Genomic DNA, 57,671 nt, shown 5'->3' on the forward strand with positions numbered 1-57,671 from the left:
GTGAAGAGCATCGCGATCGCCGGCGGCCCGGCATCGGTCTCGGCAGGCATCCAGAAGGATGCCGCGAAGATCGCGACCACGGTGCGACTGGGTGGCGCCGACCGGTACGAGGCGTCTCGCAGCATCAACGATCACTTCTTCACCGAAGCCGATCACGTGCTGCTCGCAACGGGTCTGAAGTTCTCCGACGCCCTTGCGGGCTCGGCGTACGGACCTCGGATCGATGCGCCCCTGTTCACGGTGAAGGCCGACTGCATCCCGGCGGCGACCCTCGCGCAGATCGAGGAGCTCGGCGCCACGAAGGTCACCCTCCTGGGCGGCCCCGCGAGCCTGAGCGCCGCCGTCGAGGACCTGGAGGCCTGCACCCCCTAGTCCCCACCCCTCCTCCACCTTCTGCCGAACCGTCACTTTCCACGCATCCCCTCGGGGTATGGCGCGAGAAGTGACGGTTCGGCAGAGGCGGTGAGGGGATTAGGCTCGCCGGGTGGCGGAGTGGCAGGGGCACGAGCGGGGGAGCCGCGAGTACCGCCGCATCCTCGCGGGGCTCTTCTTCGCCGGGGTCGCCACGTTCGCCCAGCTCTACTCCACGCAGGCGCTGCTGCCCGAGATCGCCGCCGAGCTCCGGATCGCGCCCGCCACCGCCGCCCTCACGCTCTCGGTCGCGGCCATCGGCCTCGCCGTGGGAGTCATCCCGTGGTCGGTGCTCGCCGACCGGATCGGCCGGGTGCGCGCCATGACGATCGCCCTCGCCGGGGCCTCGCTTATCGCGCTGGTGGTGCCGTTCTCGCCGAGCATCCCGGTGCTGCTGGCCGGGCGGTTCGTCGAGGGCCTCCTCGTGGCCGGGGTGCCCGCCACGGCCATCGCGCTGCTCGGCGAGGAGATCGCGAAGCGCGACATCGTGCGGGCCGCGGGCATCTACGTGGCGGGCACCTCGATCGGCGGGCTGTCCGGCCGGCTCGTCGCGGGTCCCGTGGGCGAGCTCGTGTCGTGGCGCATCGGCGTGCTCGCGGTGGGGTTCGTCTGCGGGCTCGCGACGGTCGCCTTCATCTTCCTGGTGCCGAGGGCCCGGGGCTTCGTGTCGTCGCGCGCGGCGGGTCGCGGGCTCGGGCACCGGCTCGCGGTCAACCTCAAGTCGCCGCGGCTGCTCGTGCTCTACGCGCAGGGATTCCTCTTGATGGGCGCGTTCGTGGCGCTCTACAACTACCTCGGCTTCCGGCTGCTCGGCGAACCGTTCGGGCTCCCGCAGCTGTTCGTGAGCCTCATCTTCGTGGCCTACCTCTCGGGAACGGTCTCGGCGTCGTGGGCCGGGGGAGTGGCCTCGCGCTTCGGCCCGCAGCGGGTGCTCGTGGGGGCCGGCCTCGTGATGATCGCGGGTGTCGCGCTCACGGCGGTCGACCAGCTCGCCGTGGTGCTCGTCGGCCTCGTCGTGGCCACCGCCGGCTTCTTCGCCGCCCACGCCATCGCCTCGGGCTGGACCGGTCGCGAGGCCGTGGTGGGCCGCGCCCAGGCCTCGTCGCTCTACAACCTGGCCTACTACGCGGGCTCCAGCCTCTTCGGCTGGTTCGGCGGCGTCGTGCTCGCCTGGGCGGGGTGGGATGCGGTGGTCGGCCTCATCGTGGCGCTCGTGCTGCTCGCGAGCATTCTCGCCGCCGTCGTGCTGCGGCCGCGCCGGGCCTGACGGCCTGCGCCCATCCGCCCATCCCACCCCTGACGGGCCGCGCGGGTCGGCCCGCGGAATCGACGGAGATCGGCCGCCCGGGTGGTGAACGACGGATGCCACACGGCCGGGCGCCCGGAGACTCCGTCGTTCTCGCCGTCCACGGGCGCCCACTCCTGTGCTGGCCGATACGGTGGAGGGATGACCAGCACCGCCCACCTCGACCCCGTCCGCGAAGCTCTCCGGGCCGCCGTGCCTGCCGAGCGGGTGCTCACGGGCGACGCCGAGCGGGAGGCCTACAGCCACGACGACGCCGAATGGGCGGCCTTCGCCCCGCCGGTGGCCGTGGTGCTCGCCGAGAGCACCGAGGAGGTCGCCGCCGTGGTGCGGATAGCCGCCGCCCACGGCGCGAGCGTCGTGCCGCGAGGTGCCGGAACGGGTCTCTCCGGCGGCGCCAACGCCACGGCCGACTCCATCGTGCTCTCACTCGAGCGCATGAACCGGGTGCTCGAGATCGACGCGGCCGAGCGCGTCGCGGTGGCGCAGGCGGGCGTGCTGAACGACGCCCTGCGCGCGGCCGTCGCCGAGCACGGCCTCTGGTATCCGCCGGACCCGGCGAGCTCCGCCATCTCCACCATCGGCGGCAACGCCGCCACGAACGCCGGCGGCATCTGCTGCGTGAAGTACGGCGTGACGCGTGACTACGTGCTCGGCCTCACCGTGGTGCTCGCCGACTGCGAGATCGTGCGCCTCGGCCGCCGCACCGCGAAGGGCGTCGTGGGCTACGACCTCACCCACCTGATGGTGGGCTCGGAGGGCACCCTCGGCATCATCGTCGATGTCACCGTGCGCCTGCTGCCGCTCGCCGGTCGGCAGGAGCGTGCGGTCGTGGGCTCGTTCGCCTCGGTGCGCGACGCCGGCGTGGCGGTCGCCGCCATCAGCGCGGCCGGCGTCATCCCCTCGGCGCTCGAGATCGTCGACGGCACATGCCTGCGTGCGGTCGACGAGTGGCAGCACCTCGGGCTGCCCACCGGGGTCGACACGCTGCTGCTGGCCAAGGTCGACGAGCCGGGCGACGCGGGTGAAGGGGCTGCCGAGGCGGTCGCCGAGCGGATGCGCGAAGCGGGCGCCCTCGGCGTCGAGCGGGCGACCGACCCGGACGAGGTGGCCCGGCTCTTTCTCGCCCGCCGCCTCGCCTACCCGGCGCTCGAGCGGCTCGGCCCCGTGCTCACCGAGGACATCTGCGTGCCCCGTGGCGCCGTGCCCGAGATGCTCGAGCGCATCGAGGCCGCAGCATCCGCCCACGACGTCACGATCGCCAACATCGCCCATGCGGGCGACGGCAACCTGCATCCGCTGATCATCGCGCCCGAGGGCGACGAGGCCGCGAAGGCCAGGGCCAAGACCGCGTTCGACACCATCGTGGCCGACTGCCTCGCGCTCGGCGGCACCGTCACGGGCGAGCACGGCGTGGGCCTCCTGAAGCTCCCGGGTGCGGCCGAGGAGCTCTCGCCCCGGGTGCGCGCCCTGCATACCGCCGTCAAGCACGCGCTCGACCCGGCCGGCCTCCTCAACCCCGGCAAGGCCTTCACCCCCTGAGGGCTGGTCAGCCTCGGGAGGTGCGAAGGAAGCCGAGCAGCTGCTCATCGAAGGCCGCCGGCTGCTGGTGGCGTGCCCGGCCCTCTCGATCACCACCGAGGTGCCGCGCGGTGCGAGAGCCGCGGCCGCCGCCGCGTGCTCGCACACGAGCCGGCCGGGCCGACCGCTAGAGTGGCGGCTATCGGCACCTTCCGGGCGGCCGGTCACAGTGTGGGGGCACGATGGTGCGGGAGCGGACGACGCAGCGGGCGGGAGCCCAGGGGACGACGACGGCGCAGGGGGCGCAAGTCTCGCCGGGCTCTCGACGGCGCGGCCTCGGCATCCAGTCGAAGCTCCTCATCATGCTGCTCTCGGTGAGCATCGGATCGACGCTCGTGGTGGGGTGGGTCGGCTACACGAACGGCCGCGACAGCCTGCGCGACGCGGCGTTCGACCAGCTCACCAACGTGCGCGAGGCCAAGGCCGACGCCGTCCAGGCGCTGTTCTCGAACATCGAGGCGGGACTGCGCCTCGACTCGAGCGGCGCCACGGGCAACCAGGCCGCCGTGGAGTTCGCGAGCGCGTTCGCCGAGCTCAACGCCCAGCCGGTCGACCCGGCCCGGGAAGCCGTGGTCGACGCCTACTACGACACCGAGTTCATCCCGGCCCTCGAAGAGCGCACGGGCGACACCTCCGACCCGGCGGTCTTCCTGCCCACCTCGAGCGCGGAGATCACGCTGCAGGCCGAGTACACCGTGCCGCCGGCCAGTTTCGACGACGCTGCGCTCGTCGACGACGCCGGGGACGGCAGCGCGTGGTCGGCGGTCAACGCCCGCTACAACTCCTACTTCCGCGAGATGGTCACGAGCTACCAGTACGAGGATGCCCTCATCCTCGACACCGAAGGCAACGTCGTCTACTCCGTCTACAAGGGCGTCGACCTCGGCACCAATGTGCTGACCGGCCCCTACAAGGGCACGATCCTCGCCGAGGCCTACGACGACGCCCTGAACTCGAACGTGGTCGACTACACCGAGATCACCGACTTCGAGCGCTACCAGCCCTCGCTCGGGGTGCCCACCGCCTGGGGCGTCTCGCCCATCGGTGCGGACGGCGTGGTGAACGGCGTGCTCGCCGTGCAACTGCCGATCACGGCCATCAACGACGTCATGACCAGCGGGGAGGACTGGGCTGCCTACGGGCTCGGCGAGACGGGGGAGTCCTATCTCGTGGGCCCCGACCGCACGATGCGCTCGGTGTCGCGCCTGCTCATCGACGACCCGGAGCAGTTCCGGGAGCTCACGATCGAGGGCGGTTCGTCGCCGGCGACGGCGCAACGGATGGTCGACGTGGGTGGCACGGTCGAACTCCAGCGCGTCGACACCCTCCCCGTCGACCTCGCCCTCACGGGCAAGAAGGGCACGACGGTCGCCAGGGACTACCTCGGCCGGGAGACCCTCGCCGCCTACACCCCGGTCGACATCGCGGGCGTGCAGTGGGTGCTGGTCTCGAGCATCACCTCGGCCGAGGCGTTCGCGCCCGTCGACGAGTTCACCCGCAACATCGCCCTGGCCATGCTCGCCATCATCGTCGCCGTCTCGCTGCTGTCGCTCCTGCTCGCGCAGGTCTTCGCGCGCCCGGTCAGAACCCTCGTGGGCGCGGTGCGGCGGGTGGCGGGCGGCGATCTCGGGGTGGAGGTCACCTCCCGCACGCGCGACGAGTTCGGTGACCTGTCGGTGGCATTCAACGACATGAGCCGGAGCCTGCAGGTCAAGCAGCAGCTCATCGACGAGCAGCGCGCCGAGACCGACCGCCTGCTGCTCAGCGTGATGCCCGAGAAGGTGGCCCGCCGATACCGCGAGGGCGAGGAGACGATCGCCGAGAACCACCAGGACGTGACCGTGGTCTACGCCGACCTCGCCGGCTTCGACGATTTCGCCGCGGGCCTCGGCACCGACCGCGAGCTGTCGCTGCTCAACGACCTCATGCGGCAGTTCGACGACGCCGCGGCGGCGGCCGGGGTGGAGAAGGTGCGCACCCTCCGCGCCGGATACCTCGCGAGCTGCGGTCTCATCGTGCCGCGCGTCGACAGTGCGCGCCGCACCGTCGGCTTCGCCCTGCAGCTCGCCGAGATCGTGGCGCGCTTCAACGCCCAGCACGACGCCGGCATCGCCATCCGGGTGGGCATCGACAGCGGAACGGTGACGAGCGGTCTCGTGGGCCAGGCGAGCATCGCCTACGACATGTGGGGTGACGCGGTCAACGTGGCGAACCGGGTGCAGGCGCTCTCCGGCCGGCCCGGGATCTTCCTCACGCAACGGGTGCGCGACAAGCTGCCCGACACGGCGGGCCTCACCCAGGTCGGCGAGATCGAGATCGCGGGTGCGACCCAGTCGGTGTGGCAGGTCTCCTGATGACCGCGATCTGGACCGAACCGTGGTTCCCCTGGGCCGTCGGGCTCGCGATCGGCCTGCCGGTCCTGCTCGTGGTGCTCACCGAGATCCTCGGCCACCTCGTGCGGCGCGGCAGCCCCGCTGCGAAGCCGCTGCGGCTGCTGCGCAACCTCGTGGTGCCGGTGTTCGCGCTGTTCGTCCTGATGACCCTCGCCTCCGACCAGCAGTTCGACCTCACCTGGGTGCGGGTCGTCGGCACGGTGCTCGGCTTCCTGCTCATCCTGCTCGTGCTCTCGGCGTTCAACGTGGCGCTGTTCTCGAACGCCACGGAGGGCAGCTGGCAGAAGCGGCTGCCCTCGATCTTCATCGACCTGGCGCGGCTCGTGCTCATCCTGGTGGGGCTCGCCATCCTGTTCTCCTGGGTCTGGGGAGCCGACGTCGGGGGTCTGTTCGCCGCGCTCGGCGTGACCTCGATCGTGATCGGTCTCGCCCTGCAGAACGCGGTGGGCTCGGTCATCTCGGGGCTCCTGCTGCTGTTCGAGCAGCCGTTCAAGCTCGGTGACTTCCTCGACACCCCGGCGGGCCGGGGGCGGGTGGTGGAGGTCAACTGGCGCGCCGTGCACATCGACACCGGCAACGGCATCCAGATCGTGCCCAACTCCTCGCTCGCGGGCGCCTCGTTCACGAACCTCAGCCAGCCCGCGGGTGCGTACGTGGCCACGGCCACGGTGAAGTTCTCCACCGACGACGCGCCGCACGAGGTCTCGGCCATGCTCGTGCAGGTGGCACGGGCGCTGCCCATGCTCGACCCGGTCGACAAGCCGGCCGTCGCCTACCGCGGCAACGGAGCCTTCGACGTCAGCCTGCCCGTCACGTCTCCGGCGCGCGAGGAGGAGGCGGTCTCGCTGTTCCTCGGCTGGCTCTGGTACGCCGCCAGGCGGCACGACCTGGCCCTCGACGGCGACGCCACCGACCCCGTCAACACCCCCGAGTCGGTGCGAGCGGCTCTCACCTCGGTGGGGCCGCTGTTCGGCCTCGGCGGCGGCGATCTCGATGAGATCGCCGGACTCTGCCGGGTGGAGCAGTGGGGAGCGGGCGAGACCGTGCAGGAGCTCGGCCGGGTGCCCGACAGCCTGCGGATCGTGCTCGAGGGCGCCCTGCAGCTCACGGTGCCGTTCGAGAACGGGCGTCTCCAGTTCAGTGAACTGGGGAGCGGGGAGTCGGTGGGGCTCACGGCCCTCACCCGTCAGCCCACCACCTACTTCGCCACCGCCACCCGCCCCACCCTGGTGCTGCGGGTGCCGCGCGACGCGGTGGATGCCGCCGTGCGGCAGAACCCTGCTCTGGCCAGACGCGTGGGCGAGCAGCTCGACAACCGCCGCGTGCTCGCGCTCGCGGCGATCGCCCGCGCGCGGGACTCCTCCGGTGTCATCGCGATCGGCGACGAGGCGGTCGGCCTGAGCTAGAGTGGAGGGGTGTTCGTGAACCTCCCCTGTTGTCGTCGCTGAGCGACGACTCCCTTCACGCACGGAATCGTCACCGCCCCCAGCCGCCGCTCTCGCTGCGCGCCGTGCACGATCTGCACGAAGCGGTCGCGAGACCCACTCAAGGACACCCCATGAAGTACGCCAACAGCGTCATCGAACTCGTCGGCAACACCCCGCTCGTCAAGCTCAACAGCGTCACCGACGGCATCAAGGCCACCGTGCTCGCCAAGATCGAGTACCTCAACCCGGGTGGGTCGTCGAAGGACCGCATCGCGACCAACATCATCGACGCCGCCGAGCGCGAGGGCCTGCTGAAGCCGGGCGGCACGATCGTGGAGCCCACCTCGGGCAACACCGGCATCGGTCTCGCCCTCGTGGCGCAGCAGCGCGGCTACCGCTGCGTGTTCGTGCTGCCGGACAAGGTGGGCGAGGACAAGCGCAACGTGCTCACGGCCTACGGCGCCGAGATCGTGGTGACCCCCACGGCCGTCGCCCCCGAGGATCCGGACTCCTACTACTCGGTCTCCGACCGCCTCGTCACCGAGATCCCGGGTGCCTTCAAGCCCAACCAGTACTCCAACCAGAACGGCCCGCTCAGCCACTACCAGTCGACCGGTCCCGAGATCTGGCGCGACACCGAGGGCCTCGTGACCCACTTCGTGGCGGGCGTGGGCACCGGCGGCACCATCAGCGGCACCGGCCGCTACCTCAAGGAGGTCTCGGACGGCCGCGTGCAGATCATCGGCGCCGACCCCGAAGGATCGGTGTACTCCGGCGGCACCGGCCGCCCCTACCTCGTGGAGGGCGTGGGCGAGGACTTCTGGCCCACCGCCTACGACGGCACCGTCGTCGACGAGATCATCGCCTCGAGCGACGCCGAGTCGTTCGAGATGACCAGGCGGCTCGCCCGCGAGGAGGGCCTCCTGGTGGGCGGCTCGAGCGGTCTCGCCGTCTCGGTGGCGCTGAAGGCCGCGAAGGACCTGCCGGAGGACGCCGTGGTGGTCGTGCTCCTGCCCGACGGCGGCCGCGGCTACCTCGGCAAGATCTTCAACGAGAAGTGGATGCGCTCCTACGGCTTCGCGAACGTCTCCGAGGGCGCCACCGTGCGCGACATGCTGAAGCTCAAGAGCGAGGGCCTGCCCGCCCTCGTGCACGCCCACCCGAGCGACACCGTGCACGACGCCATCGGGATCATGACCACCTACGGCGTCTCGCAGCTGCCCGTGCTCTCGGCCGAGCCCCCCGTGGTGATGGGCGAGGTGATCGGCTCGCTCGACGAGAAGACCCTGCTCGAGCAGGTGTTCGGCGGCGAGGCCGCGATGACCGACAAGGTCGGCGACTTCGTCGGCGCCTCCCTCCCTCTCATCGGGGCCAACGAGCCCGTCGCGGCCGCCCGCCAGGCGCTCACCTCCTCCCCGGCCCTGCTGGTGTCGGATGACGGCAAACCCGTCTCCGTGATCACCCGCCAGGACCTCCTCACCTTCCTCAGCGAAGCCTGATCCGAAAGGCATCCGACATGGCCACCAAGAAGACCGAGCAGTTCGAGACCCTCGCCATCCACGCCGGCCAGGAGTTCGACCCCACCACCGGAGCGATCATCCCGCCCGTCTACTTCACGAGCACGTTCGTGCAGGACGGCATCGGCGGGTTCCGGAACGGGTACGAGTACACCCGCGGCGGCAACCCCACCCGCACCGCGCTCGAGACCCAGCTCGCCGCGCTCGAGGGCGCGAAGCACGGCCTGAGCTTCGCCTCCGGCCTCGCCGCGGAAGACGCGCTGCTGCGCGCCGTGCTGGAGCCCGGCGACCGCATCGTCATGGGCAACGACGTCTACGGCGGCACTCACCGCCTGATCGAGCGCATCCACGGCAAGTGGGGCGTGCAGAACGAGGTCGTCGAGATGAGCGACCTCTCCGCCGTGTCGAAGGCCGTCGCCGCCGGGGCGACGAAGCTGCTGTGGCTCGAGACCCCCTCGAACCCGCTCATGAAGATCAGCGACGTGGCCGAGCTCGCCGAGATCGGCCACGCCGCCGGTGCGCTCGTGGTGGTCGACAACACCTTCGCCTCGCCCTACCTGCAGCAGCCGCTCGCCCTCGGCGCCGACATCGTGGTGCACTCCACCACCAAGTACCTCGGCGGCCACTCGGACGTGCTCGGCGGTGCCGTGGTGCTGAACGACGACGCGCTGGAGGAGAAGATCCGCTTTCTGCAGTTCGCCTCAGGCGGGGTGTCGGGCCCGATGGATGCGTGGCTCACCACGCGCGGCATCAAGACCCTCGCGGTGCGCATGGACCGGCACTCCTCCAACGCCCAGGCGATCGCCGAGCACCTCGTGGGCCACCCCGCCCTCGAGGGCGTGTACTACCCCGGACTCCCCACCCACCCCGGTCACGAGCTCGCCAAGCGGCAGATGCGCTCCTTCGGTGGCATGATCTCGCTCGCGCTGAAGGGCGGCCCGAAGGCGGCGCGCCGGTTCGCGGAGTCGACGCAGCTGTTCCAGCTCGCGGAGTCGCTCGGCGGTGTCGAGTCGCTCATCGGCTACCCGACCGAGATGACGCACGCCTCGGTGAAGGGCACCGTGCTCGAGGTCCCCGAGAACGTCATCCGCCTCTCGGTGGGCATCGAGTCGGTCGACGACCTGATCGCCGACCTCGACCGCGCGCTGCCGCGCAAGTAGCGGCGGCCGCAGCATGACCGACGTCGGGGCGACCTGGGCCGGAACCCACGTGTTCGGGGCCGTGTCGCTCCGGCGACCCACGAGCGTCGACGAGCTGCAGCGCGTCATCCGGCAATCGGATCGCGTGCGCGCGCTCGGCACCCGGCATTCGTTCAACGACATCGCCGACACCGAGGGTGAGCTCGTGACCGTGGGCGACCCCGGCGACCCCGGTTGTCCAGGCGATGTCACGGCGCTCGGTGCGGGGCCGGTCGTGGCCCTCGACAGGCGCACCGTCGATGTGCCCGCGGGCATCCGCTACGGCGCGCTCGCCCTGGCACTCGAGGCCGAAGGGCTGGCCCTGCACAACCTGGGCTCACTGCCGCACATCTCGGTGGCCGGCGCCACCGCGACGGGCACCCACGGCTCGGGCGTCGGCAACGGCAGCCTGTCGACCGCGGTCGCCGCGCTCGAGTTCGTCGACGGGCGTGGTGAGCCCGTGCGGCTCGCGCGCGGCGACGAGGGCTTCGACGGTGCCGTCGTGCATCTCGGGGCGCTCGGCGTCGTGACCCGGCTCGTGCTCGACGTGCAGCCCACCTACCGGGTGCGGCAGGACGTGTTCGTCGACCTGCCCTGGGAGTCGGTGCTCGCCGATCCGGAGGCCGTGCTCTCGGCCGGCTACAGCGTGAGCCTCTTCGCCGACTGGAGGGGTGAGACCCTCAAGCAGGCCTGGGTGAAGACGCGGCTCGAGGAGGGCGAGGAGCTGCCCGCCACCCTCTTCGGCGGCGACTTCTTCGGCGCTCGCCCGAGCACGGCCAAGGTCATGACGCCCGCGGGCGACGACCTCGACAACACCACGGTGCAGGGCGGAGTGCCCGGATCGTGGGCCGAGCGGCTGCCGCACTTCCGGCTCGACGCCACGCCGAGCGCGGGGGACGAGATCCAGAGCGAGTACTTCGTGGCGCGCTCGGACGCCGCGGCGGCGCTCACGGCGGTCAGAGCCCTCGCCTCCCGGATCGCGCCGCACCTGCTCGTGACCGAGCTCCGCAGCGTGGCGGCCGACGAGCTGTGGCTGAGCCCTGCCTACGGGCGCGACAGCCTCGCCATCCACTTCACCTGGCGCAACGAGCCGCAGGCTGTGCGGGAGCTACTTCCCCTCATCGAGCAGGCGCTCGAACCCTTCGACGTGCGGCCGCACTGGGGCAAGTGGTTCTCGCTGGGGGCGTCGCAGGTCGTGCCCCGTTACGAGCGGATCGACGACTTCCGCGCGCTCGCCGAACGCCACGACCCTGAGCACAGGCTCCGGAACGCCTACCTCGAGCGCGTGCTGGGACTGCCGCGCTAGAGCGTCGGCTTCGTGGGGCTGTAGACCCACTCCTCGAAGAAGTCGGTCAGGTCCTGACCCGAGACGAACTCCGCGAACTCCACGAACTCGGTGGTCGAGACCGTGCCACCCGCCTTCGAAGTGGCCCAGTCGCGCACGATCGTGTCGAACGCCGCGTCTCCCACCTCGAGCTTGAGCGCCTGGAGCGTCATCGCCCCGCGGTAGTAGACGGCCGTGTCGAAGATGCCCGCGGCACCCGGATCGGCCACGACGGTCGACCAGAAGGCGTCGTCGTCGCCCGGCGGGTTCGCGTAGTACTCGTCGAAGTACTCCTGGGCGCCCGGGCCGCCGTGGCCCTCGCTCCAGAGCCACTCGGCGTAGGTGGCGAAGCCCTCGTTGAGCCAGATGTCGCTCCAGCGCTTCATCGCGAGCGAGTCGCCGTACCACTGGTGGGCGAGTTCGTGCACCACGACCGCGGGGTCGGCGTCTGCCGGGAAGGCCCAGGCCGGGTAGATCGGCCGGGTCTGGTTCTCGAGCGCGTAGGGCAGGTCTTCACCCGGAGCGATCTCGCCGATCGCGATGCCGCCCGCCTCGGTGAAGGGGTAAGGGCCGAAGTGCTCCTCGAGGAACGCGATCACCTCGGGCTCGGAGGCGAAGATCTCCTTCGCGACCTCACCCACGGAGGTGGTGCCGCCGTCGGTGACCCTGTCGTAGAGCTCGGGGTCGATGGCGTCGTAGTAGGAGATGCCCGTCTCCTCGTCGACGTCGGTGGTGACCTCGTAGTCGCCGATCGTGGCGGTGGCGAGGTAGGTGGCCATGGGCTGGGTGGTCTCCCAGGTCCAGATCGTCTGCTCGCCCGAGGCCTCCTCGCCCGTGAGGGCGCCGTTGCCGATGACCTCGAGACCCGTCGGTGCGGCCATCCGGAGCGTGAAGGTGGCCTTGTCGGAGGGGTGGTCGTTGGCGGGGAACCAGGTGGCGGCCACGCGGGGCTGGCCCACGACCACCGCGCCGTCCGGTGACTCGAAGACCCCGGCGGGGCCGAACGCGTCGTCGATCGTGATGGGCACGCCGCTGTAGGCGACCGTGGTGCTGAAGCTCGTGCCGGCGGGGAGACCGGAGACGGGGATGACGGTGAGCTCGGTGCGCGGCGGCGTGGCGTCGGCGTCGGTGCTCTCGGGCGTCTGCGGCTGGCCGGTGACCGCGCTGATCTGCGTGCTCGCGAGGCTCCAGTCGGAGGCCGTCGCGGCGGCACCGGGAGCGGGGGCGACCGTGATGCCCGAGATCGAGATGGAGTCGGCGCCGTCGACCGTGCGGGTGTCGAAGTCGAGGTTGAAGGCCGAGAGGTTCTGGGTGGCCGTCGCGGTGATGGTCGCGGTGCCCGCGAGCACGTTCGTCTCGGGGTCGTAGGCGAGGTCGAGGGCGTAGTGCTCCACGTCGTAGCCGCCGTTGCCGTCGAGCGGAAAATAGGGGTCGCCGATGCCGGCGTCTCCGGGGCGGTAGACGGTGGGGTCGGGCGAGGGCGTGGGGGCCGGGGTCGGCGCCGGAGTGGGGGTCGGAGTGGGGGTCGAGCAGCCCGAGCCGCCGTCGTGCGCGAACGTCGGGGCGGGGGCCCCGGCTCCGGAGACCACGAGGGCCAGCGCCACGAGGGGCACGGCGGCGAGCATCACGGCGGGGCGGCGGCCGCGGCGAAGCAGCACGGCAGCCGTGCCGAGGCCGATCACCACGAGACCCAGGGCGAGCAGCCACGGCCAGGAATCAGACGATCCGGTCGCCGCCAGCAGGCAGTCGTTCATAGGGAGCCCCCATCAGTGTCGGTGGGGGAACACTACCCGAACGGGGGCCGTCACGGCATCCCGCGGGCGCGTTGTACTCCGCTGGCCCACGACGACCCCGCCGAGCACCAGTGCGGTGCCGAGCGCCTGCGCCGGCCCGAAGGCTTCGTGGGCCACGAGCGTGCCGAGCAGCACGCCGGTGACCGGATTGAGCAGCCCGACGAGTCCCACGGATCCGGCGGGCAGATGGCGGAGCCCCGCGAACCACGCCACGAAGGCGAGCGCCGTGGCCACCATCGCGACGTAGGCGAAGCCGACGAGCGCCGGGCCGTCGAGCACCGGTGGCGCGCCCTCGACGAGCACGGCGAGCGGCAGCACCACGAGGCCGCCCGCGATCAGCTGCCAGGCGGTGAGCGGCAGAAGGCGCACGCCGCCTCCCCAGCGCTTGGCCAGCACGAAACCGAGCGACGACATCAGCATGGCCACGAGTGAGACGGCGACGCCGAGCGGATCGACGCCCGCGGAGGTGCCGGGGACGGCGTCTTCCGGATCTGCGCCGAGCAGCATGATCGCCACTCCCGCGAAGCCCACCACGGCCCCGATCCCCGACACGAGTGCCGGGCGTTCCCGCAGCAGCGGCCAGGCGAGCAGGAGCAGCACGGCGGCCGACGACGCCATGAGGGTCGACGCCACGCTCGTCGGCAGCAGCTGCGAGGCGAGGTAGATGAGCACGAAGAAGGCACCCACGTTGAGCGTGCCGAGCACGAGCGACCGCCACCACCACTCGCCCCGGGGTCGCTCGCGGGCGAGCGCGAGCAGCAGCAGACCAGCCGGGAGTGCTCGGATGACGGCACCCCAGAGCGGGGAGTCGTCTGGAAGGAACTGTCGGGTGACGAAGTAGTTCGACCCCCAGGCGATGGGCGCGATCGCGGTGAGGGCGATCCAGCGCCACCGTCTGGATGTAACTTCCATGGAAGGCACTCTAGCTTCCTGGGAAGCTAGAGTCGAGGGGTGGCGGAGAACGAGGATCGGGTCGGGCGCATTCAAGAGGAGTGGCGGCGGGAGCGACCCGACCTCGACGTCTCGCCCCAGGGGGTGATCGGCCGGCTGCACCGTCTGGCGGGCGCACTCACCGGCGAACTCGTCGCCGTCTACGAGCGGCACGGTCTCGGCGAGGGGGAGTTCGACGTGCTGGCCACCCTCCGCCGGAGCGGCCCGCCGTTCGAGCGCGCGCCCGGCGAGCTGGCCGAGCACACGATGGTGACCACGGGGGCGATGTCCAAGCGGATCGACCGGCTGGAGGCGGCGGGTCTGGTCAGCCGTCGGGCTGCGGGCCCTGAAGACGGCCGCCGCCGCGTGGTGTCGCTCACGTCGGCCGGCCGCGAGCTCATCGACGCCGCCTTCACCGAGCACATGGCCAATGAGGCCCGCCTGGTGGCCGAGCTCGACCCGGCCGACCGGGCCGAGCTCGAGCGCATCCTCACCCGGTGGCTCGCCCACCACGAGCACCCCTAGCCCCACCCCTGGTCGCGTCCCCGTGGCGACACGCCCGACGCGCCGGATGTCGGAGGTTGAACTTATCCTCAGGCCATGGATCCCTTTCTCTCCACAGGTCGGCCGACAAGGCCGGAATCACGCCGTTCCGGCTGTGGAGTAAGGGGTCGAAACTCTGTGCACAGGTGTGGATGGCCTGTGGATAATTACACGGGTGTAACACTTCATCTAGTGGTGCTCGATATCGCAGAGAACTAGATGTAGTATTGAACTCCCGGCGCTGAGAGCCCCCTGATAGGGCTCGAAGGGCCGGAAATCCCCAGATCCTCCCTCTTTCCTCGTCTCGAGAAAGGTGCTCTCCTCATGGCAATCACCGTCTACACGAAGCCTTCCTGCGTGCAGTGCACGGCAACCTACCGCGCCCTCGAGAACAAGGGTCTCGAGTTCGAGATCTTCGACCTGTCGGTCGACGAGAAGGCGCTCGAGACCGTCAAGGAGCTCGGCTACCTGCAGGCCCCCGTGGTCATGACGAGCGAGGGCGACCACTGGTCCGGCTTCCGCCCCGACAAGATCGCCGAGCTGGCCAGCCGCGTCACGGCCTGAGCCGGTGACCGACGACCTCGTCTACTTCTCGAGCGTCTCCGGCAACACCCACCGCTTCGTCGAGTCGCTCGGCCGGCCTGCCTCGCGCATCCCGATCTACGCCCGCGAAGAGAAGCTGAAGGCCACGGCCCCCTACGTGCTCGTGCTCCCCACCTACGGCGGGGGCAACGGAGCGGGGGCCGTGCCCAAGCAGGTGATCCACTTCCTCAACGACGAGGAGAACCGATCACTCATCCGGGGCGTCATCGCCGCCGGCAACACCAACTTCGGCGAGGCCTACTGCCTTGCGGGCGACATCGTCGCGCGCAAGACGGGGGTTCCGCTCCTCTATCGATTCGAAGTATTCGGAACCCCGGATGACCGCGAGGCCGTCCAGAACGGATTGGACAGACTGTGGAAGCAACTCTGATCGAGGCCCCCCAGGCCTCCCCCGCGCTCGACTACCACTCGCTCAACGCGATGCTCAACCTCTACGACGACAACGGTCTGATCCAGTTCGACAAGGACAAAGAGGCGGCGAAGCAGTACTTCCTGCAGCACGTCAACCAGAACACGGTCTTCTTCCACAACCTGCGCGAGCGCCTCGACTACCTGATCGAGAAGGAGTATTACGAGCGCGAGCTGATCGAGTCGTACTCGTTCGAGTTCATCCAGAAGCTCAACGACCTCGCCTACTCGAAGAAGTTCCGCTTCGAGACCTTCCTCGGCGCGTTCAAGTACTACACGAGCTACACGCTCAAGACGTTCGACGGCAAGCGCTACCTCGAGCGCTTCGAAGACAGAGTGGTCATGACGGCCCTCGGCCTCGCCCAGGGCGACGAGAAGCTCGCCGTCAACCTCGTGGAGGAGATCATCGGCGGCCGCTTCCAGCCCGCCACCCCCACCTTCCTCAACACGGGCAAGGCTCAGCGCGGCGAGCTCGTCTCCTGCTTCCTGCTGCGCATCGAAGACAACATGGAGTCGATCGCCCGCGGCATCAACTCCGCCCTGCAGCTCTCGAAGCGCGGCGGCGGCGTGGCCCTGCTGCTCTCGAACATCCGTGAGGCCGGCGCCCCGATCAAGCAGATCGAGAACCAGTCCTCGGGCATCATCCCCGTCATGAAGCTCCTCGAAGACTCCTTCTCCTACGCCAACCAGCTCGGTGCGCGTCAGGGTGCGGGCGCCGTCTACCTGAGCGCCCACCACCCCGACATCATGAAGTTCCTCGACACCAAGCGCGAGAACGCCGACGAGAAGATCCGCATCAAGACGCTGTCGCTCGGCGTCGTGGTGCCCGACATCACGTTCGAGCTCGCCAAGAACGACGAGGACATGTACCTCTTCTCGCCGTACGACGTCGAGAAGGTCTACGGCCTGCCCTTCGGCGACATCTCGGTGACCGAGAAGTACCGCGAGATGGTCGACGACCCGCGCATCCGCAAGACCAAGATCAAGGCCCGCGAGTTCTTCCAGACCCTCGCCGAGATCCAGTTCGAATCCGGCTACCCGTACATCATGTACGAAGACACCGTCAACAAGGCGAACCCCATCAAGGGCCGCATCAACATGTCGAACCTGTGCTCGGAGATCCTGCAGGTCAACACGCCCACGACCTACAACGAAGACCTGTCGTACGACCACATCGGCAAGGACATCTCGTGCAACCTCGGGTCGATGAACATCGCGCTGTCGATGGACTCGCCCGACTTCGGCCTCACCGTCGAGACGGCCATCCGCGGCCTCACCTCGGTGTCGAACCAGTCGCACATCACCTCGGTGCGCTCGATCGAGGACGGCAACGACAAGTCGCACGCCATCGGCCTCGGCCAGATGAACCTGCACGGCTACCTCGCCCGTGAGCGTGTGCACTACGGCTCGGAGGAGGGTGTCGACTTCACGAACATCTACTTCTACACCGTGCTGTTCCACGCCCTGCGCGCCTCGAACTCGATCGCGATCGAGCGCAACGAGAAGTTCGACGGCTTCGAGGACTCGACCTACGCCTCGGGCGAGTTCTTCGACAAGTACACGGATGCACCGTGGGTGCCGGCGACGGCGCGCGTCGCCGAGCTGTTCGCCTCGTCGGAGATCGCCATCCCCACGCAGAGCGACTGGCTCGAGCTGAAGGCCTCCATCCAGGCCCACGGCATCTACAACCAGAACCTGCAGGCCGTGCCGCCCACCGGATCGATCTCGTACATCAACAACTCGACCTCGTCGATCCACCCCGTGGCGTCGAAGATCGAGATCCGCAAGGAAGGCAAGATCGGCCGCGTCTACTACCCGGCGCCGTTCCTCACGAACGACAACCTGGAGTACTACGCCGACGCCTACGAGATCGGCGCCGAGAAGATCATCGACACCTACGCCGCGGCCACGCAGCACGTCGACCAGGGCCTCTCGCTCACGCTGTTCTTCAAGGACACCGCCACCACCCGCGACATCAACCGGGCGCAGATCTACGCCTGGCGCAAGGGCATCAAGACCATCTACTACATCCGTCTCCGCCAGCTCGCGCTGGAGGGCACGGAGGTCGACGGCTGCGTCAGCTGCATGCTCTGACGGCGTGCTCACTGTGACCGCCCCACCCGCTACCCGAAAGACGGAGTCATGACCCCTCCCCCCTCCGAGCCGCTCAAGCTGCTCAACAAGGTGCAGGCCATCAACTGGAACCGCATCCAGGACGAGAAGGACGTCGAGGTCTGGAACCGCCTCGTCAACAACTTCTGGCTGCCCGAGAAGGTGCCGCTGTCGAACGACGTGCAGTCGTGGAACACGCTCACGCCCGCCGAGCAGCAGCTCACGATGCGGGTGTTCACAGGCCTCACCCTGCTCGACACCATCCAGGGCACGGTCGGAGCGGTCTCGCTCATCCCGGATGCGCTGACGCCGCACGAGGAGGCCGTCTACACGAACATCGCGTTCATGGAGTCGGTGCACGCCAAGTCGTACTCGTCGATCTTCTCGACGCTGTCGAACACGAAGGACATCGACGAGGCGTTCCGCTGGTCGGTCGAGAACCCGAACCTTCAGAAGAAGGCCTCGATCGTGCTCGACTACTACCACGGCGACGACCCGCTGAAGCGGAAGGTCGCCTCGACGCTGCTCGAGAGCTTCCTCTTCTACTCCGGGTTCTACCTGCCGATGTACTGGTCGTCGCACGCCAAGCTCACGAACACGGCCGACCTCATCCGCCTCATCATCAAGGACGAGGCGGTGCACGGCTACTACATCGGCTACAAGTTCCAGCGCGGGCTCGAGCTCATCGACCAGGCCAAGCGCGACGAGCTGAAGGACTACACCTTCTCGCTGCTCTACGACCTCTACGAGAACGAGACCCAGTACACGCAGGATCTCTACGACGAGGTCGGCCTCACCGAAGACGTCAAGAAGTTCCTGCACTACAACGCCAACAAGGCGCTCATGAACCTCGGCTACGAGCCGATGTTCCCGAAGCAGGTCACCGACGTCAACCCGGCCATCCTCTCCGCCCTCTCCCCGAACGCCGACGAGAACCACGACTTCTTCTCCGGCTCCGGCTCCTCCTACGTCATCGGCAAGGCGGTCAACACGGAGGACGAGGACTGGGACTTCTAGTCCGGTGACGGCCGAAGCGCCCGCGTCGCCCGCGACCGCCGCGGGCGACGCGCACGCAGGTGCCCGCCCGGCCGGCGCGCGCGAGCGGGCGGCCTGGGCCGACTTCGCGCGCGGGGTGAGCGTCGTGCTCGTGGTGCTCATGCACCTGTACTTCCTGCACTACACCTGGTTCTTCCGGGGCGAAGACGGCGCCGCGGTCGTGAAGTCGGTGCTCGACTTCACGAGCCCCCTCCGCATGCCGTTGTTCTTCCTCGTCTCGGGGTTCCTGGCGTCCCGAGCGGTGGAGCGCTCCTGGGGATCGAGCCTGCACGGCCGCATCGTCCAGCCCGTCTACCTGTTCGTGCTGTGGCTCGGTGTCAACATCGCCATCGACGTCTGGCGGGCCGCCCTCGGCGTGCGCGGCGAGGTGAGCCCGTGGGAGTACTTCACCGACAACCTCCTCTGGCCGCAGACCACGCTCTGGTACCTCTACGCCCTCGTGCTCTTCTTCACGGTCACGAGACTCACCCGCGACGTGCCGGCGCCCGTGGTGGTGATCGTCGGCACGATGGTCTCCATCATCGGCACCACGTTCGTCGACGGCCTCGCCCAGAACCTGCTCCGCTCATTCGTCTTCTACGCGCTCGCCTCCCGCGCACCCCAGGTGATCGACTGGATCGTGGCGAGCGTCGCAGCTCTCCGGGCGTGGCCGGCGCTCCTCCTCGTGCTCGGCGCAGGCGCGGGCTACGCCGCGCTCACCGCCCTCTACCTCGAGCTCTGGGTCGACTTCGGCCTCTACCTGCTCGCCGGCGCCGCCGGGGTGCTCTTCGGGCTCGTGCTCTCGGCCCGCATCGGTGGGCACATCCTCGTGGCGCCCGTGCGCTACCTCGGCCGCCACACGCTGCCGATCTTCCTCGTGCACCCGTTCGTCTTCATCGCCGCCAACGACATCCTGGCGGAGAACCCGGACCTGGCCGATGCCATCCTCGACGACCAGACCCTCCTCATCGCCTACCCATGGCTCCTGCTCCTCATCACCCTCGGTCTCAGCGTGGGCCTCGAGGCTCTCGCCGAGCTCCTCGGACTTCGCGCGCTGTTCAGCCTGCCGCGCTGGAAGCAGCGGGCCTCCGGCCCCTAGGCTGGGGGTTCTGTCCGGCGAGCAAGGAGTGCTGTGGGAGTCGTCCGAACCTGGGTCTTCCCGATCCTCCGCATCGTCCTGATCCTCGTGATCGCCGTCGCCCTCGGCAAACTCGCCTTCTTCCCCGATCAGGCGGAGGAGGCGGATCCGGCGGTGCCGACGGGCGAGATCGTCGAGCCCCGCACCGTGGTGGGCATCGGCAGCATCACGAACGACGTGATCGTGCAGGCCACCGTCTCCGCCGACGCCGCCGTGCCCGTGAAGGCCACCGCCGCGGGCACCGTCGACGAGATCTTCGTGGCCCAGGGCGCCGGCGTGAGCGCGGGCGACGTGGTGTTCGACGTCAAGGTCGAGATCGAGCGCGATCCGGCGGCGAGCGTCGACGCCGAGGGCAAGCCGCTGCCCGCGATCTTCCGCTACGTGGAGGTGACCGCACCGGCATCCGGCACCCTCAGCTCGCTCGGCGTGATCGAAGGCCAGGCGGTGACGATCGGCGAGGTCACGGGCCAGGTGGCACCGCCCACGTTCTCGGTCAGCGGCACCCTCGAGCCCGCGCAGCAGTACCGGCTCGTGAACCAGCCCACCGAGGCGTCGGTCGCCATCAGCGGCGGCCCGGCCCCGTTCGTCTGCACGGGGCTCCGCATCATCACCCCGCTGCCGGGCAGCACGGGCACGGATTCCGGTGGCGGGTCGGGCGGAACCGGTTCGGGCGGGTCGGGCGGCGCGCCGGGCGGTGGCGCCGGCGGTGGTGCCGGCTCCACCACGGTCACCTGCCCGGTGCCGAACGGCCAGGTCGTCTTCTCCGGACTCACCGCCGAGATGACGCTCGCAGGCGGTCAGGTCGACAACGTGCTCGTGGTGCCGATGACGGCCGTGCGCGGTGCAGCCCAGACCGGCACGGTGTGGGTGTCGACGACCGACGGTGGCACCGAGGAGCGCGCCGTCGGGCTCGGGCTGAGCGACGGGACGTTCGTGGAGATCACGGGCGGGCTCACCGAGGGCGAGGAGATCCTCGAGTTCGCCCCCGGCGCGCTCGCCGTGCCTGGCGGAGGCATGGAGGGCATGGAGAACTGCATCAGCCTTCCCGACGGCAGCATGAGCTGCGCCGGCTGATGTCGCTGCTGCACCTCAGCGAGGTCACCCGCACGGTGATCCCGCCCGATCAGCCGGCGCTGACCATCCTGAACGGGGTCGACCTCACCGTCGAGCCCGGAGACCGGGTGTCGATCGTCGGCCGCTCCGGATCGGGCAAGTCGACGCTGCTCAACCTGATGGGCCTCCTCGACCAGCCCACGAGCGGCACCCTCACCTTCGACGACCGGCCCGTGAAGTCGTACTCGAGCGCCGAGCGCGACCGCGTGCGGGGGGCCCGGATCGGGTTCATCTTCCAGCAGTTCAACCTGCTGCCTGGCCGCACGGCGCTCGAGAACGTGACCATGCCGCTGCTCTACGCCAGCGGCACGCAGTTCTGGCGGCGCAAGGCGATCGCCGCCGAGATGCTCGAGCAGGTCGGGCTCGGACACCGGCTCACCAGCCTGCCGGATCGGCTCTCGGGCGGCGAGCAGCAGCGGGTCGCGATCGCGCGGTCGCTCGTGCGCGGGCCGAGCCTCATCCTCGCCGACGAGCCCACCGGCGCCCTCGACCTCGACACGGGGCAGACCGTGATGGAGCTCATCGACGACGTCGCCACGCGCACGGGGGCGGCCCTCGTGATCATCACGCACGATCCGGCCATCGCCACGCGCGCCCGCGACCACTACCGGCTCGACCGCGGCGTGCTGCGGCGGGCGGATGCGGGCGTGGGGGAGCGGACGGCGGCGCTCGCCGCCGACGGGGCCGGGGCCTCCGGGGCCGGCGCCTTCGGGGCATCCGCATGAAGCGCGCGCTCACCGGTTTCGTGGGGGCCGTTCTCGAGGCATGGCAGGAGCTGCGCATCCACCGCACCCGAGTGCTGCTCTCGCTCATCGGGGTGGCGGTCGCGGTGTGCTCGCTCACCACCGTGGTGGCGCTCGGCGCCATCGTGCAGCAGGCCAACGAGGAGCTCAGCGAGCGCTCGAGCGGGCGCCCCGCGACCCTCTACCTCTCGGCCTACAGCGACGGCACCGGCGCCGGCGGGTCTGCCGAGATCGACGGCGAGCTCATGGATGCCACGTGGGCCGAGACCCTCGAGCGCTACGACGTGACCTACGGCAGCCGGGTGCTCTCGGGCTCGCAGAACGTGGGGTTCGTCGACGGCATCGTGCCCGTGGGCGTGCAGGCCGTCGACCAGCCCTACGGCGAGATGCACCGCGTGCGCGTCTCCGAGGGTGCCTGGTTCACTCCGGGCGACGCGCTCCAGCTCGCACCGCGCCTGATCGTGAACCAGATCTTCTGGGAGCGGATCGGCTCGCCCGACCTCGCAACGCATCCCACCGTGAAGCTCGGCGGCCAAGGCGCGCAGCCCACCACGATCGCGGTGGTCACGGGGGTCACCCCGGTGGCGAGCTACGAGACCGAGCCGTCGATGTTCATGCTCGTCGACCAGTTCGCGGCCGTGCAGGCGGCCGACCCCACGGGTGGTGGCGGCGGCGCGGGGGGCTTCGCCGACCCGTTCGCGGGCGGCGCGCAGACCCAGTACGAGATGTGGGTGCCTCCCGCGCTCGCCGAACCGCTCATCCCGCTGCTGCAGCGCGACTTCACCGCAGCCCTCGGCGAGGGGGTGCAGGTCGACGTGTTTCGGCAGGACTTCGCGCAGTACGGCGACGACCCGTTCCTCGTGACGAAGCTCGTGGTGGGCGGGATCGCCGTGCTCGTGCTGCTGCTCGGGGCGCTCGGGCTCGTCAACATCGCGCTCGTGACGGTTAAGCAGCGGGTGCGGGAGATCGGCATCCGGCGGAGCTTCGGTGCGACGGCCGGGCGGGTGTTCTTCGCCGTGATGATGGAGAGCGTCGTGGCGACGGTCGCGGCCGGTATCGCGGGAGTCGTCGCGGCGGTGCTCATCGTGCAGAGCCCGTGGGTGCGAGATCTCGTGGGGCAGGGCATGATCACCGACTTCCCGCCGTTCCCCGTCGATGCCGCCCTGCTCGGGCTCGTGGCCGCGACCGCCGTGGGGGCCCTCGCGGGGCTGCTGCCGGCGCTCGTGGCGGTGCGCGTGAAGGTGATCGACGCGATCCGGTACTGAGCGGTGCGGGGGCGCATCGCCGCATCCCCGCATAGCCGCTTCGGTGCTGATGCGGGCGGGCTAGACCGGTGTGACCGGTGGAAGGCCACCGAGGACCGCGACGACGTTCTGCACCGCGAGGTCGCCCATGCGCTCGCGCGTGGCGGCGCCGGCGCTGCCGATGTGCGGCACCGCGACGACGTTCGGCAGGGCGAGGAGGCCCTGGCTGATGGCGGGCTCCCACTCGAAGACGTCGAGGCCGGCGGCGCCGATGACGCCGTCGCGGAGGGCGTCGATGAGGGCGAGCTCGTCGACGATGGGCCCGCGGGCGGTGTTGATGAGGATGGCGGAGCGCTTCATGGCCGCGAACTGCTCGGCGCCGATGAGGTGCCGGGTCTCGGAGGTGAGCGGGCAGTGCAGCGACACGACGTCGCTCTCGGCGAGCAGCTCGGCAAGCTCGACGGCGCGGATGCCCAGGGCCTCCGCCTCGGGGCCCGACGCGCGCGAGCCCGTGGCCACGATGCGCATCCCGAACGCGGCCGCCCGCCTCGCCACCGCGAAGCCGATGCGGCCGAGGCCGACGATGCCGAGGGTGGCGCCCGCGCTCACGTCGAGGCCCACGAAGAAGTCGGGCTCCCAGCGCCACTCGGCCCCGGTGCGCACGAAGCGGTCGGCCTCGACCACCCTGCGGGCGGTGGCGAGCAGGAGGGTGAAGGCGAGGTCGGCGGTGGCCTCGTCGAGCACGCCGGGGGTGTTGGTCACGGCGATGCCGCGGGCGGTGGCGGCGGGCACGTCGATGTTGTCGTAGCCCACGCCGAGGTTGGCGACGAGGCGGAGGGAGGGGCCCGCGGCGTCCATGACCTCGCCGTCGATGCGGTGGGTGACGAGGCTCACGATGGCGGAAGCGCCCGGCACGGCGGCGAGCAGGTCGTCGCGGTCGGCGGTGGAGGTGGTGACCTCCACGGGGGCGGCGGCGAGCCGGGCGGCCGCGTTCGGCGGCAGCGTGAACGTGAGGTGTGCGCGGGGGCGGCGCGCGAGGGCGGCGGCGGGGTCGGTGGCAGCGTCGGTGCCGGTGGCAGCGTCGGTGCCGGCGGGGTCGGTGGCCGCCGAGGTGGCCCCGTTGCGGGCGGCCGGGGGAACGGAGGGCGTCGTCGCATCGCTCATGACTCCACTCTGGCATCTCCGGTCGCCCGTGGGGGTCGCTGGGTGCTCGGCGACGTTCCGCGTGTTGACAAGGGGCGGGCGGCGTGAGGGGATGAGCGGGTGGCTTCTCGTGTCGTGATCGCGCCGGACTCGTTCAAGGGCACCGCCACCGCGGTCGAGGCGGCTGAGTGGCTGGCCGAGGGGTGGCTCTCGGTGTGCCCGGGCGACGACGTCGTCCGCATCCCGATGGCCGACGGCGGCGAGGGCGCTCTCGACGCTTTCGAGCTGGCGCGCCCGGATGCGCGGCGCATCCCGGTCACCGTCACCGGTCCCGACGACCGCGTGATCGAGGCGACCTGGCTGTGGCTGCCGCCGACCGCGGTGCTCAGGGGTGTGTCGGGCGCTGCCGATCGGCTCGGCGGCACCGCCGTGGTCGAGCTCGCGAGCACGAGCGGCATCACGCTGCTCGACCGGCTGCGGCCGCTCGAGGCGCACACGATCGGCTTCGGCCAGGCCATCCGCGCGGCCCTCGACGCGGGGGTCGACGAGGTGGTGCTCGCCATCGGCGGGAGCTCCTCGACCGACGGCGGGGCGGGCGCCCTCGAGGTGCTCGGGGCGAGTTTCACGGGAGACGATGGCCGTCCGGTGGCCCCGGGCAACGGAGGGCTCGCGTCGATCCGGCGCGCCGACCTCTCGACGCTCCGCGCTCTGCCGCCCGGGGGCGTCGCGGTGCTGAGCGACGTCGACAACCCCCTGCTCGGTCGCCGAGGAGCCGTGGCGGTCTTCGGGCTTCAGAAGGGGATCGAGGAGGGCCTCGCTCCCCAGGCCGAGGCCAATCTCGCGGTGTTCGCCCGGGTGCTGGCGGAGGCCACGGGCATCGACCCCGAGACCCCCGGCGCGGGCGCAGCCGGCGGCACGGGCTTCGGGCTGCTCGCGTGGGGCGCGCGACTCACCCCGGGCGCCACCGCGGTGGCCGAGCTGCTGAGGCTGCCGGAGCGACTCGCCGGCGTCGACGTCGTCATCACCGGGGAGGGCCGCTTCGACGACCAGTCCGAAGCGGGGAAGGTCCCCACCACGGTGCGCGACCTGGCGCGAGCGGCCGACGCCGGCACCTCCACGTCCGCCCCGGTGCGCGTGGCACTCGTCGCGGGGGCGATCGAGGGCCCGACCGCCTCGTTCGACGACGCCGTCGCGCTCACCGACCTGGCCGGATCCGCTGCCGCCGCCATGGCCGACCCCCGCCCCCACCTCGTGGCCGCCGGAGCAGCCCTCGCCTCGCGCGGACATCGCCACGTCTGAGCTGAAGCGGCACTGCATCCGGCTCGGAGAACAGCAGCCTCGGCGAACTCCGCGCCACACCGGACGTCGCGCACCCACGACACCGCGTGAGACGGCGTGCGGGCACGTGCGGCGCCGTGAGTGGTGGGGTTTATGCGCCCGCTGCTCCGCGGGTGGGGCGGTCCGCGCGCACGCGACGGCCGAGTGGTGACAGAGTGAGGGGATGACTGCATCGAGGCGCGCCTGGCAGGCGCTCATCGTCCTGCTGGCGGGTATGTGCATCGCCCTGCTGGACACCACCATCGTGAACGTGGCGCTGCCCTCGATCCGCACGAGCATCGACGCGAGCGAGGCGACCCTCAGCTGGATCATCTCCGGCTACGCCCTCGCCTTCGGTCTCGCACTCATCCCCGCGGGCCGGATCGGCGACCGGATCGGCCACAAGTGGGTGTTCTTCACCGGCATCGCGCTGTTCACCCTCGCGAGCCTCGCGTGCGGGCTGTCGCAGAACGACTTCCAGCTCATCGCCTCGCGCGTCGTGCAGGGGCTCGCCGGCGGCATCTTCGTGCCCGCGGTCACCGCGTACATCCAGTTGCTGTTCCCGATCAGGATGCGCGGCAAGGCCTTCGCGATCATGGGCGCCGTGATCGGCGTCTCGACCGCCCTCGGCCCCATCATCGGCGGTCTCATCATCCAGGCGTTCGGATCCGAGGAGGGCTGGCGGCTCGTCTTCGGCGTCAACCTCCCGATCGGCATCGCGACGCTCATCGCGGCGGCGATCCTCCTCCCCGGCCGGAGGGAGACGGACGAGGTGGCGGCCGAGGCCGCGCCTGCCGGTGCAGGCGCGCCTGCCGGTGCCCCCGCATCGGCTGCCCCTGCCGGCCCATCTTCCGCCCCCACCAGGGCCGGCATCGACTGGGTCGGGCTCGTCCTCGTGTCGGGTGGCCTCATCGGCCTCCTCGTCCCCCTCATCCAGGGTGAAGACGAGGGCTGGCCGCTCTGGACCTTCCTCGTCCTCGCCGCCGGCGTGCTCCTCCTCGTGGCGTTCGGCGCCTGGGAGGTCGCCTACACCAAGCGCGGCCGCCTGCCCCTCGTGCCCCCCAAGCTCTTCCGGCATCCGGCGTTCACGGGCGGAGTCGTGCTCGCCCTCGTCTACTTCGCAGCCTTCACGAGCATCTTCTTCACCATCTCGCTGCTCTGGCAGAGCGGGCTCGGCCACACGGCGCTCGAATCGGGGGCGGTCTCGATCCCCTTCGCCATCGGCTCCATCATCGGCTCCAGTCAGAGCAACCGCCTCTCCGAGCGTCTCGGCCGCACCGTGCTCATCATCGGCACGGCGGCCGTCGCGGTGGGGCTCGCCTGGGTGTGGATCGTGCTCCTCGTCACGAACCCGGCGGATCTCACCAACTGGCTCCTCCTCGCCCCGCTGTTCATCGCGGGCCTCGGCAACGGCCTCTTCATCGCCCCGAACGCCCAGTTCATCGTGGCGACTGTCGACCGGCCTGACGCGGGCGCGGCCTCCGGAGTCATCAGCGCCATGCAGCGCATCGGCAGCGCGGTGGGCATCGCGGTCATCGGCAGCGTGCTGTTCGGCACGCTCGTGGTGAACGGATCGTCGGCGGATGCCGTGGCGAGCGCGTTCGTGACCAGCTCGGCCGCGGCGATGGGCGTGAGCGTCGCGTTCGCGGTCGTCGCCTTCCTGCTCGTGTTCGCACTGCCGCGCCGCACGGCGGCCCCGGGCGGGCGCTGATCCACGGCTGCCCCGCACGGCGGACCGGGCTCCTCCTCCGGATCCGCTGTGGGCGGTTTCTCAGACAGGGGTTGCGCCCGGGCGTGTCGGGCCGCTAGTGTCGGAGACCGCGACAACACGGTCGCCCGGAGAAGGAGGAGGTGAGCACATGTTTGATTCAGATCACATCGCGCTTCCCCCGTTCTCCCACGTCGCAGGCTAGCCTCCCGCTCGCCGCGCTGCGGATGCCCTGACGGTCTTCGTCGGGCCCGCCTGGAAGCGCCTTCATCGCCCGCATCCCGCTTGAAGGAAATCAACCGTGTTCACCTCGTCCTCGCGCGCGCTCGACAGCGCGCTGCTTCGTTTCGTCCCCCCTGAATCCGTCTCGTCGGTCGACGCCCAGGCCTACGGCCGAGGGCTCGCGGCCGGCACCTATCGCCGCGAGTGGTCGTGGCTCGCCCTCCTCGATGGCGCCGTCGTGGCGCGCGGGGTGTGGTGGGGCCCCGTCGGCTCCGTGCACCCCGTGGAGCTGCGGTGCCTCGCGGTCGACGCGACCGTGCCGCATCCCGAGGTCTGGGGTGCTGCGCTCATCCGCTGCGCGCATCGGGAGTTCGCCGAGGCGGGAGCGATCCTCGCGCCCGACCTGGTCGTGGAGGTCGACTCTACCCGGCGCACCGAGCCCGACGTGGTGGCGGCGCTCGCCTGGCGGCAGGAGGCCGCTCGACAGGCGGGGCTGCCTGTCGTGACCGAGACCGTCGTCGAGTCGGCGGCTTCGCCGCTGGCGCGGGTGACGTTCTCGGCGCGTCCTCTCGTGGCCCCGGCCGCCGCCGCTCAGCCCGCCCTCCGCTAGCGTGGAGGCGTGAGCGATCCAGCGGCGACCGGGCCGGCCTTCGAGATCCCGATCGGCCCGGGCTCCACCTCCGCCCTGCGCGTGGAGCCCGGGACGATCCTCGCCGTCTGCTCTGCCTCCGCCTCCGATCTCGGGGCCCTGCTCGCCTCGGCCACCTCGCAGGTCGAACGCCAGCGCAACGCGCCCTCGCGGCAGCCGGTGCGACCTGGCCCCGCCTCGGTTGCTCGGCTCGCGGTGATCTCGGCGCGGTCGGGTGTGGCGAGCGGGTTCGACCTGATCGAGAACGTCTTCCTCGGGCGGGTGCCGCTTCGCCGTCTCGGCCCGATCCCGATCGGCATCGACACCAAGCGGATGCGCGCCGAAGCGGCCCTCGTGCTCGCCGACGTCGGCCTCGACCTGCCCCTCGAGACCCGCGGCGACCAGCTCGACGAGCTCGCCCGCCTGCGCCTCGAGCTCGCCAGAGCCCTCACCGCCGACGCCGACCTCATCGTGCTCGACGAGCCCACCGCCCTGCTCGGCGCCCCCGCTGTGCATCCGGACGCCACGGGGGACGCCGCCCGTCTCCTCGCGCTGCTCGGGCGGCTGCGCGATCGCGGGCTCGCCGTCGTCGTGCTCACCCAGCGCCCCCGCCAGGCCCTCGCCTACGCCGACTCGGTCGCCGTGCTCGCCGGGCGCCGGCAGGTGGCGCGCCACGTCGTGCCCGCCGGGGCTTCTGCCGCCGACGTCGAAGCCGTCCGTGCGGCGATCCTGCGCGACATGTTCGCCGGTGCAGACGTCGCCGGTGCAGACGTCTCCGGTGCGCCGGAGGCGTCTTTCACCGCCGCATCCGGTGCCACCTCGGCCACCTCCGACGCGCGCGGGGACCTGCTGCGGGTGCGCGGGTGGAGCGTGCACGACGTGCTGCGGCCCGAACGGCTCGTGGTCGACGACGTCTCGTTCGAGGTGGGCGCAGGCGAGATCGTGGGCGTCGCGGGCCTGCGTCGATCCGGTGCCGAGGATCTGCTGCTCAGCATCTACGGGCGCTCCGCCGGCACGGATGCCACGGGCGAGGTGAGAGTGAGCGGCACCACCGTGCAGACCGACACCGTCGAGCGCGCCATCGCCGCCGGACTCTTCTTCGCCGGCACGCCCCACCAGCGCTACCGCATGCAGCTGCTCGGCGGTTTCGCCGTGCCGGTCTCGCAGTCGAGGGTGCGCGGGCTCGCGTCGTTCGGACTGCTGAGCGACGCCTCCGAGGTGCCCTCGGACGCCGAACGCGGCACCGGCGCGAAGCTCCTCGGGGCCGTGCGCTCGCTCAGCCGGGAGGGCGATCAGGGTGCCAGGGTGCTCGGCCTGCTCGAGGCGTTCCCCGCCTCCGAGCGCCAGGTGCTCCTCCTGCTCGAGCCGTTCGATGGCGCGACCCCCGCCGAGCGCGACAGCCTGCTCGCCGCCCTCCGCACGGCGGTCGCCGGTGGCAAGGGCGCCGTGCTCGTCTCGACCGACACCGCGTTCCTCCTGGAGCACTGCGACCGCACCCTCGCGCTCGCCGAGGGCCGCCTCACCGGCACCCTCCCGCGCGGCACCTCCCTCGCCACGGCGGGCCCGCTCCTCGCCCCCCACTGACCGCTCGCGCCACCCCGGGCGCGGAGCGGACGTGCGGGGGTGGATCGGGCTGAGGCGCTAGCGTGGTGGGGTGAGCGTGCAGACGGGGCGGGTGCCGCGGTGGGGACTCGTCGACGTGGTCGCGGGGCTCCTGGGGTTCGTGCTGCTGTCGGCCCTCGTGCAGGCGCTCGTGCGGATGCCCGCCCTCGCCACCCAGCCGCAGCTCCGCTGGGCGCTCGAGCAGATCGTGGCCGGATGGCTGCCGCTCGTGGCCGTGGTGCTCATCGCGTGCTTCTGGCGGGGCCGCCGGAGCCTGGCCGCCGACTTCGGTCTGCGCTTCCAGCCCGTCGACCTCGCCATCGGACTGCTCGCCGGGCTCGTGCTGCGCGCCTCCGCCGTCGGCATCGCCGAGCTCACCCGCGCGGTCTCGGGCACCCCGAGCACGCCGTACGGCGGGGGAGTGGGCGCCGACCCGCTGTGGTTCGCGCTCACCGCGGTCGTCGCCGCCTCGATCGTGACGCCCGTCGTGGAGGAGCTCTACTTCCGAGGCCTCGTGCTCCGCTCCCTGCAGCAGGCGGTGCTCGGCACCGGCACAGGCACAGAAGAGCGTGCACCCGACCGCCACCGGCTCGCCGCCGTCGTCGCGGTCATCGGCTCGTCGCTGCTGTTCGTCGTGTTCCACCTCGACGGCGTGCCCGAGACCGCCGCCGCCGTCTCCCGGCTGATCACCCTCTTCATCGTCGGACTCGTGCTCGGCTGCCTCGCCGTGCTCACTCGACGCCTCGGCCCCTCGATCGTGACCCACATGGTGTTCAACCTCTCGGTCGCCGTGATCGACATCGTCACGAGCGCGACGTCGGCGCCGTCGGCGCCGATCCTCGGCTGACACCTGACGGCTGACACCTGACACCTGACACCTGACGGCTGACGGCTGACGGCTGACGGCTGACACCGACGGGACCAGAGCCACGGGCGTGATCCCGTACACCGGGATAGCATCACGAGATGTCCTCACCGCCGAGTCCCGCCGCCCCCGACGACCACGACCACGGCCGCCCGCCCGAAGCCCGGGTCCCCGAGGCGGCGGGCCCGGTCGAGGCCCCCGCCCCCTACAAGGTGGCGCGCCGCTGGCCGATCGTCTCCGGTGCCGTCGCGCTTCTCGTGGTGGGGCTGCTCGCCCTCGTGCTCGTGACCCGCGGACAGGGCTCGCTCCCGTTCGCCTTCGACGAGGAGTGGATGGAGGAGGTGCTCGAGAACCGCAACACCTTCTGGGAGGCACCCTCCCTCTTCATGAACTACCTCGGCGGCGGCTTCGTGGCCGTCTTCGTCATCCCGCTGCTCGTGATCGGCCTGCTCCTGCTGTTCCGCCGCCCCTGGGCCGCCCTCTACTTCCTGGCCTCGATCGTGGCGAGCGCGGCAGTGGTGCAGATCCTCAAGTCGGCGGTGGGCCGCGCCCGCCCCGAGGAGATGCTCGTGGTCTCGGACTTCGGCTCGTTCCCGTCCGGCCACGCCGCCAATGCGGCCACCCTCTCGGTGGCCCTCGGCATCGTCTTCGTGCGGGTGTGGATCTGGGTGGCCGGCTCCGTCTACACCGTGCTCATGATGGCGAGCCGCACCTACCTCGGCGCCCACTGGCTGAGCGACACCATCGGCGGTCTGCTGCTCGGCGCAGGTGTCGCCGTGCTGCTGTGGGCTCCGTTCGCCGCGCGACTCTACCGCGAACGCGGCCTACCGCATCCGCCCGTCTGGAAGCCCCGACCCGACCGCGCTCTCGAATCCGGGCCCCGCGCCCGGTAGCGTCGACCCATGAGCGCCCTCCCCGTCACCCTCGAAGCCGTCGAACTGCACCGGATCGGCATGCCGCTCGTGCGGCCCTTCGAGACGAGCTTCGGCCGCCAGACCGCCCGCGAGGTGCTGCTCGTGCGCGTGCGCACTGCCGAGGGCGAGGGCTGGGGCGAGTGCGTGGCGATGACGGATCCCTTCTACTCCCACGAGTACGTCGACGGCTGCGAGGCCGTGATCACCTCCTACCTCGCCCCGGCCCTGCTCGCGGCGCGCACCCTGAGGGCCGACGACGTGGCGGGACTCCTCCGCTTCGTGGTGGGGCACCGGATGGCGAAGGCCGCGCTCGAGACCGCCGTGCTGGATGCGCAGACACGGGCGGCCGGTCTGAGCTTCGGCGAGTTCTTCGGCGCCGTGCGGCCCGAGGTCGACTGCGGGGTCTCGGTGGGGATCTCGCCGTCGATCGACGAGCTGCTCGAGGAGGTCGCCGGCTATCGCGACGCGGGCTACCGGCGCATCAAGCTCAAGATCAAGCCCGGCTGGGACCTCGAGCCGGTGGCCGCGGTGCGCGAGCTCCTCGGCCCCGCCGCCCTGCTCCAGGTCGATGCGAACACCGCCTACACCGAGGCCGACATCGATCACCTGCGCGGCCTCGATCCGTTCGGCCTCCTGCTGATCGAGCAGCCGTTCGTGGAGGAGGACATCCGCACGCACGTGCGGCTCGCCCGCGCGATCGACACCCCCGTGTGCCTCGACGAGTCGATCACCGGGGTCGACGTCGCCATCGATGCGATCGAGCGGGATGCGACCTCCATCGTCAACATCAAGCCGGGCCGGGTGGGCGGCTACCTCGAGGCGATCCGCATCCACGACGCCTGCCTCGAACGCGACGTGCCCGTGTGGTGCGGTGGCATGCTCGAGACCGGGGTGGGCCGCGCCGCCAACGTGGCCCTCGCGGCCCTGCCGGGCTTCACCTTGCCGGGCGACACCTCCGCCTCCGACCGCTACTTCGCCGAAGACCTCACGGAGTCGTTCGTGCTCGTCGACGGCCGCCTCGCGGTTCCCGCGGGCCCGGGCTCCGGCGTGACGGTGCGCGAGGAGCTCCTCGGCGACTGGGCGCTCCGCACGCCCGTCGTGCTCTCGGTCTCGTGACGCCAGAACCTGCATCCTTCACCGTCCGCCCCTACCGGCCGGAAGACCGCGCGGCGGTCGAGCGGATCTGCCTCGAGACGGGTGACGCCGGCCGCGACGCCACACCTCTGCACCCCGACCCGCGCGAGCTGACCCACCGCTGGGCGACCCCGTACCTGCTGCTCGAGCCCGAGCATGCCTTCGTGGCGGAACGCCACGGGGTCGTGGTCGGCTACGTGCTCGGCACGGCCGACACCCGGGCCTATGTCGCCGATTTCGTCCGTGCCGACTGGGCCGATGCCGCCGGGGGATCCCCGCTCGACGACCCCGCCCGGCGCGAGCACGCCGCACATATGCTTCCCGTGGAATGCGACGACTACCCCGCCCACCTGCACATCGACCTCGGCGAAGGTGCGAGGGGTGGCGGCCTCGGCCGCCGTCTGATCGACCGCTTCGTCGAGGGCCTTCCGCCGGGCACCGGCGTGCACGTGGTGGTCGATCCCGAGAACGCCGGCGCCCTCGCGTTCTACCCCCGCATCGGCTTCGAGCGGTTGAGGCAGAGCGCCGAGGGCGTCGTGTTCGGCCTCAGCGCTCCGCAGCGGGAGTGAGCACGAGCGCCTCGGGTGACATCAGGGCGATCAGGATGAGCGCGAGCAACGCGATCACTCCCGCGATCGTGAGCCGGCCGGCCCACGGCCATCGCTCGAACCAGAAGAGGAGATCGGCGTGGTCGTGGCGCAGCTGGGTCGCGGTGATCGGATCGGGGGCCCGCCGCACGGGCACCTCGAACGCGGCGGCGACGGTCTCGATGGCCTCGTTGGTCCAGAACTCTCCGCGCATCCGCACGAGCAGCTCGCCCGTGGTGTCGACGAGGAAGAGCTGGCGGTCGGTCTCGGCGGTCACCCCGCGATAGACGTCGATCACGACCGCGGCGGCGATCCGCTTGGCCGGGATGCGGCTCTGACGGCGGAAGAAGCCGCGCTCGACGAGGCCGTCCGGGCCCAACCGGATGCTCACACCGCGCAAGAGAGCAGACCCGGCCAGGTAGAGGGCGAGCACGAACGCGAACGCGATGGCGACGCGGAGCCAGGTGCCGCGCGGAAGCGAGAACCACAGCATGGCCGCGAAGACCGGGAGGATGAGGGCCGCGGCGGCGAGGCGGGTCTGCCGGATGAGCTGCACGCGGGGACGGATCAGCATGGTCGAGCGATCGATCGGGACTCCCACGTGTCGAGGATACGGATCGCGCGGTGCTGATGCAGGCGGCCAGGTGGGGGACATCGGCGGGCCGATTACCAGCGAGCGCCCAGGCGAGCCCCCGGCCCTATGCACGGTCCGCATCCGTTCGTAGGCTGGCGGCATGACAGTCACCAGCCCTGTCCATCCCGCCGCCGCCGACCCTCGCTCGACCGTCTCCCTCGCCGCCGTCGACCTCTGGTGGCGAGCAGCCAACTACCTCTCCGTCGGCCAGATCTACCTGCTCGACGACCCCCTTCTCGAGCGCCCGCTCGCGCGCGACGACGTCAAGCCGCGCCTGCTCGGCCACTGGGGCACGACACCCGCGCTGAACTTCGTCTGGGCGCACCTGAACAAGCTCATCGTCGAACGCGAGACGAATGTGATCTACATCGCCGGCCCCGGCCACGGCGGCCCCGGCGTGGTGGCGAGCGCCTGGCTCGACGGCACCTACTCCGAGCTCTTCCCGCGCATCACGCGCGACGGCGCGGGCATGAAGAAGCTGTTCCGCCAGTTCTCGTTCCCGGGCGGCATCCCCTCCCACGCCGCTCCCGAGACCCCGGGCTCGATCAACGAGGGCGGGGAGCTCGGCTACTCGCTCGTGCACGCCTACGGAGCCGTGCTCGACAACCCCTCCCTCGTGGCCGCCTGTGTGGTGGGCGACGGCGAGGCCGAGACCGCCACGCTCGCAGCGAGCTGGCACCTCAACAAGTTCCTCGACCCGGCCAGCGATGGCGCTGTGCTGCCGATCCTGAATCTCAACGGCTACAAGATCGCCAATCCCACCCTGCTCGCGCGCATCCCCGAGGAGGAGCTGCTCGCTCTGTTCACCGGCTACGGCTACTCCGCGCGGATCGTCGCGGGTGGTTTCGACGGGGAGGATCCGGCGGCCGTGCACGAGCGGTTCGCGGCGGCGCTCGCCGAGGCGACCGACGAGATCGAGGCCATCCAGCACGCCGCTCGCGAGGGCGGAGAGACCGCCCGGCCGGCCTGGCCGATGCTCATCCTGAAGACCCCGAAGGGCTGGACGGGACCCAAGGTGGTCGACGGCCTCCCGGTCGAGAACACCTGGCGCTCGCACCAGGTGCCGCTCTCGGGCGTGCGCGACAACCCCGAGCACCTCGCCCAGCTCGAGGAGTGGCTGCGGAGCTACCGCCCCGAGGAGCTCTTCGACGCCGACGGTCGCCCCGTCGCCGGGCTCGACGCGGTGCGCCCGACCGGCACCCTCCGGATGAGCGACAACCCGCACGCCAACGGCGGACTGCTCCGCCGGGCCCTCGACCTGCCGCCGCTCGAGCCCCGCGCCGTGCCGATGGGGGAGCGGCGCGGTGCCGAGGAGGTGGAGCCCACCCGGGTGCTCGGCCGGTGGCTCCGCGACCTGATGGCCGCGAATCCCCACGACTTCCGGCTCTTCGGCCCCGACGAGGTCGAGTCGAACCGGCTGGGCGACGTCTACGAGGTCACGGGCAAGCAGTGGCAGGGTGAGGTGCTCCCCACCGACCTGCACCTCGACCGCGAGGGCCGGGTGATCGAGGTGCTGAGCGAGAACCTCGCGCAGGGCCTGCTCGAGGGCTACCTGCTCACCGGCCGGCATGGTCTGTTCACCTCGTACGAGGCCTTCATCCACGTGGTCGACTCGATGTTCAACCAGTACGCGAAGTGGCTCGAATCGGCTGCGAAAGTGGACTGGAGGCGCCCCGTCTCCTCCTTCACCTACCTTCTGTCGTCGCACGTCTGGCGGCAGGACCACAACGGCTTCTCGCACCAGGATCCCGGCTTCCTCGACCACGTCGTCAACAAGCAGGCGAGCATCGTGCGCATCTACCTGCCGCCGGACGCGAACTCCCTGCTCGTCACCGCCGAGCACTGCTTCGCCACCCGCGACCTCGTGAACGTGATCGTGGCGGGCAAGCACCCCACCGGTGCGCTGCTGAGCCTCGAGGAGGCGCGCACGCACGGGGCTCGCGGCGCGAGCGTGTGGGAGTGGGCGGGCACCGAGCGGGTGGGGGAGGAGCCCGAGGTCGTGGTCGCCTGCGCGGGCGACGTGCCGACCGTCGAGGCGGTCGCCGCCGTGCAGATCCTGCGCGAGCAGATCCCGGATCTCGGTGTGCGGTTCGTGAACGTCGTCGACCTGATGCGCCTGCAGGACGCCTCAGAGCATCCGCACGGCCTCGACGAGGCGTCGTTCGACGCCCTCTTCACACGCGACAAGCCTGTGGTGTTCGCCTTCCACGGCTACCCGTCGCTCATCCACCGGCTCACCTACCGGCGGGCGAACCACGCCAACATCCACGTGCGCGGGTTCAAGGAGATGGGCACGACCACCACGCCGTTCGACATGCTCATGCTCAACGACCTCGACCGGTTCCGGCTCGTCATGGACGTGATCCGCCGGGTGCCGCGGCTCTCGACGGCCTACGCGGGGCTGTCGCAGCGGATGGACGACGAGCGGGCGGCCCACCGCGCCTACACGCGGGAACACGGAGAGGACATGCCGGATGTCACCGGGTTCCCGGTGCTGGGTACGATGGCGGGATGAGCAACCAGAACCTCCTCGGCCCTCCCGCCACCCTCCTGCCCGATGAGCCGGAGGTGCGCGAGGCGCTCACCCGCGCCGTCGGCTTCGACGTCGACGAGGTGCTGGAGCAGACGGTGAAAGAGCACCCCACGTCGTCGCTGGCCTGGGCGACGCTGTCGGATCGGGCCTGGTCGCGGCGCGAGCCCGTGCAGGCCTACGCCTACGCTCGGGTGGGCTACCACCGTGGGCTCGACGCCCTCCGCCGGGCCGGCTGGAAGGGCCACGGCCCCGTGCCGTTCTCGCACGAGGGCAACCGCGGAGTGCTGCTCGCGCTCTACACGCTGCGCCGTGCGGCCGAGGGCATCGGCGAGACCGACGAGGTCGTGCGGCTGAGCGAGTTCCTCGAGGGCGCCGACCCCGAGGCCGTCGCCGCCATCGAGGCCGGCGAGCGCTGAGCGAGCAGCCCATTCCGGTCGTGTAGGATCTTCCTCGGAAGTGTGTCCGAGCGGCCTAAGGAGCACGCTTGGAAAGCGTGTAGCGTGCAAGCGCTCGCAGGTTCGAATCCTGTCACTTCCGCTCATGAAGGCCCCCGATCCGAGGATCAGGGGCCTTCATCCGTTCGGGCTACAGGTCGCGGAGCGCCTCGGCGATGGGGGTCGATCCCGAGATCGCCTCGAACTGGCGGCGCACCGCGTCGCCGGAGGTCAGCAGCTGGGTGATGATCCAGGCGACGTCGGCGCGCGGGATCTCGCCGCGGCCGGTCGACTGCGCGAGGGTGACGGTGCCGGTGGCCGGTTCGTCGGTGAGTCCGCCCGGCCGCACGACCGTCCAGTCGAGCGAGGTCTCGCGGAGCGCCGCATCCGCTTCGCTCTTGGCGCGCAGGTAGACCTGGAAGACGTCGTCGCTGTCGGGGTCGAAGTCGTCGGCCGCCATGGCCGAGATCATGATGTAGCGGGAGACACCCGCGCGGGCGGCGGCGTCGGCGAGCAGCACCGCGCCGTCGCGGTCGACCGTGAGCTTCCGCTCCGCGGTGGAGCCCGGGCCCGCGCCCGCCGCGAAGACCACGGCGTCGATCTCGCGCTCGGAGAGCTCGGCGGCGAGCTTCTCCGCGTCGGCCTGCTCGAGGTCGAGCACGAGCGCATGCCCGCCGGCCACGGCGATGTCGGCCCCGTGCGAGGAGTTGCGGACGATGCCCCAGACCTCGTGCCCGGAGGCGCTCAGGAGCTTCGTGGTGAGGAGTGCGATTTTTCCGTGCCCGCCGGCGATGGCTACCTTCATGCCCCCAGTCAACGCCGCCAGGCGGCGGCCCGCCACCGGCCCGGGACTTGCTACACTGGTTCCCGGCTCCCCGTGTGGCGCCATCCAGGCCAACTCCCCCAGGGCGGAAACGCAGCAAGGGTAACCGGGCTCTGGCGGGTGCGCGGGGAGTCCTCATACGTTAACCGGGGGTCGGTCGACGGTGATGCTCACGGGGGGGACTCGATGAAGGCACTCGCTCGCACCGCTCTGATCGCCGTCGCGATGGCGACGGTGCTGGCCGCCTCCGGCTGCGCGGGAGGCGATCCCGCCCCCACCACGACGGTCACCGTGACGGCCCCCGCCCCGGCGCCCTCGCCCGCCGAGACGCCCGAGCCCGCGCCCGAACCGGCACCGGATCCCTCCGCCTACTCGGTCGACGACCCCGGCACCTGGGTCATCGACTACGCCGGGATCGGTCCGTTCGTGGTGGGCTCGACGCTCGAGGGCATCGAGGCCGACCTGCCCCACCCGCCCGAGACCTGCCGCCCGGGCGTCGACACCTACGACGTCGACGGCCTCGGTCTCACCGCCGTGAGCGGCATCGACGAGTCCGATCCGGCCGCACCCGTCGTGGTCGTGCGGATGCTCGCCCTCGACACGATCGACACAGCCGACCCCGCCGCCCGGCCGCGCACCGAGGCGGGCATCGGGCTCGGCTCGACCGTGGCGGAGCTCCAGGCGGCCTACCAGGAGCTCGAGACCGTGCAGGGCATGGGCGGTTCCACCGTCTACCAGCTGGCGGCCGACTCCCGGTACATCTCGTTCGAGGACCTGGGCTCCGGCGAGATCCAGATCATCTCGGTGTCGGATTCGGTGGGAGTCGGGAGCGAGTACTGCGGGGCCTGATCACCCGCCCGTAGGATTGGACGCGGTCGACCGAAGAGGAATCCGTGTCATCTGCTGAGAACATCTCCCCGTCCCGTCCGAACTCCCACCCTGGCTCCGGGCCCGGTGTGAAGAGCATCTACATCACCTCCGCCGAGGGGCACTCGGGCAAGTCCACGATCGCTCTCGGAGTGCTCGACATCCTCCGCCGTTCCGTGCAGCGGGTGGGCGTGTTCCGGCCCGTCGCCCGCTCGGTCAGCGCGCGCGACTACGTGCTCGAGATGCTGCTGCAGAACGTGGGGCTCGACCTCGAGTACGAGCAGGCCATCGGCGTGACCTACGACGCCGTGCACGACGATCCGGATGCCGCGCTCTCGCGCATCCTGGAGCGCTACAAGGCCGTCGAGCAGCGCTGCGACGCCGTGGTCATCCTCGGTTCCGACTACACCGACGTGGGCAGCCCCACCGAGCTGAGCTTCAACGCGCGCATCGCCGCGAACCTCGGAGCGCCCGTGCTGCTCGTGCTGGGCGGCCGCCGCGGCCAGGGCAACGACGAGCTGCTCGGCCACTCCGAGGCGCGCACGCCGAGCGACATGCGGCAGATCACCGAGATCGCCCTCGTGGAGCTGCGGAACGCGCACGCGTCGCTCGTGGGGATCGTGGCGAACCGGTCGGATCCGGAGAACCTCGAGAAGATCCGCGACGCCATCGGCAGTGCGGCCCGCGAAGCCGTGGACGCGCTCGCCGAGTCGACCTCGGGCGCGCAGCCCACGAGGATCCCCGTCTGGGCACTCCCCGAGGACCGCGTGCTCGTGGCGCCGAGCGTCTCGGGCATCCTCGAGTCGATCGACGGCACGCTCGAGTTCGGCGACCGCCGGCTGCTCGCCCGCGAGGCTCTCGGGGTGGTCGTCGCCGCGATGTCGATGCGCAACGTGCTGCCCCGGCTCACCGAGGGCGCCGTGGTGGTGGTGCCCGCCGATCGGGCCGAGGTGCTGCTCGCGGTGCTCATGGCCAACGCCTCCGGCACCTTCCCGTCGCTCGCCGCCATCGTGCTGAACGGCGGGTTCGAGCTGCCGGAGGCCGTCCTGCGGCTGATCAAGGGGCTCGATCCGGCGATCCCCATCATCTCGACCGGGCTCGGCACCTACGAGACCGCGGTGCGGATCACCTCCACGCGCGGCCGGCTCGCGGCCGACTCGCGGGTGAAGTACGACAACGCGCTCAGCCTGTTCGAGCAGTACGTCGACGGCGGGCAGCTGCTCGCCCTGCTCGACGTGAGCACGAGCGACGCGGTCACCCCGCTCATGTTCGAGTACGGGCTGCTCGACCGGGCTCGCGCCGCCGACCGGCACATCGTGCTGCCCGAAGGCGACGACGACCGCATCCTGCGCGCCGCCGCGACCGTGCTGAAGCGCGGGGTGGCTCGTCTCACGATCCTCGGCGAGGAGGAGAGCGTGCGCAGCCGCGCTCGCGACCTGGGGGTCGACATCGACGCCGCCGCCGTAGTGTCGCCGTTCGACCCGGAGCTCCGCCAGCGCTTCGCCGAGGAGTACCAGCGCCTGCGCGCCCACAAGGGCACGACCTACGAGATGGCGTTCGACACGGTCTCGGACGTCTCGTACTTCGGCACCATGATGGTGCAGCTCGGCCTCGCCGACGGCATGGTCTCGGGGGCGGCCCACACCACGGCGCACACCATCCGCCCGGCCTTCGAGATCATCAAGACCCGGCCCGGCGTGTCGGTGGTCTCGAGCGTGTTCCTGATGGCGCTCGCCGACCGCGTGCTCGTCTACGGCGACTGCGCCGTCGTGCCCGACCCCACGAGTCCGCAGCTCGCCGACATCGCGGTCTCGGCGGCGGCCACGGCCACCCAGTTCGGCATCGAGCCGCGCGTGGCGATGCTCTCCTACTCCACGGGGGCCTCGGGATCCGGGGCCGACGTCGAGAAGGTGCGCGAGGCCACGGCGCTCGTGCGGGCTGCCGCTCCCGAGCTGCCGGTCGAGGGCCCGATCCAGTACGACGCGGCTGCGGATGCGGCGGTCGCGGCCGCGAAGATGCCGGGGTCGGCCGTGGCCGGGCGGGCGACGGTGTTCATCTTCCCCGACCTCAACACCGGCAACAACACCTACAAGGCGGTGCAGCGCTCGGCGGGCGCGGTGGCCATCGGACCCGTGCTGCAGGGGCTGCGCAAGCCGATCAACGACCTCTCGAGGGGGGCGCTCGTGCCGGACATCGTGAACACGATCGCGATCACCGCGATCCAGGCGGCGGCGCTGGCGGCGTCGGCCTCGGAGGTGTCCTCGTGAGCGCGATCCTGGTGGTCAACAGCGGCTCCTCCTCCTTCAAGTACCAGCTCATCGAGGTGGAGTCCGAGGAGGTGCTGGCTTCGGGGCTCGTCGAACGCATCGGCGAGGAGTCGGGAGCCGCGCGGCACACGACGCCCGAGGGGTCGTGGACGACGGAGACCCCGATCCCGGATCACACCGCCGGCTTCCGCGCCATGCTCGACGCCTTCGAGGAGCACGGTCCCTCGCTCTCGGCGCATCCGCTCTCGGCCGTGGGGCACCGGGTGGTGCACGGCGGCAAGCGGTTCCACGAGGCCACCGTCGTGACCGACCTCGTGAAGATCAACATCGAGGACCTCAGCGAGCTCGCACCCCTGCACAACCCCGCCAACCTCTCGGGCATCTCGGCTGCGCAGGAGGCGTTCCCGGGGGTGCCGCAGGTGGCGGTGTTCGACACCGCGTTCCACCAGACGCTGCCGCCCGCGGCCTACACCTACGCGGTCGACACGGCGCTCGCCGAGAAGCAGCGGGTGCGGCGGTACGGGTTCCACGGCACGTCGTTCGAGTACGTGGCGGGAGCGACGGCAGAGTTCCTCGGCGCCCCGGTCTCGTCACTCAAGCTCATCGTGCTGCACCTCGGCAACGGGGCATCGGCGTGCGCGATCGACGGCGGTCGCTCGGTCGAGACCTCGATGGGCATGACGCCGCTCGAGGGGCTCGTGATGGGCACTCGGTCGGGTGACATCGATGCGGGGGTGCTGTTCCACCTGCACCGGAAGACGGGGGCGACCTTCGCCGAGCTCGACGAGCTGCTCAACCGGCGGAGCGGGCTGCTCGGGCTCTCGGGCACGGGCGACATGCGCGACGTCGTGTCGGCGGCCTCCTCGGGAGACGAGGCGGCGTCGGCGGCGCTCGACGTGTATCTGCACCGCATCCGCTCGTATGTCGGCGCGTACTACGCGCAGCTCGGGCACGTCGACGCGATCGTGTTCACGGCGGGCGTGGGGGAGAACAACGCGCTCGTGCGGGCCGGTGCGCTCGCGGGGCTCTCGGAGGTCGGCATCACGGTCGATCAGTCGCTCAACGAGGCGGCGGGGTCGGGGGCGCGGGTGATCTCGGCGGAGTCGTCGCGCGTGAAGGTGCTCGTGGTGCCCACCAACGAGGAGCTGGAGATCGCGCGGCAGTCGTTCGCGGCTGTCTCGATCGAACAACAGCAGATCTGAGCGACACCGAGCCGATATACGGGGCCGGTGTCGCTCAGATCCACCGTTACTCGGTTCAATCTGCGATGAGGCGCTTGCCGAAGCTCACCGCGGCGTCCCGTTCGTACCCGAGCGCCCGGTAGAACTCCATCACGGGCTCGTTGCCCTCGCGGATCTGCAGGTTCACCTTCGGGCATCCGCGCTCGAGCAGCAGCCGCTCGGCCTCGGCCATGAGACGTCGGCCGAGCCCATGCCCCTGCAGAGCGGGCGCGACCGCGAGGTAGTTCACCCAGGCACGGTGGCCGTCGTAGCCCGCCATCGCGGTCCCGACCACGCGCCCGTCGGCCTCCGCCACGAGGAACAGGTCGCGCTGCACACCGAGCTTCCGCGCCACGTCCTTCCGGGGGTCGTTCCACGCCCGGGTGAGGCCGCACTCCATCCACAGCGCGACCACCGCCTCGGTGTCGGGCTCGCGGAAGGCGCGCAGCCTGATGCCGTCGGTGCCCGCGGCCGTGGCCGCGGCCGTGCCCGTGTCCGCGCTCGTCGGCATCCCGCGGAGCAGCTCTCCCGGCGCATCCGCGGGTCCACTCGCTCCCACTCCGCGCCGCACGGCCTCCGCCATCGCGTGCCGCTGCACCGCCACCGTGTACGTCTCGGGGTCGGCGGAGGCGAGTGACCCCAGACCCTCCGAGAGCGAGACGAGCCCGAGCGCCTCCGCCCGCGCCCGGTCCTCGTCCCACTCCGGCCGGCAGCCGCGCACGAGCCGCGCGATCCGCTCGACGAACCGGCGGTTCTGCGCCCGATGCCGCTCGGCGAGGGTCTGGTCCACGAGGGCGGCCGCGAGAAAGCTCACCCAGACCCGGGCCGCGTCCTCGCCCACCCGGTCGAGGGCGAGCGAGTTCCAGAGCACGGCGAGCAGTGCGCCCTCGGCACCGCCGGCCTCCCGGCCTTCCGCCTCGGCGGCATCCGCGGTGGCCGCGGTGCGTGCATGCAGGAGGTCGCGGGCGTGCAGCAGCAGTGCCTGCTTCGTGGGGAACGCGTGCATCACGAGCCCGGTCGTGCAGCCCGCGCGATCGGCGACGGCGCGGATCGTGAGCCCCGGCAGCCCACGTTCGGTGAGCACCGACCAGGTGGCCTCGGAGAGCCGCTCCTGCTGATCGTCGAGGTTGCGCGAGCGGGCCATCGTTCTCCGTCCGGTCGGATGGTGCTGACTTGCAGGGCAAGCGTAACAGGCGTTACGGTAATGTTCGTTACGAGAAGAGGATGCATGCCCGCCGACGAGACCGCGACCGCGATCACCATCTCCCGGGAGCCGTTCGACTCCGCCGACGCCGCCGCGCTCCGGCAGGCCCAGCGCGACGAGCTCGACGCCCGGTACGGTCGGGACGACCACGAGCCCGGTGAGAAGCCGACGGCCGACAGTGTGCCGGTGTTCCTCGTGGCGCGCACGCCTTCGGGGCGGCCGATCGGCTGCGGAGGGCTTCGTCCCCTCCCTGGTGGCGGTGCCGAGATCAAGCGGATGTTCGTGACGGCTCCGGCGCGCGGGACCGGTGTCGCCGTCACCCTGCTCCGTGCGATAGAGGAGGAGGCGAGGGGGATGGGGCTCGATCGGCTCGTGCTCGAGACGGGCACGGAGCAGCCCGATGCGATGCGCTTCTACGAGCGCGAGGGCTACTCGCGCATCCCGCTCTTCGGGGCCTACGTGGGGTCGGATCTCTCCGTGTGCTATGCCCGGGACCTCTGATGTGGACAATGTCCACATCATCTCGCTAGGATGACGACACGATCTCGGTGAGTGCGAAGCTGCGCAAGGAGTTCGCCAAGGAGATCGGCGACACCGTGACGGTGCGGCTCTCCGAGCGCCTCAGCTGAGCGAAGGCCCGGGCGCCGCCGCGCCGCCTCAGCTGAGCGGGCGCGGGCGCCGCCGCGAAGCGACGGCCCCCGCGCCCACCCCGCGCCGGGCGGGGACCGGCGCGGAGCCGGGACCATCGCGAAGCGACGGCCCAGGCCAATCAACACTGTCGGTGGCCGCAGGTAGTCTGGTGGCGTGGTTACCGCCCTGTATCGCCGCTACCGGCCAGAGACCTTCGCCGAGATGATCGGGCAGTCGCAGGTGACCGATCCGCTCATGACCGCGCTCCGCACCAACCGCGTCAACCACGCGTACCTCTTCAGTGGCCCGCGCGGGTGCGGCAAGACCACGTCGGCCCGCATCCTGGCCCGGTGCCTCAACTGCACCGAGGGCCCCACCGACACCCCGTGCGGCGTGTGCGCGAGCTGCGTCGAGCTGGGGCGCGACGGCCCCGGTTCGCTCGACGTGGTGGAGATCGACGCCGCGAGCCACAACGGTGTCGACGACGCGCGCGACCTGCGCGAGCGAGCGGTGTTCGCGCCGGCGCGCGACCGGTTCAAGATCTTCATCCTCGACGAGGCGCACATGGTCACGCCGCAGGGCTTCAACGCGCTGCTGAAGATCGTGGAGGAGCCGCCGGAGCACATCAAGTTCATCTTCGCCACCACGGAGCCCGACAAGGTCATCGGCACCATCCGGTCGCGCACCCACCACTACCCGTTCCGGCTCATCCCGCCGGCCCAGCTGCTGGAGTACGTGCAGTCTCTGTGCGACGCCGAGGGCGTCGAGGTGGCGCCGGGCGTGCTGCCGCTCGTGGTGCGGGCGGGCGGCGGGTCGGCGCGCGACACCCTCTCGCTGCTCGACCAGCTCATCGCGGGCTCCGAGGGCAACCGCGTGGAGTACGAGCGCGCCGTGGCGCTGCTCGGCTACACGCACGGCGCTCTGCTCTCCGAGGCGATCGACGCGCTCGGCACGCACGACGGTGCGGCGGCGTTCGATGCGGTGGATCGGGTGATCCAGACGGGGCAGGATCCGCGGCGCTTCGTGGAGGACCTGCTCGAGCGGCTGCGCGACATCATCGTGGTCGCGGCCACGCGCGAGCAGGCGGCGTCGGTGCTCCGCGGTGTGCCGGCCGACGAGATCGAGGTCATGCGGCGGCAGGCGACCCTCTTCGGGCACGCGGAGCTCTCGCGCGTGGCCGACATCGTGAACGCCTCGCTCACCGAGATGGCGGGCGCGACCTCGCCGCGGCTGCACCTCGAGCTCATGGTGGCGCGGGCACTCGTGCCGGCCTCCGACGACACGCAGCGCGGCGCCCTCGCGCGCGTCGAGCGCCTCGAGCGCCGCATCGGGGTCGACGACGGGCGGCCCGCGCCGGCCGTGGCGCCTGCTCCTGCTTCGGCAGCGGGTCCTGCGGTGGCTGCCCCGGCAGGGAGACCTGCGGCGGCTGCCCCGGCAGCGACCGTCCCGGTGGTGCCTGCCCCGGCACCCGCGCCCGCAACCGAGGCGCCGACGACCGCGCCTGCCTCCTCGGCGCCTACCGCTTCGTCGCCCGCTGATTCCGCGGTTCCGGATGCCGAGGGCGGCAGCGACGCGCCGGAGCCGGCCGCGTCGTCGACACCGTCCGCCGGGGTGGCCACCCCCGACGTGGTGGCGGTCCCGCCCTCGGCTGCGCCGGTCGCACCCGCCGGTGCGCCGGCCGCTGCGGCGGCCGCCGGCGAGGTGACGTTGCAGCAGCTGAAGGATGCCTGGCCCGAGATCCTCGAGGTCGTGCAGAAGGTCAAGATGACCGCGTGGCTCGTGGTCTTCACGGCGCAGGTGCGGGCGCTCGACGGCGACGTCCTCACTCTCGCCTTCCCCAGCGAGAACGACGTCGCGAGCTTCAAGGAGCGCTCCGCTCCCGGCCAGGGCGTGAGCGAGTACCTGCGTCAGGCCATCGTCGACGTGCTCGGCCTCCGCGTGAAGTACATCGCCCGGGTCGACACCACGCTCCGCCCGGCTGAGCCGGACGCCGCGCCCCCCGCCTCCGAGGCGTCCGCCCCGCCGGCCGCTCCTGCACCCGGAGCTCCCGCTGAGGCGAGCCCGGAGGGCGCAGCGTCAGTCGCCACATCGCCCGCTGAGCCGGAAGGCCCGGTCGGCTGGGCCACCCCGGGTGTGTCGGGCCGACCCGCCCCGGAGCCTGTCGCGCCGGCGACCGCACCTGCGTCCCCGAACGCTGCTCCCGGTGCAGCGAGCCGCGCCACGGTCGCACCTCCTGCCGCGCGCCCTCAGGCCGAGCGCCCGACGCCGGCCGGTCGCGCGCCGGCCGGTCAGGCGCCGGCAGGTCAGGCGGCGTCACGTCCGGCCGGGCCGTCCGTCCCCACCACCTCGTGGGACGTCGTGTCCATTCCCACGGGCTCCGACGAGGAGCCCCCGCCCTTCGACGAGCCCATGCCGAGCGACGAGCCCGACCTGCCGCCCGACCGCGGCGACGCCTTCCGCCCCGCCGCCGCAGCGCCCGCCGCCCCGCAGTCCCGCACGTCGCCGAGCGCCGCCTCACCCACCGCTGCCCCGTCCACGGGCAACCCGTCCCCGTCCACGGGCAACCCGTCCGCCGGGTCCGCGCCCACGGGCGGCCGGCAAGCCGGCGCTGTGCCCGCCACCTCGTCCGGTGGCCCGACGGCCCAGGTCTCCGCGGCGCGCCCCGGGGGCGACCCCGCGGCTCGCCCGGGTGCGCTGCGCTTCGAGGGGGCGGGGGAGGAGCCCTCCGCGCCGGGTGCTGCCCCTGCTCCCGCCCCCACCGTCGGCGGTCGCGCCCGCTACGGCGAGGCGGTGGTGCGCGAGATCCTCGGCGCCAACTTCATCGAGGAGCAGCCCCTGCCCGGCCGCGAGGGCTGACCCGCCCGCGCCGTCGCGGCGCGTCGCCTTACCACGCGATCGCCTCCACCCGGCGCCGAGACGCACCCTGCCGCACGCACCGCATCCACCCCACCGCATCCACCCCACTGCATCCACCCCGCCGCATCCGCTGAGAGGCTCCGCACATGTACGAAGGAATCGTCCAAGAGCTCATCGACGAACTCGGCCGTCTGCCCGGCATCGGGCCGAAGTCGGCGCAGCGCATCGCGTTCCACATCGTGCAGACCGAGTCGTTCGACGTGAGCCGGCTCGCCGAGATCCTCACCGACGTGCGCGACAAGGTGCACTTCTGCCAGATCTGCGGCAACGTCTCCGAGCAGGAGACCTGCGGCATCTGCCGCGACCCGCGCCGCGCCCAGAACCTCATCTGCGTGGTCGAGGAGGCCAAGGACGTCGTGGCGATCGAGCGCACCCGCGAGTTCCGCGGGCTCTACCACGTGCTCGGCGGCGCCATCAGCCCGATCGACGGCATCGGCCCCGACAACCTCCGCATCCGCGAGCTCATGCAGCGCCTCGCCGATGGCACGGTGACCGAGGTCATCATCGCCACCGACCCCAACCTCGAGGGCGAGGCCACCGCCACCTACCTCTCACGCCTTCTCACGACGCTCGAGATCCGCGTCACCCGCCTCGCCTCCGGCCTCCCGGTGGGCGGTGACCTCGAGTACGCCGACGAGGTCACCCTGGGTCGCGCCTTCGAGGGCCGCCGCCTCGTCGAGAACTGACGTGCCCGCGGCTCCATCGATCCCGGCGGGTGACGAGTCCCGATGCGCAGGACCCCGGTGACCTCCGACTACATCGTGGTCGCCGGCACCGACGACGGCGCGATCGAGCTGCTCCGGGCGGCGGACGACGCCGCGAGCGTCGGCGAAGCCCGCTCGACGCGGCTGGACGCGAGCGAATGGGCGGCGGCCGTGGCGGAGCTCGAGCGGGAGAAGCCGCGCTGGGTCTGGCTCGACACCGCCGCGTGGTACCCGCGGCTCCTCGCCGCCGGGGTGCGCGTGGAGCGGTGCGTCGACCTTCGGCTCTCGCACGCCATCCTCCGCACCTCCACCCTCACCGCGGGCACGGCGTTCGCCGCCGCACCGCCCTCGTGGTGGGACTCGTTGCGACCCGCGATCGCCGAGCCGAGCGCGGGACCGGGAGGTGCGGGACAGGGAGGCGCCGGGCCAGGAGGCGCCGGGCCAGGAGGCATCGGGCCAGGAGGCGCCGGGCCAGGAGGCGTCGGGCCAGGAGGCGCTGGATCAGGAGTTGCGGGTGGGGGGCTCCCACGAGCGCCGTTCGCAGGAGCCGGTCAGCCCGGGCTCGGGTACGACCCGCTGGCAGCGGCGCGAGCGAGAGAGCAGGCGGGCCAGACCACCCTCTTCGACGACGTGCTGCCGACCGCGCCGCGCCGCGGTGAGGGCAACCGCGCCGAGCATGCCCGTGCCGACCTGGCCCATGCCCTGCAAGGACGAGCCGTCGCGGACCGTGCGGCCCAGGACCGTGCGGCCCCGGACCGCGCTGCCCAGGACCTCCCCGCGCCCGAGGGCAGCCCCGGGCCAGGCGAAGCCGCAGCGCCCGACGGCGCCGCCGAACTCCTGCGCGAGCTGCGCGCCCAGCGCGCCGCCGTGGCCGACGCCGCGACCGCCGACCCCGCCGCGGGCCGCATCGCCCTGCTCCTCGCCGCGGAGTCGGCGGGTGCCCTCGCCGCCGCCGAGATGCGCCATGTCGGTCTCCCCTGGAGCCCGACGCGCCACGACGCCGTGCTCACCGACCTCCTCGGCCCCCGCCCGGCCCGCCCCGATGAACGGCCGGCCCGCCTCGCCGAGCTGCTCCAGCGCATCCGCGTCGCCCTCGACGACCCCACCGCCAACCCCGACTCGCCCGCCGAGCTGCTCAAGTCGCTCCGCCGCGCCGGTCTCACGGTGTCGAGCACCCGCTCCTGGGAGCTCGAGAAGATCCGGCACCCCGTCATCGAACCCCTGCTCGACTACAAGAAGCGCGCACGACTGCTCACGGCCAACGGCTGGAACTGGCTCGACACCTGGGTGCGCGACGGCCGCTTCCACCCCACCTACCTCCCGGGCGGGGTCGTCACCGGCCGCTGGGCGTCGGAAGGCGGCGGCGCGCTGCAGCTGCCCAAGCTCGTGCGGAGCGCCGTGGTCGCCGATCCCGGCCGCGTGCTCGTGGTGGCCGATGCCGCCCAGCTCGAGCCCCGCATCCTCGCCGCCCTCGCCGGCGACCGCGCCATGGCCGCCGCCGGCCGAGGCCGCGACCTCTACGACGGCATCGTCGCCACGGGCGCCGTCGACACCCGCCCTCAGGCCAAGCTCGGAATGCTCGGAGCCATGTACGGCGGCACCACGGGCGAGAGCGGCCGCATGCTGCCGCGGCTGGCCCGCGCGTTCCCCGCCGCGATCGACTTCGTGGAGAACGCCGCCCGCGCGGGCGAGGCGGGCGCGACCGTCTCGACCCGCCTCGGCCGCACGAGCCCGAGGCCCGGCGACGACTGGCTCGACCTCCGCGACGAGGCCTCCGCCGACGGCGCCACCGAGCAGCTGCGCGCGCGGGCGCGCTCGAGCGCTCGCAGCTGGGGGCGCTTCACGCGCAACTTCGTGGTGCAGGGCACGGCCGCCGAGTGGGCGCTGTGCTGGATCGCGTCGGTGCGGCGGCGCCTCTGGGCCATCGGCGGAGGCGAGGGTGCGTCGCCCCTGCACGACCGCCCGCACCTCTCCTTCTTCCTGCACGACGAGCTCATGGTGCACACCCCCCTCGAGCACGCCGACCGCGTCGCCCAGGAGCTGCGCGAGGCCGCCGCCGAGGCCGGCCGACTCATCTTCGGCGACGCGCCCGTGGAGTTCCCGGTCACGGTCGCCACCGTCGACAGCTACGACCAGGCCAAGTGAGCGGAGGCGGCCCCCGCCGCATAGCCGCCCCCGCATACCTCCGGCGATATAGTGGGAAGTCGGGTTCCGACACCCGATCCCGCGCCCGTACCCCCAGGAGTCCCCGTGAGCTTGATCGTTCAGAAGTTCGGCGGATCATCCGTCGCCGACGCCGAGAGCATCAAGCGCGTCGCCAAGCGCATCGTCGAGACCCGCAAGGCCGGCAACGAGGTCGTGGTCGCGGTGAGCGCCATGGGCGACACTACCGACGAGCTGCTCGACCTCGCCCACGAGGTCGCCCCCATCCCCGCCCCGCGCGAGATGGATATGCTGCTGAGCGCCGGAGAGCGCATCTCCATGGCCCTGCTCGCCATGGCCATCGAGTCGCTCGGCCACGACGCCCGCAGCTTCACGGGCTCCCAGGCCGGCATGATCACGGATGCGCGTCACGGCGCCGCCCGCATCGTCGACGTCACGCCGGTGCGGCTCCGCGAGGCCCTCGACGAGGGTGCGATCGTGATCGTGGCGGGCTTCCAGGGCTTCAACCGCGACACGAAGGACATCACGACCCTCGGCCGCGGCGGCTCCGACACCACGGCCGTGGCGCTCGCCGCCGCCCTCGACGCCGATGTCTGCGAGATCTACACCGACGTCGACGGCATCTTCTCGGCCGATCCGCGCCTCGTGCCCAACGCGCAGAAGATCGACCGCATCACGAGCGAGGAGATGCTCGAACTCGCGGCCAACGGTGCGAAGGTGCTCTACATCCGCGCCGTCGAGTACGCCCGGCGCCACGGCGTCACCCTGCACGTGCGCTCGAGCTTCAACAACAACGAGGGCACGATCGTCTACAACCCCACCGAAAGCGAGACCGCTGTGGAAGAGCCCCTGATCGCCGGAGTCGCCACCGACCTGAGCGAAGCCAAGATCACCGTGGTCGGCGTGCCCGACATCCCGGGCAAGGCCGCGCAGATCTTCACGATCGTGGCGAAGACGGGCGCGAACATCGACATGATCGTGCAGAACGTCTCGGCCGCGTCGACCGGTCTCACCGACATCTCGTTCACCCTGCCCAAGAGCGAGGGCCAGCTCGTGCTCACGGCCCTCCGCGCCGAGCAGGAGGACTCGGGCTTCAAGGCGCTGCAGTACGACGACCAGATCGGCAAGCTCGCCCTCGTGGGCGCCGGCATGCGCACGAACGCGGGTGTCTCGGCGAAGCTCTTCACAGCGCTCTACGAGGCCGGCATCAACATCGAGATGATCTCGACCTCCGAGATCCGCATCTCGGTCGTCACCCGCGCCGACACCATCAACGACGCCCTCCGCGTGGTGCACACCGCCTTCGGCCTCGACGCCGACACCGAAGCCGTGGTCCACGCGGGCACGGGCCGCTGAAACCCCACCCCTACCCCGCCGAGACGTCAGTTCTCACGCGAAGACGTCGCAGGATGTGCAGAAAGTGACGTCTCGGCAGATCAGAACAGAGGACACACTGTGAGCAAGGCACTTCACGTCGGCGTCGTCGGCGCCACCGGCCAGGTCGGCAAGGTCATGCGGAGGCTCCTCGAGGAGCGCGACTTCCCTGTGGCCAGCATCCGCTTCTTCGCCTCGGCGCGCTCCGCCGGCACCACCCTGCCGTTCCGAGGCGTCGACATCGAGGTGGAGGACACCGAGACCGCCGACCCCACGGGCCTCGACATCGCCCTGTTCTCGGCCGGAGCCACCGCCTCGCGCGCCCAGGCCCCGCGCTTCGCCGCGGCCGGCGTGACGGTCATCGACAACTCCAGCGCCTGGCGCATGGACCCGGACGTGCCCCTCGTCGTCTCCGAGGTCAACCCGCACGCCATCGCCCAGGCCACGAAGGGGATCATCGCGAACCCCAACTGCACCACCATGGCCGCGATGCCCGTGCTCAAGGTGCTCGACGCCGACGCGGGCCTCGAGCGGCTCATCGTGAGCACCTACCAGGCGGTCTCGGGCTCCGGCCTCGCCGGTGCCGAGGAGCTCGCCGACCAGGCGATCGCCGCGACCGCCGACCGCGACGCGCTGCTCGGCCTCGTGCACGACGGCGGGGCCGTCACCATGCCCGCACCGAACAAGTACGTCGCCAACATCGCCTTCGACGTCATCCCGCTCGCGGGCTCGATCGTCGACGACGGCGAGCTCGAGACCGACGAGGAGAAGAAGCTCCGCAACGAGAGCCGCAAGATCCTCGAGCTCCCCGGCCTCCGCGTGGCCGGCACCTGCGTGCGCGTGCCCGTCTTCACGGGCCACTCGCTCTCGATCAACGCCGAGTTCGCCAACGACATCACTCCTGAGCGCGCCTACGAGCTGCTGAAGGATGCGCCGGGCGTGGCGATCTCGGATGTCCCGACCCCGCTCCAGGCGGCCGGCAACGACCCCAGCTACGTGGGCCGCATCCGCCAGGACCAGTCGGCCGAGGGCCGCCGCGGTCTCGTGCTCTTCATCAGCAACGACAACCTGAGGAAGGGTGCGGCGCTGAACGCGGTGCAGATCGCGGAAGTGATTGCTGGCTGAGTTTGTGCTGCGCCGCCCCCTGTGCGGCGCAGGCGACATGCGGTGCGTCCGTCGCTTCGCGGCGAACGTACCGCTCTGGGTCGGCGAGTAGGGCCTGTTGGGTTCGGGTCGTCGACTGCTGTGGGGATGCGTTCGGAGTGGACGGGTTCGGCCGCGGTTGAGGATCGGGCTGGCTGACCAAACCACCTGGGGGTGGGGCTCCGAAATGCTTCGGTGAACCCTCGGCTGCGGAATCTCGTGATCGTCGTGGTGGCCTTCGTGGCCGCCGTGACCTTCTTCCTCCTCATGGTGTCCGCCATCTCAGGGCGGAGCGGGCAGGCCGGCGAGGCCGAGCCTGAAGCCCGGCCCTCGGCCGTCGATCCCGATGCGCCCGTCGTGGCGTTCTACGGCGACTCGTACACGCTCGGCACGGGCGCGTCCGATCCGTCGCACCGCTGGTCGACCGCCATCAGCCTCGACCGCGGCTGGAACGAGTTCAACCCGAGTGTCAACGGTCTCGGCTTCGTGAACAACCGGTCGAGCACACCGCCCGACTACGCCCCCGACGACGAGATCCCGAAGATCATCGAGGTGCAGCCCGACATCGTCTTCGTGACCATGGGGCTCAACGACAACTTCTCCATGCCCGGTCGCGCCGACGACATCCAGGACGCCATCACGACCGACCTCCGGACCCTCCGCGACGAGCTCCCGGATGCCCGTCTCATCGTGGTCGAGCCCTTCTGGTACACGGATGCCCGCCCCGACTCGGTCGAGCAGATCATCGGCTGGGTGCGTGAGGGCGCCCAGGCCGTCGGCGCCGACTACATCGCCGGCGCCTCGCGCTGGATCGAGGGGCATCCGGAGTGGATGGCCGCCGACCGCCAGCACCCGAACGACGACGGCTACGCCGAGATGACCCGCCGGATGGAGAAGGCTCTCGAGGAACTCGGCCTGTGACCCCGTTGCCGGCGGGCGAGGGCCGCGGGGCGCCGAGGCCGGGGACTAAACTCACGGCATGGGTGTGAGGCTCCAATCGCGCACGGGCCGGGGCGGCACGAGTCAGCTCGTCATGTCGATCCTGCTCATGGCCATCGCCGTGGCCACTGTCGCGGTCGGTGTGGTCTCCGGCCTCCAGAACCCCCCGCCGAGCTGGCTGGGCTGCGTCGTCTTCCTCATCAGCGTGGGCGTGACCGCCGTCTACCAGCTGCCGATCAGCCGTGTCGTCGGGCTCCCGCCGCTCGGGGTGGCGAGCGCCTTCCTCGTGATCGGCACGGCCGGAGACGACCCGGCGCTCGACATCGCCCTCTGGGTGATGGCCTACTTCGCCTCGAAGTGGATCACGTCGCGGAGCCTCTGGATGGCGGTGCAGTGGGCGGGGATCGCCGCGGTCGGCGCGGTCGCGTTCGTGCTGCTCTCGAGGAGCCTCGTCGAGGCGGGAGTCTGGCCGCTGGTGGCCGTGGTGGTCGGCGTGGTGGCCTACATGTGCGTGGTGCTGTTCGTCGACTTCGTGCGGGAGCGCGGCCGGTGGAGCATCGACAACGCGTTCGGCATCAGCGGTCTCAGCCCTCTGCGGCTCGTGGGGGTGATGGCCCTGTGCTCTCTCGTGGCGGTGGCCGTCTACGTCACCACCACCGGAACGCTCCGTCTCGTCGACGGGGCTGAAGCCGAACTCCGGCTGGCGCGCGAGACGGTGCCGCTGCTCGTGGTGGCGCTGTTCTTCTACGGCGCCGCCAAGCGCCGCCAGACGCGCTTGAGCGAGCAGCGGCTGAGCGGCGTGGTCGATGCCGCTCGCGCGCTCCCCTGGGATGCGGAGAGCGACACCAAGGCCCTCATGGTCGACTTCGCCCGGCGGGCCATCGACGCGGGGGAGTTCGAGGTGCGGCGCACCCCGCCCGGCCGCAACGAGATCGGCGCGCGCTTCTCGTCGCTCGACTCCACCGACCCGCAGCTGGCGGCCGAGGCCGTCTCGGGCGAGGGCGACGGCGTGACCCGGGAGCACCAGCAGGACGCCGTGGAGCCCACGGAGTACCTCGTGGCGAGCCGCAAGAACGGCGGCACCCCCTTCACCCCCGACGACGAACTCGCCCTCGACGCGATCGGCCACATCGCCTCCGAGACGGCCCGCGTGCGCGGCGCCTACGACACCCTGCTCGACCGGGTCGACCGTGACTCGCTCACGGGGCTGCCGAACTACAACGCGTTCCAGCGCTCGCTCGCCCGCCTCAACGAGGACCGCACCTACGCCTCAGGCATCGCCGTGCTGTTCATCGACCTCGACCAGTTCAAGCGCCTCAACGACACCGAGGGCCACCACATCGGGGACGAGGTCCTCGCCACGGTGGCCACGCGGCTGCGGGCGAGCGTGCGCCCGCACGACTTCGTGGCACGGGTCGGCGGCGACGAGTTCGTCATCATCCTCACCAAGCTGCAGTCGCTCGCCGAGGCCAAGAGCGTGGCCGACAACATCGTGGCCAACGTCGGCGCTCCTGCCACCCTCGGCGGCCGGGAGTACCGCCCGCTCGTGAGCGTGGGCCTCGCCTACTCCGGCCACCAGGAGACCGATCCGCAGTCGATCGTGGTCGACGCCGACCACTCGATGCTCGCCATCAAGAAGTCGAGGCGCCAGGGCGGCCCCTCGTTCGAGTCGTCGATCGGGATCTCGCCGCACCGCTCGAGCCGCATCAACGAGATCGTGGCGAAGGCCATCGACGACGGCGTCCTCAACGTCGTCTACCAGCCCATCGTCAACACGGTGGAGGACAAGATCTGGGCCTTCGAGTCGCTCGTGCGCTACACGCATCCGGAACTCGGCCGGATCTCGACCTCGTCGCTGATCGAGAAGGCCAAGGGCCTCGGGCGGATGGACCTGCTGACGACCCAGGTGATCGCGGCGTCGCTGAAGTCGGCGCGTGAGTTCCGGAAGATCGTGCCCTCGATCAGCGTCGTGACGATCAACCTCGAGGTCGAGCAGATCCGGGACGAGCACGTGGGCGGGTTCCTGAAGGACATCGTGCCGCGCTACCCCGACATCACGCTGTGCCTCGAGCTCAACGAGCGCTCGACGAAGGACATCGACGACGACCTGCGCGCGCAGGCGGAGCACTTCCGCTCGCTCGGCGTGCTCATCGCGCTCGACGACTACGGCTCGGAGGCGTCGAGCGTGGGTGCCCTCGTGCGCATCCCGATGGACATCCTGAAGATCGACCGCTCGCTCGTCGACAACCTCGACGAGATGCGCCAGCGCGAGGTCGTGCGCGCGCTGCAGGGCTTCGGAGACGCGTTCGACTACTCCACCGTGGTCGAGGGCGTCGAGACCCGGGATGCCGTCGACATCCTGATCGGCATCGGCGTGCGCCACGCGCAGGGGTTCTTCTACGGCCGGCCGGTGCCGTTCGCGCAGACCATGACGCGGCTGAAGGCCAACGGCGCCGCGGGAACGGTGGGTAGGAACGCGGCCAACTCCGCTCCGGCCTCCGCCCCCGCAGTCCGGTAGTCGCGTCTGCCGGGGCGGGGCTCCGGTGCCGCTAGGCTGAAAGCACCTGCGAACGAAGGGCCAGTCGTGACACGAGTTCTGCCGCGCATCGGGCTGGCCGTGGCCATCGTCGCCATCGTGGGCGTGCTGGGCGCCTTGGTCGTGGGTGTCGGTTCGATCCTCGCCCAGGGCGGCGTCGCCTCCGACAACCCCTTCGCGTCGCGCTCGCTCTACGCCGACCCCGGTTCGAAGGCGGCCACCGCCGCAGACTCCCTGCTCGAGGCGGGCGACGAGGCCGACGCCGAGGTCGTCGACCGGATCGCGGGAGTGCCGACGGCCATCTGGGTCACGCCGGAGAAGTACCCGGCGGGCGAGGTGGGGTCCTACGTCTCCGACATCGCGGATGCCGCGGAGAAGCTCGGCCAGTCACCGGTCTTCACGGTCTACGGGGTGCCGAACCGCGACTGCGGCAACTTCTCCGGCGGTGGGCTCTCGGCCGAGGAGTACCCGGTGTGGGTGCAGGAGATCGCCGACGCCCTCACCGGCGGCACGGCCGTCGTCATCCTCGAACCGGATGCGCTGGCACTCGCCGACGAGTGCGACAACGTCGACGAGCGTCTCGCCGAGGTCGGCTCCGCCGTCGACATCCTCGCCGAGGCCGGTCTCGTGGTCTACATCGATGCGGGCCACTCCAACTGGGGGCCGGCGGCCGACATGGCCGACCTGCTCGACCGCGCGGGCGTCGAGCGGGCGCGGGGCTTCTCGACCAACGTCTCGAACTACAACACGACCGACCTCGAGCGCGCCTACGCCGCCGAGATCTCCGGCCTCACGAACGGCGCCCACTACGTGATCGACACCGGCCGCAACGGCAACGGGTCGAACGGCGAGTGGTGCAACCCTCCCGGCCGCGCCCTCGGCGCTGCTCCGGCCGCCTCGCGGGCGGGCTCGGCAGAAGACGCGACGCTCTGGGTCAAGCCCCCCGGTGAGAGCGACGGGCCGTGCAACGGGGGCCCGACCGCCGGGGAGTGGTGGAACGAGAACGCCCTCGAACTGGCCGCGAACGCCGGCTGGTAGACCCTTCCGGGTGCTCCCGGAGCAGTTCCCCATCCGATCCCCCGACGATTGGTACGATCATGGCAATGGACACTCAACCGGAACGACGCGTCGCGGTCATCATCGAAGACGATGCCGACATCCGCCACCTGCTCGAGACCGTGCTCACGCAGGCCGGCTTCGAGGTCATCGCCACCGGTAACGGCCTCGACGGCGTGCAGGCCGTGCGCGCGTACGATCCCATGGTCACCACCCTCGATGTGAGCATGCCCGGCATCGACGGCTTCGAGGCGGCCAAGCGCATCCGGGCCTTCAGCAACACCTACCTCGTGATGCTCACGGCGCGCGACGAGGAGATCGACACACTGCAGGGCCTCGAGGCCGGCGCCGACGACTACCTCACGAAGCCCTTCCGGCCGCGCGAGCTGCGCGCCCGCGTCGAGGCCATGCTGCGCCGCCCGCGCCAGGTGCTCGCGGTCGACGGATCCGGCCCGGTCGCCCCCGTGGCCGAGGCCCCGGCGCCCGTCGCGGCTCCGGCCGGAGGCTCCCCCCTGGCGCCTGCCGCCGCCCCGATGGCATCCGCTCCGGCCGCCCAGGCCCAGCCGGCACCGTCTCCCGTGGCGGGCTCGCCCGCCCAGCCGTCACCGGTGGCCGCGTCGGCCCCGGCCGAACCCGCCGCCGCGAAGTCGTACAGCCGAGAAGACGGCTGGCTCGAGCACAACGGGCTCTTCGTGAACTCCGAGATGCGCCTCGCCGAGAAGGAGGGCAAGTCGATCGACCTCACGCGCAGCGAGTTCGACCTGCTCAACGCCCTGATGGAGAGCCAGCGCCGCGTGCGGAGCAAGGCCGACCTGGCGCTGCTCCTGCGTGGTGAGAGCTACGTCACGGCCCACTTCGTGAGCGAGGCCGACAAGCGCGCCATCGAGGTGCACATGGCCAACCTCCGCCGCAAGCTCGCCGACTCCATCACGACCCCGCGCTGGATCGAGACCGTGCGCGGCGTCGGCTACCGCCTCGCCGCCTCCGACGACTGAGCTAACGGGGCGCTTCAGCCCGCATCGACTCCAGCACGCCGGTGAGTTCCCGGCACGTCGCCGAGCCCACCTCGTGCAGCCTCGCCAGGTGCACCATGGCGCCCGGGATGTCGAAGTTCTTGATCTGCGTGTGCATCATGCCGCCGATGGCCTCCAGCGGCCACGCGCCGAGCATCGTGCTCGAGGAGCGGATGCTGAGGAGCACGACATCGGCGTCTTCGTAGTCGTGCTGGCCCATGGCCTTCATCAGCCTCTGGGATCGGGTCTCCCAGAGGCTGATGAAATCGTGCACGAACCGGCCGCGCCGGTCGTCGTCC

The 57,671-nt window shown here is 71.2% G+C and carries 47 protein-coding genes, 1 tRNA gene and 1 other RNA gene (1 of these 49 running past the window's edge); 42 read left to right on the forward strand and 7 right to left on the reverse strand.

The annotated features are described in order from the left end of the window. From N1028_RS12885 to N1028_RS12920, 8 genes are all read left to right on the forward strand, one after another. On the forward strand, positions 1-372 hold a 372-nt coding region (locus tag N1028_RS12885), incomplete at its 5' end, for a cell wall-binding repeat-containing protein (RefSeq protein WP_259529632.1). Between the two features lie 112 nt (positions 373-484). After that, on the forward strand, positions 485-1,678 hold the full coding sequence (locus tag N1028_RS12890) for an MFS transporter (protein WP_259529633.1): 1,194 nt from the start codon (positions 485-487) through the stop codon (positions 1,676-1,678). A gap of 180 nt (positions 1,679-1,858) precedes the next feature. Beyond that, the gene (locus tag N1028_RS12895; RefSeq protein WP_259529634.1) at positions 1,859-3,256 is read left to right on the forward strand and encodes an FAD-binding oxidoreductase; all 1,398 of its coding nucleotides are present in this window, start codon (positions 1,859-1,861) and stop codon (positions 3,254-3,256) included. Positions 3,257-3,477: 221 nt separating this feature from the next. After that, the gene (locus tag N1028_RS12900) at positions 3,478-5,649 is read left to right on the forward strand and encodes an adenylate/guanylate cyclase domain-containing protein (protein ID WP_259529635.1); all 2,172 of its coding nucleotides are present in this window, start codon (positions 3,478-3,480) and stop codon (positions 5,647-5,649) included. Continuing rightward, on the forward strand, positions 5,649-7,094 hold the full coding sequence (locus N1028_RS12905) for a mechanosensitive ion channel family protein (RefSeq protein ID WP_259529640.1): 1,446 nt from the start codon (positions 5,649-5,651) through the stop codon (positions 7,092-7,094). The genes N1028_RS12900 and N1028_RS12905 overlap by 1 nt, the downstream gene beginning before the upstream one ends. Positions 7,095-7,246: 152 nt before the next feature. Further along, on the forward strand, positions 7,247-8,614 hold the full coding sequence (locus tag N1028_RS12910; protein ID WP_259529641.1) for a cystathionine beta-synthase: 1,368 nt from the start codon (positions 7,247-7,249) through the stop codon (positions 8,612-8,614). 17 nt (positions 8,615-8,631) lie between these two features. After that, positions 8,632-9,792, forward strand: coding sequence for a cystathionine gamma-synthase (locus N1028_RS12915; protein ID WP_259529643.1), 1,161 nt, complete (start codon positions 8,632-8,634; stop codon positions 9,790-9,792). Positions 9,793-9,805: 13 nt separating this feature from the next. Next, positions 9,806-11,116 carry a D-arabinono-1,4-lactone oxidase gene (locus N1028_RS12920; protein WP_259529644.1) on the forward strand — a complete coding sequence of 437 codons (1,311 nt, stop codon included), beginning with the start codon at positions 9,806-9,808 and terminating at the stop codon, positions 11,114-11,116. On the opposite strand, the gene N1028_RS12925 is transcribed toward N1028_RS12920, so the two are convergent. After that, positions 11,113-12,888 carry a M1 family metallopeptidase gene (locus N1028_RS12925; RefSeq protein ID WP_259529646.1) on the reverse strand — a complete coding sequence of 592 codons (1,776 nt, stop codon included), beginning with the start codon at positions 12,886-12,888 and terminating at the stop codon, positions 11,113-11,115. The genes N1028_RS12920 and N1028_RS12925 overlap by 4 nt on opposite strands. Positions 12,889-12,900: 12 nt before the next feature. Beyond that, the gene (locus N1028_RS12930; protein ID WP_259529648.1) at positions 12,901-13,839 is read right to left on the reverse strand and encodes a DMT family transporter; all 939 of its coding nucleotides are present in this window, start codon (positions 13,837-13,839) and stop codon (positions 12,901-12,903) included. A gap of 39 nt (positions 13,840-13,878) precedes the next feature. Here N1028_RS12930 and N1028_RS12935 point away from each other — a divergent pair, with 39 nt between their 5' ends. The 9 genes from N1028_RS12935 (at position 13,879) to N1028_RS12975 (ending at position 22,817) form a co-directional block, all read left to right on the forward strand. Next, positions 13,879-14,382, forward strand: coding sequence for a MarR family winged helix-turn-helix transcriptional regulator (locus tag N1028_RS12935; protein WP_259529650.1), 504 nt, complete (start codon positions 13,879-13,881; stop codon positions 14,380-14,382). A gap of 342 nt (positions 14,383-14,724) precedes the next feature. After that, positions 14,725-14,964, forward strand: a complete 240-nt coding sequence (gene nrdH, locus N1028_RS12940) for a glutaredoxin-like protein NrdH (protein WP_259529652.1) — start codon at positions 14,725-14,727, stop codon at positions 14,962-14,964. A 4-nt stretch (positions 14,965-14,968) separates the two neighbouring features. Then, the gene (nrdI, locus tag N1028_RS12945) at positions 14,969-15,373 is read left to right on the forward strand and encodes a class Ib ribonucleoside-diphosphate reductase assembly flavoprotein NrdI (RefSeq protein ID WP_259529654.1); all 405 of its coding nucleotides are present in this window, start codon (positions 14,969-14,971) and stop codon (positions 15,371-15,373) included. Continuing rightward, positions 15,358-17,505 (forward strand): class 1b ribonucleoside-diphosphate reductase subunit alpha, encoded by a 2,148-nt coding sequence (gene nrdE, locus N1028_RS12950; protein ID WP_259529655.1) that lies wholly within the window; start codon positions 15,358-15,360, stop codon positions 17,503-17,505. The genes nrdI and nrdE overlap by 16 nt, the downstream gene beginning before the upstream one ends. Positions 17,506-17,553: 48 nt before the next feature. Then, complete coding sequence (gene nrdF, locus N1028_RS12955) at positions 17,554-18,540, forward strand: class 1b ribonucleoside-diphosphate reductase subunit beta (protein ID WP_259529657.1); 987 nt, start codon at positions 17,554-17,556, stop codon at positions 18,538-18,540. A 4-nt stretch (positions 18,541-18,544) separates the two neighbouring features. Beyond that, positions 18,545-19,657 carry an acyltransferase family protein gene (locus N1028_RS12960; protein WP_259529659.1) on the forward strand — a complete coding sequence of 371 codons (1,113 nt, stop codon included), beginning with the start codon at positions 18,545-18,547 and terminating at the stop codon, positions 19,655-19,657. A 33-nt stretch (positions 19,658-19,690) separates the two neighbouring features. Continuing rightward, complete coding sequence (locus N1028_RS12965) at positions 19,691-20,770, forward strand: permuted SH3 domain-containing protein (protein ID WP_259529661.1); 1,080 nt, start codon at positions 19,691-19,693, stop codon at positions 20,768-20,770. Next, the gene (locus N1028_RS12970; RefSeq protein ID WP_259529662.1) at positions 20,770-21,534 is read left to right on the forward strand and encodes an ABC transporter ATP-binding protein; all 765 of its coding nucleotides are present in this window, start codon (positions 20,770-20,772) and stop codon (positions 21,532-21,534) included. Before N1028_RS12965 ends, N1028_RS12970 begins: the two co-directional genes overlap by 1 nt. Then, positions 21,531-22,817 carry an ABC transporter permease gene (locus tag N1028_RS12975; protein WP_259529664.1) on the forward strand — a complete coding sequence of 429 codons (1,287 nt, stop codon included), beginning with the start codon at positions 21,531-21,533 and terminating at the stop codon, positions 22,815-22,817. The genes N1028_RS12970 and N1028_RS12975 overlap by 4 nt, the downstream gene beginning before the upstream one ends. 60 nt (positions 22,818-22,877) lie before the next feature. Here the strand turns inward: N1028_RS12975 and N1028_RS12980 are convergent, their stop codons facing one another. Further along, positions 22,878-23,960 (reverse strand): 2-hydroxyacid dehydrogenase, encoded by a 1,083-nt coding sequence (locus N1028_RS12980; protein WP_259529666.1) that lies wholly within the window; start codon positions 23,958-23,960, stop codon positions 22,878-22,880. Between the two features lie 99 nt (positions 23,961-24,059). Here N1028_RS12980 and N1028_RS12985 point away from each other — a divergent pair, with 99 nt between their 5' ends. The 8 genes from N1028_RS12985 to N1028_RS13020 all read left to right on the forward strand — a co-directional run bounded on the left by N1028_RS12985 (position 24,060) and on the right by N1028_RS13020 (position 32,898). Then, positions 24,060-25,238 carry a glycerate kinase gene (locus N1028_RS12985; RefSeq protein ID WP_259529668.1) on the forward strand — a complete coding sequence of 393 codons (1,179 nt, stop codon included), beginning with the start codon at positions 24,060-24,062 and terminating at the stop codon, positions 25,236-25,238. 202 nt (positions 25,239-25,440) lie between these two features. Then, entirely contained in the window at positions 25,441-26,967 is a 1,527-nt protein-coding gene (locus tag N1028_RS12990; RefSeq protein WP_259529670.1) for an MFS transporter, read from the forward strand. A 298-nt stretch (positions 26,968-27,265) separates the two neighbouring features. Next, complete coding sequence (locus N1028_RS12995; RefSeq protein ID WP_259529672.1) at positions 27,266-27,796, forward strand: hypothetical protein; 531 nt, start codon at positions 27,266-27,268, stop codon at positions 27,794-27,796. 9 nt (positions 27,797-27,805) lie between these two features. After that, on the forward strand, positions 27,806-29,398 hold the full coding sequence (locus tag N1028_RS13000; protein ID WP_259529674.1) for a sugar ABC transporter ATP-binding protein: 1,593 nt from the start codon (positions 27,806-27,808) through the stop codon (positions 29,396-29,398). Between the two features lie 70 nt (positions 29,399-29,468). Then, positions 29,469-30,263 (forward strand): CPBP family intramembrane glutamic endopeptidase, encoded by a 795-nt coding sequence (locus N1028_RS13005; protein ID WP_259529675.1) that lies wholly within the window; start codon positions 29,469-29,471, stop codon positions 30,261-30,263. Positions 30,264-30,382: 119 nt separating this feature from the next. Beyond that, positions 30,383-31,174, forward strand: coding sequence for a phosphatase PAP2 family protein (locus tag N1028_RS13010; protein ID WP_259529676.1), 792 nt, complete (start codon positions 30,383-30,385; stop codon positions 31,172-31,174). A gap of 9 nt (positions 31,175-31,183) precedes the next feature. Beyond that, positions 31,184-32,311, forward strand: a complete 1,128-nt coding sequence (gene menC / locus N1028_RS13015) for an o-succinylbenzoate synthase (protein ID WP_259529677.1) — start codon at positions 31,184-31,186, stop codon at positions 32,309-32,311. Continuing rightward, positions 32,308-32,898, forward strand: coding sequence for a GNAT family N-acetyltransferase (locus tag N1028_RS13020; RefSeq protein WP_259529678.1), 591 nt, complete (start codon positions 32,308-32,310; stop codon positions 32,896-32,898). Before menC ends, N1028_RS13020 begins: the two co-directional genes overlap by 4 nt. On the opposite strand, the gene N1028_RS13025 is transcribed toward N1028_RS13020, so the two are convergent. Beyond that, positions 32,876-33,517 (reverse strand): hypothetical protein, encoded by a 642-nt coding sequence (locus N1028_RS13025; RefSeq protein WP_259529679.1) that lies wholly within the window; start codon positions 33,515-33,517, stop codon positions 32,876-32,878. The two genes, N1028_RS13020 and N1028_RS13025, sit on opposite strands and share 23 nt — an antisense overlap. A gap of 133 nt (positions 33,518-33,650) precedes the next feature. Here N1028_RS13025 and N1028_RS13030 point away from each other — a divergent pair, with 133 nt between their 5' ends. The 3 genes from N1028_RS13030 (at position 33,651) to N1028_RS13040 (ending at position 36,620) form a co-directional block, all read left to right on the forward strand. Continuing rightward, positions 33,651-36,065, forward strand: coding sequence for a phosphoketolase family protein (locus tag N1028_RS13030; protein ID WP_259529680.1), 2,415 nt, complete (start codon positions 33,651-33,653; stop codon positions 36,063-36,065). Further along, positions 36,062-36,499: a DUF3151 domain-containing protein gene (locus N1028_RS13035; protein ID WP_259529681.1), complete on the forward strand. Its 438-nt coding sequence runs from the start codon at positions 36,062-36,064 to the stop codon at positions 36,497-36,499. Before N1028_RS13030 ends, N1028_RS13035 begins: the two co-directional genes overlap by 4 nt. A gap of 36 nt (positions 36,500-36,535) precedes the next feature. Next, a tRNA-Ser gene (locus N1028_RS13040) sits at positions 36,536-36,620 on the forward strand. A gap of 48 nt (positions 36,621-36,668) precedes the next feature. Here N1028_RS13040 and N1028_RS13045 read toward each other — a convergent pair. Next, a complete protein-coding gene (locus tag N1028_RS13045) occupies positions 36,669-37,322 on the reverse strand; it encodes an SDR family oxidoreductase (RefSeq protein ID WP_259529688.1) in 654 nt (217 codons plus the stop codon). A 61-nt stretch (positions 37,323-37,383) separates the two neighbouring features. On the opposite strand from N1028_RS13045, the gene ffs reads away from it, so the two are divergent. From ffs to N1028_RS13065, 4 genes are all read left to right on the forward strand, one after another. Continuing rightward, an RNA gene (gene ffs, locus N1028_RS13050) (signal recognition particle sRNA small type) lies at positions 37,384-37,480 on the forward strand. Between the two features lie 46 nt (positions 37,481-37,526). After that, on the forward strand, positions 37,527-38,189 hold the full coding sequence (locus N1028_RS13055; protein WP_259529690.1) for a hypothetical protein: 663 nt from the start codon (positions 37,527-37,529) through the stop codon (positions 38,187-38,189). Between the two features lie 107 nt (positions 38,190-38,296). After that, the gene (pta, locus tag N1028_RS13060; RefSeq protein ID WP_259529692.1) at positions 38,297-40,474 is read left to right on the forward strand and encodes a phosphate acetyltransferase; all 2,178 of its coding nucleotides are present in this window, start codon (positions 38,297-38,299) and stop codon (positions 40,472-40,474) included. Then, positions 40,471-41,676 (forward strand): acetate/propionate family kinase, encoded by a 1,206-nt coding sequence (locus N1028_RS13065; RefSeq protein ID WP_259529694.1) that lies wholly within the window; start codon positions 40,471-40,473, stop codon positions 41,674-41,676. Before pta ends, N1028_RS13065 begins: the two co-directional genes overlap by 4 nt. Before the next feature lie 55 nt (positions 41,677-41,731). Here N1028_RS13065 and N1028_RS19760 read toward each other — a convergent pair whose 3' ends face one another. Beyond that, positions 41,732-42,838, reverse strand: a complete 1,107-nt coding sequence (locus N1028_RS19760) for a GNAT family acetyltransferase (RefSeq protein ID WP_310795593.1) — start codon at positions 42,836-42,838, stop codon at positions 41,732-41,734. A gap of 84 nt (positions 42,839-42,922) precedes the next feature. Between N1028_RS19760 and N1028_RS13080 the strand changes: the two genes are divergently transcribed. From N1028_RS13080 to N1028_RS13125, 10 genes are all read left to right on the forward strand, one after another. Continuing rightward, positions 42,923-43,399, forward strand: coding sequence for a GNAT family N-acetyltransferase (locus tag N1028_RS13080; RefSeq protein ID WP_259529695.1), 477 nt, complete (start codon positions 42,923-42,925; stop codon positions 43,397-43,399). 303 nt (positions 43,400-43,702) lie between these two features. Beyond that, the gene (locus N1028_RS13085; RefSeq protein WP_259529696.1) at positions 43,703-46,384 is read left to right on the forward strand and encodes a DNA polymerase III subunit gamma and tau; all 2,682 of its coding nucleotides are present in this window, start codon (positions 43,703-43,705) and stop codon (positions 46,382-46,384) included. 146 nt (positions 46,385-46,530) lie between these two features. Continuing rightward, positions 46,531-47,130 carry a recombination mediator RecR gene (recR, locus tag N1028_RS13090; RefSeq protein WP_259529697.1) on the forward strand — a complete coding sequence of 200 codons (600 nt, stop codon included), beginning with the start codon at positions 46,531-46,533 and terminating at the stop codon, positions 47,128-47,130. 42 nt (positions 47,131-47,172) lie between these two features. Further along, entirely contained in the window at positions 47,173-49,293 is a 2,121-nt protein-coding gene (locus N1028_RS13095) for a bifunctional 3'-5' exonuclease/DNA polymerase (RefSeq protein ID WP_259529698.1), read from the forward strand. 105 nt (positions 49,294-49,398) lie between these two features. Further along, a complete protein-coding gene (locus N1028_RS13100; RefSeq protein ID WP_259529700.1) occupies positions 49,399-50,667 on the forward strand; it encodes an aspartate kinase in 1,269 nt (422 codons plus the stop codon). A 99-nt stretch (positions 50,668-50,766) separates the two neighbouring features. After that, positions 50,767-51,810 (forward strand): aspartate-semialdehyde dehydrogenase, encoded by a 1,044-nt coding sequence (locus N1028_RS13105; protein WP_310795594.1) that lies wholly within the window; start codon positions 50,767-50,769, stop codon positions 51,808-51,810. A gap of 213 nt (positions 51,811-52,023) precedes the next feature. Next, a complete protein-coding gene (locus N1028_RS13110) occupies positions 52,024-52,749 on the forward strand; it encodes an SGNH/GDSL hydrolase family protein (protein ID WP_259529702.1) in 726 nt (241 codons plus the stop codon). A gap of 58 nt (positions 52,750-52,807) precedes the next feature. Continuing rightward, positions 52,808-55,285: a putative bifunctional diguanylate cyclase/phosphodiesterase gene (locus N1028_RS13115; protein ID WP_259529704.1), complete on the forward strand. Its 2,478-nt coding sequence runs from the start codon at positions 52,808-52,810 to the stop codon at positions 55,283-55,285. A gap of 66 nt (positions 55,286-55,351) precedes the next feature. Next, positions 55,352-56,341 carry a glycoside hydrolase family 6 protein gene (locus tag N1028_RS13120; RefSeq protein ID WP_259529706.1) on the forward strand — a complete coding sequence of 330 codons (990 nt, stop codon included), beginning with the start codon at positions 55,352-55,354 and terminating at the stop codon, positions 56,339-56,341. Between the two features lie 65 nt (positions 56,342-56,406). Then, complete coding sequence (locus N1028_RS13125) at positions 56,407-57,354, forward strand: response regulator transcription factor (protein ID WP_259529708.1); 948 nt, start codon at positions 56,407-56,409, stop codon at positions 57,352-57,354. Position 57,355: 1 nt separating this feature from the next. Here N1028_RS13125 and N1028_RS13130 read toward each other — a convergent pair whose 3' ends face one another. Further along, a protein-coding gene (locus N1028_RS13130; RefSeq protein ID WP_259529709.1) for a hypothetical protein crosses the window boundary here: on the reverse strand, positions 57,356-57,671 show its 3' portion. It continues 59 nt past the right edge of the window; only the last 316 of its 375 coding nucleotides appear in the window; its start codon lies off the right edge, out of view; it ends in the stop codon at positions 57,356-57,358.

Source organism: Herbiconiux oxytropis (genome assembly GCF_024979315.1).
Lineage (GTDB): Bacteria > Actinomycetota > Actinomycetes > Actinomycetales > Microbacteriaceae > Herbiconiux > Herbiconiux oxytropis.

Bases quoted from the DNA above. Each gene is read 5' to 3' on its own strand.
- N1028_RS12895 (WP_259529634.1), top strand. From the start codon at position 1,859: ATGACCAGCACCGCCCACCTCGACCCCGTCCGCGAAGCTCTCCGGGCC.
- N1028_RS12900 (WP_259529635.1), top strand. From the start codon at position 3,478: ATGGTGCGGGAGCGGACGACGCAGCGGGCGGGAGCCCAGGGGACGACG.
- N1028_RS12905 (WP_259529640.1), top strand. From the start codon at position 5,649: ATGACCGCGATCTGGACCGAACCGTGGTTCCCCTGGGCCGTCGGGCTC.
- N1028_RS12910 (WP_259529641.1), top strand. From the start codon at position 7,247: ATGAAGTACGCCAACAGCGTCATCGAACTCGTCGGCAACACCCCGCTC.
- N1028_RS12915 (WP_259529643.1), top strand. From the start codon at position 8,632: ATGGCCACCAAGAAGACCGAGCAGTTCGAGACCCTCGCCATCCACGCC.
- N1028_RS12920 (WP_259529644.1), top strand. From the start codon at position 9,806: ATGACCGACGTCGGGGCGACCTGGGCCGGAACCCACGTGTTCGGGGCC.
- N1028_RS12925 (WP_259529646.1), bottom strand. From the start codon at position 12,888: ATGAACGACTGCCTGCTGGCGGCGACCGGATCGTCTGATTCCTGGCCG.
- N1028_RS12930 (WP_259529648.1), bottom strand. From the start codon at position 13,839: ATGGAAGTTACATCCAGACGGTGGCGCTGGATCGCCCTCACCGCGATC.
- nrdH (WP_259529652.1), top strand. From the start codon at position 14,725: ATGGCAATCACCGTCTACACGAAGCCTTCCTGCGTGCAGTGCACGGCA.
- nrdF (WP_259529657.1), top strand. From the start codon at position 17,554: ATGACCCCTCCCCCCTCCGAGCCGCTCAAGCTGCTCAACAAGGTGCAG.
- N1028_RS12970 (WP_259529662.1), top strand. From the start codon at position 20,770: ATGTCGCTGCTGCACCTCAGCGAGGTCACCCGCACGGTGATCCCGCCC.
- N1028_RS12975 (WP_259529664.1), top strand. From the start codon at position 21,531: ATGAAGCGCGCGCTCACCGGTTTCGTGGGGGCCGTTCTCGAGGCATGG.
- N1028_RS12980 (WP_259529666.1), bottom strand. From the start codon at position 23,960: ATGAGCGATGCGACGACGCCCTCCGTTCCCCCGGCCGCCCGCAACGGG.
- N1028_RS12990 (WP_259529670.1), top strand. From the start codon at position 25,441: ATGACTGCATCGAGGCGCGCCTGGCAGGCGCTCATCGTCCTGCTGGCG.
- N1028_RS13010 (WP_259529676.1), top strand. From the start codon at position 30,383: ATGTCCTCACCGCCGAGTCCCGCCGCCCCCGACGACCACGACCACGGC.
- menC (WP_259529677.1), top strand. From the start codon at position 31,184: ATGAGCGCCCTCCCCGTCACCCTCGAAGCCGTCGAACTGCACCGGATC.
- N1028_RS13030 (WP_259529680.1), top strand. From the start codon at position 33,651: ATGACAGTCACCAGCCCTGTCCATCCCGCCGCCGCCGACCCTCGCTCG.
- N1028_RS13035 (WP_259529681.1), top strand. From the start codon at position 36,062: ATGAGCAACCAGAACCTCCTCGGCCCTCCCGCCACCCTCCTGCCCGAT.
- N1028_RS13045 (WP_259529688.1), bottom strand. From the start codon at position 37,322: ATGAAGGTAGCCATCGCCGGCGGGCACGGAAAAATCGCACTCCTCACC.
- N1028_RS13055 (WP_259529690.1), top strand. From the start codon at position 37,527: ATGAAGGCACTCGCTCGCACCGCTCTGATCGCCGTCGCGATGGCGACG.
- N1028_RS19760 (WP_310795593.1), bottom strand. From the start codon at position 42,838: ATGGCCCGCTCGCGCAACCTCGACGATCAGCAGGAGCGGCTCTCCGAG.
- N1028_RS13080 (WP_259529695.1), top strand. From the start codon at position 42,923: ATGCCCGCCGACGAGACCGCGACCGCGATCACCATCTCCCGGGAGCCG.
- recR (WP_259529697.1), top strand. From the start codon at position 46,531: ATGTACGAAGGAATCGTCCAAGAGCTCATCGACGAACTCGGCCGTCTG.
- N1028_RS13095 (WP_259529698.1), top strand. From the start codon at position 47,173: ATGCGCAGGACCCCGGTGACCTCCGACTACATCGTGGTCGCCGGCACC.
- N1028_RS13115 (WP_259529704.1), top strand. From the start codon at position 52,808: ATGGGTGTGAGGCTCCAATCGCGCACGGGCCGGGGCGGCACGAGTCAG.
- N1028_RS13125 (WP_259529708.1), top strand. From the start codon at position 56,407: ATGGACACTCAACCGGAACGACGCGTCGCGGTCATCATCGAAGACGAT.